The sequence below is a fragment of the Flavobacterium frigidarium DSM 17623 genome (assembly GCF_000425505.1).
GTDB lineage: Bacteria > Bacteroidota > Bacteroidia > Flavobacteriales > Flavobacteriaceae > Flavobacterium > Flavobacterium frigidarium.
The window spans coordinates 57,672-115,342 of the sequence record NZ_AUDO01000007.1; the positions used below are offsets into that span (position 1 = coordinate 57,672).

The following is a 57,671-nucleotide window of genomic DNA, read 5'->3' on the forward strand; positions in this document are numbered from 1 at the left end:
TAACCAAATTCAAAGAAATGCAAACTCATTTTCCTAGTATTGATCACTGGATGATAGGGCGCGGTTTAATCTCTGATCCTTTCTTACCTAGCATGATAAAGCAGGATACTTTAGAATACCCAAAAAACAAGATTGATTTGATTAGTGAATTCCATGACACTTTATATCAAGGGTATAGCGAATCACTATCTGGAGCAACGCACATCCTTTTAAAAATGCATCACTTGTGGGAATATTTTTCAGTCATTTTCGAAAATCCTCACAAAGTCCACAAGAAGATTAAAAAGGCAAATAGCATTAGAAATTACGAGACTGCGGTTGCAGAAATACTGAAGGCCGAAAGATTTTAAAAGCATAAAAAAAGTGTCAACTTAATAGTTGACACTTTTTTTATACCCTGTTTGTAACAGTTTTATTTTTTGTAATATTTTCGATACTTAGGATAGGCTAATGCTCCAATTAAGGTAATTGATCCTAATGAGTACCAAATCCAACTTAGGGAATGTGCTTCTCCACTAGCATAAGAGTGTAACCCCACTAAGTGAAAGTTTACTCCGTAATAGGTAAACAAAATCGAAATAAAAGCAAACATACTCATTAAATTAAAAACCCATTTCCCTCTTAATGCAGGAACAAAACGAGCATGTATAACAAAAGCATACACCATAATACTAATCAAGGCCCAAGTTTCTTTTGGATCCCATCCCCAGTAACGTCCCCAGCTCTCATTTGCCCATTGTCCTCCTAGAAAGTTACCTATGGTAAGCATGATTAAACCTATCGTTAAAGCCATTTCGTTGATATAAGTAATTTCTTGAATGTTCAAATCCATTTTGGCCTTGTTTTTTTCATTCGTAAAAAAGATCAATAAAAGCGAAACAAAACCTAAAATCATACCCAGCGCAAAAGGACCGTAACTAGCCACAATAACTGCTACGTGAATCATCAACCAGTAAGAATTAAGAACAGGTTGTAAATTTGCGATTTCTGGATCTAGCCAGTTTGCATAAGCCGCCATGAAAATCATAGATGTAACAAAAGCCGCAGAAGCTACTGTTAATTTAGATTTTCTATCAAATGCTAATCCAAAGAACATTGTTGCCCAAGCAACATATATAATAGCTTCATAAGCATTACTCCATGGTGCATGACCAGATATAAACCAACGAGCAATTAATGCTAATGTGTGTAAACCAAAGAACACACCTATAAGAATATGAAAGCCATTTACAGTTACACGTAGGTATTTTTTATCAAAGAAAATGCTCAACAAAGTAAAGATCAACATGAAAATTCCTCCAAGGGCATAACAAAAGAACAACTTAGGAAGAATATCATATTTATTATACAAGATTTCTAAATCAATCTTGTCTTCACTTGGTCTTACCTTGGCTCCAAATTTCTTTTGGAATCCATTCAAGCTTTCGACTAGATCATCGGCATTTTTATAATCACCGGTCTGCGAGGCTTGATTTAATGACCCAAAGTACAAAGGCAACACACTTTTAGTATACGTTGAATCCATACCTTTTAAACCTGCTTCACCCAATTCTAATGCCGAAACCCATTTATTATTTGGATCATTCGGGATAGGGAATATTTTTAAGATTCTTCCGCTCAACGCAGACTCCATTAAGTTTACTTTTTTATCTGTTTCGATAAAATCCTTTTCAAATTGGTTAGGATTTGCTGCCTTGTAAGCCGCGTCCAAATAGGGAGATAATTTATAATTTCCTTTTTCATCAAAGAAAGCAATAAATGGAGCATTGACTAATTTTGAATCTACTCCAATAATTTTACGAATACTATCATTTCCTTCTCTCAAATAAACTAACGGAATCTCAATCCAAAACTGCGCATATTGCGACATAGATAGAAAAACCTGATCTGGATTCATCCCTTTGTACGAATTAGAATGACTCACTTTACGCAACAATTCAGATGAGAAGGTGTTGATTGGCTTCATTCTACCACCAGCATCCTGAATTACTAGACGACCAAACTTGGCCGCATGTTCTTTTTTAACCTGAAATTTATTTAATAAAGAATCTAGTTGCTTCTCTGTAGGTGCTACTCTCGTATGTGTACCATTTTCTATATGATCAGCGTGATCGCCGTTCTCATCGTGATTATGGTTGTGTGCTTGTGAAAAACCACTTAAACTCATCATCAGGACAAGAATAGTGATCAGTTTAGATTTTTTAGTTTTAACCACTTCTAATTTTCTTTTTAAGTCGGTAAAGCGAGAATCCTTCGTGAACATGATTGCCATCATAGCAAAAAACAACATAAAGTATCCTGCGTAAGTAATTGCTGTTCCCCAGAAATCATGATTTACAGATAGTACTGTTCCTTTTTCATCTGGATCAAATGAAGATTGGAAAAAACGGTACCCTTTGTGATCTAATACATTATTCATAAATATTCTAGCATCATAGGTTTCGTCAGGATCTTGAACCGTTACCTTACTTTCAAAAGAAGAATAACTTTTCTCTGTTCCTGGATATTTTTGAGCAATAAAATCATTTAATTTTACTTTAAACGGCAATACATACGCTTTACTTCCAAAGAATAAACTGTAATCAATATTACCTATTCTCACTGTTTTAGCCTCTCCTATTTTTCCTTTCGAACCTACAATAGTAACTTCTTTTTCCTCACCATTTGCACGCACTTTAAGAACTAATGCGTCATCATGAGTTTTTGCTTTAAAATCATTATTAGATTCGTATGCAATCACTCCTTTTACAGCAGGGTCAGGAAAAACAAAGCGTTTTTCTCCTATGCTGTATAGCGATCGCATCATTAAAGGCTGTACCACATCCTTAACAACTTTCCCTTTTAATTTATCAGCCATACGCATAAAATCACCTTCAAAGGGAGTTTGAATGGTGTACTCTTTTCCAGTAGTATTTATATTAATTGCGCCTTCAGTAGGATTGTTTAATGCAAACAGTACGTTGTGAATATTTTGCACTTCACCTTCCTTGATGTAATGTTCCTCACGTCCACCGTCACCAGCTTCTACTAATTTTATATATTGAACCCCTTTTGGGTCTGGTTTCACATACTCTTTTGCTCCCATAACAAAATTTTCATAAGATACTTCAAAGGGAGTATCTGCAAATTTTTCGCTTATAGTGAAATCATTATTGGTTACAGGTGATAGCAGTAAAGGCTTCTCAAAGACCCTACGCTTCATTTCTCCTTTATATTCTCCGTCAACAAAAACGGTCAAAAAAGTCTTATCTGAATAAAATTGATTCTCTGCCGCACCTTCACGTATTGGCATCATTCCCTCATAACTAATATAACGGGTCACAAAAGCTCCCAATAATATAAAAATGAAAGATAAATGTAAAAGCAATGTTGCCCATTTTTCTTTTTTTAACAGCTGATAACGTTTGATGTTTCCAAAGAAATTGATCAAGAAAAATACCATGATCACCTCAAACCACCAAGCATTGTAAATTAAAATTCGCGCCGTGTCTGTGTTGTACTTGCTTTCGATAAAAGTTCCTACACCCATTGCTACTGCAAATACGATAAAAAGTAAGGCCATTAATCGGGTTGAAAACAAGAAAGAGAATAATTTTTTATTCATTTTTAAGGAATTACGATTTTAAAAAGTCCGACAAAAGTACTCAAAAATGTTGACTTTTTTTGAGAGACATTTGTTAATTAAATCCAAAAATCAGCGTTTAAACCCAATAAAAATAAAGAAATTTTGGGCGTGACTCCTTTCTTAAAAAAGGGCTAATTAAAATTGTCTCGATTAGCCCTTTTTTAAAAAAGCTGTCGGGTCATCCGCGCTACTTCGGTAGCTTGCTTCTACCCCTCACGCAAACCCCACAAAACAAGAAGTATTTTGCATTTTAGTCACTTTTTTTACTCGCTTTTTAAAAATTAATTCATAGGATTATTTATACCCTTACTAAAATCTATTTAACTGCAGTTCATTCGATTAAAATAATTAATACCCATTTATTTCCATTTTTTAAAATCAATACCCTACTCATTTTAAATATTTTGATTGCTAATAGAAGCTACAACCTGCGAACATCGCAGCATTTGCTAGATTGGCTTCACATTTTTTTGTTATTTTTGCCCCATGGTTAAAGTAATAGTTATAGGATCAGGCAATGTGGCACAGCATTTAATTACTGCGTTCCAAAATGCTGAAAAAAACGAGAGCGGAATCTCGTTAATCCAAGTATTTGCACGCAAAAGGGAAAGCTTAGCAGCTTTGATTCCCATTCAAAAAGTCACCAATCAATTCAGCGAATTATTAGAAGCTGATTTATATATCATTGCAGTCTCTGATGACGCCATCGAATCGGTGTCTAGTGAGTTGTTATTTAAAAACCGTTTGGTGGCGCACACTTCAGGAAGCGTACCACTAACCATATTAAACAACAACAATAGAAAAGCGGTTTTCTATCCTTTACAAAGTTTCACAAAAGGAGCAGCAGTAGATTTTAGAACAATTCCGCTTTGTCTTGAAGCAGAAAACAGCATCGATTTCCAGATGCTAAGTAAGGTGGGGAAATTGATTTCAGATCATGCTACAGCAATCAATTCGCAACAGCGAAAAGCACTGCATGTAGCGGCGGTTTTTGCTAACAACTTTAGCAATCATTTATACCAAATCGCAAATGACATTTGCAAAGAAAACCAGGTTCCGTTTTCGATTCTGAAACCGCTTATTCAAGAAACTGCAAAAAAGATCGTGACACTTGATCCAGAACAAGCACAAACTGGTCCTGCAAATCGCAATGACCAAATCACTATTAATGCGCACGAAGCTTTTATAAAGGACGATAACCAACTTAAAATTTACAAACTACTAACAGAATCTATACAACATAATGGCAAAAAGTTATAAAGAATTAATGAATGACATCACTACTTTTGTATTTGATGTAGACGGCGTATTAACAGATAGCTCAGTGGTGGTAACTACCGAGGGCGAAATACTTCGCACTATGAATATTAGAGACGGCTACGCTATGAAAGCAGCTGTAGAAAACGGATATAATGTGTGTGTTATTTCAGGAGGAAGCAATGAAGGTGTTCGCGTGAGATTGCGAAATCTAGGAATTACTGATATTCACTTAGGAACTCCTGATAAAGTAGAAACTTTTAAAGAATATATTGAATTATACAATATTAAACCCGAGCAAGTTTTATACATGGGAGATGATATTCCTGATTATCATGTAATGAAATTAGTAGGTTTACCAACATGCCCGCAAGATGCCTGTCCTGAAATTAAAACGATTTCAAAATATATCTCACACAAAAATGGTGGTAAAGCAGCAGCTCGCGATGTAATCGAGCAAGTGATGAAAGTACACGGAAAATGGATGACTCATTTTGATGGTGCACATGACTAATCAAGAGTTGTTTTTTCGAAAAAAACCAGGACAACTTAAATAGTAAACAAGATTTTTAAATCTATACAATAAAAAACAATGCTAAGAGAAAAACTAAAAAATTACAATTTGATATTGGCTTCAGGTTCGCCAAGAAGGCAACAATTTTTTAAGGATTTAGATCTTGATTTCGAAATTCGATTAAAGGAAGTTGAAGAAATCTATCCTCCTGAATTAAAAGGTTTTGAAATCACTGACTTCTTAGCAGAGTTGAAGTCCTACGCTTTTGATGGAGAGTTAAAAGAAAACGATTTATTGATCACGAGTGACACCATTGTTTGGCATAACGATATCGCTTTAGGGAAACCTAAAGATGAGCAAGATGCTTTTACAACTTTAAAATCTTTGTCGAATGCAACTCATGAAGTAATCACCTCTGTTTGTTTTAAAACTATGGATACTACCACTGTTTTTCACGAAATTACAAAGGTTACTTTTAACGAAATTAGTGATGAAGCCATACACTATTACATTACAATTTACAAGCCTTATGATAAAGCAGGTGCCTACGGAATTCAAGAGTGGATTGGTGCGATAGCAGTTTCAAAAATCGAAGGTTCGTATGCTAATGTAATGGGAATGCCAGTAGATAAAGTCTATGAATACTTAAACCAACTGCCGTAATATGTACAATAGTTTCTTTCAAAATTATAGTAAAGAACTCATTAGTTCGCTATTGCTAATTATCCTTTTAATTATTTTAAGAGTGATCTTCTCACGCATTGTGCGAAGTTTTGCAAAGCTTACGCACCGCATGGAACACCGCACCAATCTAGTAGTGAAATACATTCATATTCTACTGGGAATTCTTGCTGCGATTGGTATCATCATCATATGGGGAGTCCAAGCCAAAGATATTTTTATAACCGTTTCTTCTGTAGCAACGATTGTAGGTGTGGCAATGTTTGCACAATGGTCTATTTTAAGCAACATCACCTCTGGAGTGATATTATTTTTCTCTTTTCCGTTTAAAATTGGTGATGTAATTCAAATCCTTGATAAAGATTATCCTATCGTTGGTGAAATAGAAGACATTCGAGCGTTTCACGTTTCCTTGAAGACTAAGGAGGGCGAAATCATTATTTATCCCAACAACTTATTATTTCAAAAAGGAATTTTGATTTGCAAAACGCACTTTTAAAATAGTTACTATTGTAGTCTCAAAAGTTTTTGCAATACGCAAAAAGCATAGTAATTATTAATAGAACAATATGATAATTATGTAAGATAATAAACGATAACTATAAGTTAAAATCGTTTGTAAAAATTGATTTTTGTACTTTAATGCATTAAATTAAATAACCCCCTTTTAATAGCATTAGATCCCCACAAATCATGAGCAACACAATCAAATATCCGTTTTACATTAAGCTGGCTTTTACATTAATCAGCGTTCTTAGTATTAGTTATATTATTTGTATAGGTAAAGATGTTTTAATACCTGTATTGATGGCTTTTATGTTTTCGGTATTGTTGCTTCCCGTTTCTGATTTTTTTTCAAAAAAACTACGTTTTCCGCATGTTTTGTCTGTGGCTATTACAGTGCTTTTATTTGTGCTATTGATTGTTGCTTTACTTACATTCATATCGTACGAGATAAGTGATATCGCAAATGATTACGACCGTATTAAAAAGAACATAGATTTATTCATAACTGATGTACAACGTTATATAAGAAACACTTTTAATCTTAGTATTTGGGAGCAGCAACAATACCTACAAGATGTAAAGCAAGACTCTATGAAAAGTGGTGGAAAAGCTCTAGGAAGTACGCTAATTTCATTAACAGATGTCCTGGCAGATTTGACTTTAATACCTATTTACACTTTCCTTATATTACTTTATAAAACGCATTTTATATTGTTTTTTGCAAAGTTGATTAATAAAAGACATCACCCGAAATTAAAAGAGATATTATCTCAAGTAAAAGTTGCGATAAACAATTACATCGTAGGTTTGATTATCGAGACAATCGTAGTATCTGTATTGACAGCCGTAGGACTTTACATCATTGGCGTGAAATACTTTATATTTTTAGGTATTGTGACTGGTATTTTAAATTTGATTCCGTACATCGGTATCTTAATTGCTGGTGTAATTACAGTCTTATCTTCTTTAACCGCAACACCAGATATTTCGATTCTACTGGGCGTATTGATTATAAATATTATTGTTCAAATCATAGACAACAATATTTTAGTTCCTATGATTATTAATACAAAAGTAGAAATCAACGCTTTTGTCTCCATCATAGGAATTATAATTGGTGGTGGAATTGCTGGTATATCGGGTATGTTTCTGGCGATACCATTACTTGCAATTTTGAAAATCATTTTTGACAGAATCGAATCTCTAGAACCTTGGGGTTACTTGATGGGTGATAATATGCCCAAGACCTTTGTATGGCGTTATGCCAATCCCAACCTAAGAACAAAACCTTCGATTATTTTCTATGATAATGATACAGTCGAAAATAATAACGATGAGCAACCACCCATCACACCACTAGAATAAATAAAATAGCTTTTCTACTATATTACAAGATGTTTAAAAATTACATTAAAATACTGCTTCTACTATTCATCATATGCGGTCCTGCTTCTTTTGCTCAAAAAGTAAAAGAAGAAAAGGATAGCGCCGCCTTTTATAGAAATATCCAACATTACTCTAAAAAGAGAAAGTTCACCAAATTTGTTCATCGTTTAATATTTAATCCGCTTGATGCGCAAAAAAAAGAAAACAAAACCATTCCTAGAAAACGTATTAATGCCGAGGGAAAGATTATTCGAAAAATCAATATTGTGACCTTAGATCCTTTTGGATATTCTGACACGGATAGTACGCGAACGCCCAAAAATTGGTCTGAACGTACGGGGAACAAACTGCATTTGAAAACAAAGAAATTCGCTATTATGAATTCGCTGCTTTTCAAGAAAAACACTCCTTACAATCTTTTAAAAATTGAAGAAACCGAAAGGCTAATTCGTTCACAGAAATTTGCTAATAGGGTTACAATCTCTGAGGAATATACTAGTTCTAGTCAGGATTCAGTGGATGTTACGATACGAGTCCTAGATTCCTGGACCACACAACCTCGATTGTCTTTTTCAAGCTCGAGAATTTCAGTCGGTTTAAATGAGAGAAGCTTTTTTGGAACCGGTCACCAATTTGATTATCGCTTTACCAATAGGTTTGAGGACGGGAAAGATGCACACGATCTTACTTACACCGTTCCCAACATTAAAAACACTTTTGTAAGCACGGTTTTACGATATAAAGTTGACCTAGATAATTTTTATGACAAAGGTATTTCGATAGAACGCCCCTTCTACTCTCCCCTTACCAAATGGGCAGGTGGAATTTCTTTTGGGGAACTTTTTCGAAAAGACACTTTACTGAATCCAAATTCAGAATACGTTTCGTCTAATTTTAAATACAGCACAAAAGATCTTTGGATAGGAAAATCGTTTACTCTTTTCAAAGGAACTACGGTAAAAGATAGAACAACCAATTTAATTTTATCTGGACGTTTTTTAAACATTAATTACAAGGAGAGTCCGAATGAAATAATAGATCCAGAAAATTTTTATTCGAATGAAAAACAAATCTTAACCGGAATAGGTGTTAATACCAGACAGTTTATAAAAGACCGATACATTTTTAAAAATGGTATTGTAGAGGATATTCCCATAGGTAGAATCTACGGAATCACTGCTGGATACCAATACAAAAATGAAAAATGGCGACCGTACCTAGGTGCTCAAGTCTCTTTTGGAGATTACTTTGATTGGGGGTTTTTAAGTACTAACTTTGAAGTTGGTACCTACTTTAATAAATCAAATAATGAGCAAACTGCGTTCTCCTTTCAAGCCAATTATTTTACCAATTTATTAGAATTAGGACGCTGGAAAATCCGACAGTTTGTTAAACCACAGCTGGTCATAGGGACGCATCGCACAGACATTTTAGGTGACCAACTTTCAATTAATGAAAATGCGGGAATTCAAGGTTTTAATAGTCCCGTTTATGGCACAAGTAAGGCGGTAATGACCCTGCAAACTCAAACTTACGCTCCTAAGGATATATGGGGTTTTAGGTTGAATCCGTATTTAAATTATTCGATTGCTGTGCTGGGCAATTCTCAGGCAGGAATGACAAAGAGTAAAGCCTATTCAAAAATTGGAATTGGTGTAATCATCAATAACGATTACCTTGTTTTTAGTTCGTTCCAATTGTCTTTATCTTACTATCCTACCATTCCGTTTGAAGGCGACAATGTTTTTAGAACAAATGCTTTTGAAACCACTGACTTTGGTCTGCAAAGTTTTGAGTTGGCTAAACCTCGAACAGTGTTGTATAGGTAAATTTCTCTCAAGAAATGATAAAGCTATAATTATTTGATATAATTACAGAATATTTACAGTGTTGCTTCATTTTACCTTTGTACCTAATCTAAACCCTTAATTAAAAACCAACCTATTATGAAAAAATTTAGACTTTATTTAATGATGACAATTGTCTCATTATGCGCACTACCAACCGTTACTTATGCGGGAGATAAAAATTCTGGTACAACTGAATCAAAAGAGATTCCTGTTGAAGTACAAAATAAATTAGACCGTTTAGAAGAGATTAAAGAAATGGATAAATCTGATTTAAGTAGAGTGGAAAAAAAGGAATTACGTAAAGAAGTACGAATAATAAAAGCTGATTTAAAATCAACTGGTAATGGAGTTTACCTATCTGTAGGAGCGATTATTATTATCGTTTTATTGCTGATTTTGTTACTATAAGAAACAATTAAATAGTATATAAAAAAGGAACGTATTGCACGTTTCTTTTTTTTTTGGCGTTAGCTAAACGCAAAGATACATTAGATAAAATAATAAGGCATAGTTCTTGTTTTATACTAGGTAGAAATGAAAACTAAAATTATTTTAATACAAATACAATTATGAAAACGCTACAATTATTAGTTCTAGGATTACTATTATCAATAGCTACTTCCAGTCAAGCACAAGTTAGTGTGAATGTCAACATTGGTACCGCTCCATCTTGGGGACCAGCAGGATACGATAACGCGGAATATTATTATCTTCCAGATGTAGCATCTTATTATGATGTACAAGCATCTCAGTTTATATATTATGGAAACGGAAAATGGAACCGTTCAAGAAGACTACCTGTGCAATATGCAAATTATGACTTATACAACGGTTATAAAGTAGTGCTTACTGATTATCATGGCAAAACTCCTTATTCCTATTATAAAGAACATAAAATAAAATATGCAAAAGGATATAAAGGAAAACCTCAAAAAACTATAGGTAGTAAAAACGCTAAATATAATAAAGAAGTTTACAGTAAAAAAAACAAGGGAAATAATGGTCACGGGAATTCGAAACACTAAACTCCTGATAGTAAGAAAGTAGAGAAGGCAATTCGCCTTCTCTTTTTTTTTTACCAACCACACTTTAAAAATGCAATTAGCAGGATGGCACAGTTGTTGGTTTCTAACATGGAAATAGCATTATTAATTAAAATAAATACACAATAAAAATTCTAAAACTTATCGCCGTCGGCATCATATTACTCGTTTCGAGTACCACAGAAGCACAAGTATCCGTTAATGTAAATATAGGCCGTGCACCCTCATGGGGACCAAGCGGATATAACAATGTAGGTTATTATTATCTTCCTGATATTCAAGCTTACTATGATATTCGCGCGTCTCAGTTTATCTACTATGGTGGTCGCAATTGGGTTCGCTCAAGACAATTACCACGACAATATAGAAACTACGACTTGTACAACGGTTACAAAGTGGTATTAAATAATTACCACGGTCAAAGACCTTATGCTTACTATAAATCACACCGTGCAAAATACCGTGTAGGTTATCGAGGAGCACGTCAAAGAACAATAGGACATCGTGCAGGAAATAATCGTTATGCTGCAAATAGAAAAGCCGTTTATCATCGTGCTCCAGCAAAACGTCATTATGAAAAAGGACGTAGCAAAGGACACAGCTACAAAAAAAATGACAAGCACAACCGTAAAGAAAACCACGGTCATAGCAAGCATTAATATATAGAAGACATTCAAAGAGCATCAGAAACTGATGCTCTTTTTTTGTTTCAAAAAGTGCGAAATTTACAAATTAGAATAATTAACTTGAATTATTTTATTACTACATTTGAAGATATTGCCAAAAAACAACTTTAAAATGCATTATAACAAGTCAAAATTTGTTCTTCTCTTTCTTTTTTCAACTGCGTTTATGGCTGCTCAAAAGCCTGTAAAACCTACATCAGTTGCACTGTACAACCAAATCGAAAAATTAAACTTTCTAGGTTCTGTTTTATACATAGCGGCACATCCTGATGATGAAAACACTCGCTTAATTTCATATTTATCAAATGATGTAAAAGCTAGAACAGGATATCTATCACTCACCAGAGGCGATGGTGGACAAAATTTAATAGGACCGCAATTAAGAGAGTTATTAGGCGTGATACGAACACAAGAATTAATTGAAGCTCGAAAAATTGATGGTGGCGAACAATTCTTTTCCCGTGCAAATGATTTTGGTTTTTCTAAAAATCCAGAGGAAACCTTGACTATTTGGAATGAAAAAGAAGTCCTTGCAGATGTAGTTTGGACTATTCGAAAATTCCAACCTGATGTTATCATTAACCGCTTTGATCATCGCACCGGCGGAACTACTCACGGTCACCACACTTCGTCTGCTATTCTAAGCACGCAGAGTTTTGACTTAACAAATAATCCTAACATCTTCCCAGATCAATTAAAATATGTCAAGCCTTGGCAAACAAAAAGACAATTTTTTAATACCTCATGGTGGTTTTACGGAAGTCAAGAAAAATTTGACGCTGCAGATAAAGCGACATTATCCACTTTAAAAACAGGTACTTACTACAAAAATTTAGGGAAATCAAATCAAGAAATTGCTGCCTTGAGTAGAAGTAGCCACCAGTCACAAGGTTTTGGTAGTACAGGTAGTCGCGGTATTGACACCGAATACCTTGAACTAGTAAATGGAACTCCGCTACAAAACAAAAACAATCTTTTTGAAGGTATTGACACCAGCTGGAATAGAGTAAAAAACGGTAAAAAAATAGGTGATCTAGTTACTAAAATTTTGAAGGACTATAATTTTCAGGATCCTAGTGCTAGTGTAAAAGATTTGGTGGCCGTGTACAAAATGATTCAAGAATTAGACGAAACACATTGGAAAACCATTAAATCAAATGAGTTACAGCAAATTATTGCCGGTTGCACTGGGTTGTATCTTGAAGCTGCAGCTGAAACACAAGAAGCTTTTCCTGCTAGCGTAGTCAAACTAAAACTTGAGGCGATAAATAGAAGCGATGTAAAAATGTCGCTACAAAGCATCACAACGCAACCAGAAAATAAAAACCTACAGCTAAATACTTCATTAGCATTTAATCAAGACCAAACAATTCCTGCACAAATAGTGCTCCCAGCTACTATTCAATACACACAGCCCTACTGGTTAAAAGAACCCGCAACTGTAGGAATGTACACTGTCAGCGACCAAAATAATAGAGGAATTCCTGATATTATAAGAGAGGCGTCTGTTATATTTAATGTAGTAATCGAAGGTACCCTTATTCCTTTCGAACAAAAAGTAGTTTACAAGTATAACGATGATGTTAGGGGCGAAATGTATAATTATCTTGACGTAGTTCCAGAGGTTACCTCGAGCATTATCAATAAAGTTTCCCTATTTCATTCGAATGAAACCAAAAGAATTTCAGTTAAAGTCAAAGCAGGAAAAGACAATATAAACGGAACTGTAGCACTCGATTTACCTAGAGAATGGAAAGTAATTCCAGCAAAACAATCCTTTTTACTAGAAAAAAAGGGAATGGATAAAACAATTACATTTAGCGTCACTGCGCCAGCTAAACCATCAGAGGTACTAGCCAAAAGCATTGTAACTATTGGCGATAAGCAGTTCACTAAAGACCAAATTATAATTGACTATAAACACATTGCAAAACAGCAAGTTCTTGAAGATGCTGCTGCTAAATCTATTCAGGTAGATTTGAAAATCACCAATAAAAAGATCGCCTACATTATGGGAGCAGGTGATCAAGTACCAGAAAGTTTAATTCAAATGGGCTATCCAGTTACTATTCTCGATCCCACTGAAATTTCGACAAATAAATTGAAAGATTTTGATGTTGTAATTACAGGAATTAGAGCTTACAATACAGTCCCACTTCTAGAAAAAAAACAGCAAATTTTGTTAGATTTTGTAAAAAATGGTAAAACAATGGTGGTACAGTACAATACACCAAGTGGAGATATTCCTAGCGATTTAGCACCCTATCCTTTACATATATCTCGCGATCGTGTTACCGATGAAAATGCTGCAATTACATTTCTAGCACCCAATCACGCTGTGCTAAATTATCCTAACAAAATTACCAAAAACGATTTTGAAGGCTGGACACAAGAGCAAGGACTCTACTATCCTGATAGCTTTGATTCCCACTTCACTCCTATCTTATCTTCAGCAGATAAAGGTGAGAGCCCAAAAAATGGTGCATTACTTGTAGCGCCTTATGGAAAAGGATTTTATGTTTATACTGGATTGAGTTTCTTTAGAGAGTTACCAGTGGGTGTATCTGGAGCGTATCGATTATTATCGAATATCATTTCGTTACATAACCAGGATTCAGATATTAAAACTAACGTAGAAAAATAAACTTATGGAGCCAAAAAAAGTACGAACTTGGAAAAAAAATTATACTTGGGTACTAATTGCTAATGCAATTTACATCTTGGTTTTTTATTTAATAATGAAATTATACTCATAGCACCATGCAACTATTTGATTGGATTGTTTTAATTGTTACGCTTTTATTTATTGTTGTTTACGGCGCCTGGAAAACAAAAGGAAGTAAAAATGTAGAAGATTTTATACTTGGAAACAACGAAACACCTTGGTATACCGTAGGATTATCTGTAATGGCTACACAAGCTAGTGCGATTACCTTTTTATCAACTCCAGGGCAAGCTTATCACGATGGGATGGGATTTATCCAGTTTTATTTTGGTTTGCCTATTGCCATGATTGTGATATGCCTCACCTTTATTCCTATTTATCATAAATATAAAGTCTACACGGCTTATGAATATTTAGAAAAACGTTTTGACCTCAAAACGCGCTCTCTAGCAGCGATTTTATTCTTGTTTCAAAGAGGTTTGGGAACTGGTTTAACCATTTATGCACCTGCAATTATTTTGTCGGCTATATTGGGTTGGAATCTTACTTATATGAATATTGCCATTGGAGTCCTAGTAATCGTTTATACTTTTTCAGGAGGAACTAAGGCCGTAAATGTCACCCAGAAGCAACAAATGTTTGTAATTATGTCGGGGATGTTTATTACCTTTTTCTTGATACTTCATTTTCTACCAAACGATATGACGTTTTCAAACGCCTTGCATATCGCTGGAGCAAATGACAAAATGAAAATAGTCAATTTCTCTACAGACCCAGAAGACAAGTATACTATATGGAGCGGAATCACTGGTGGTTTTTTCTTAGCGCTTGCCTATTTTGGAACCGATCAGTCGCAAGTGGGTCGTTATTTATCAGGAAAGTCAGTTAGAGAAAGCCAAATGGGTTTAATCATGAACGGACTTTTAAAAGTACCAATGCAGTTTTTTATTCTATTGACTGGAGTAATGGTTTTTGTTTTCTTCCAATTCAATCCTGTGCCTTTAAACTTCAATCCTAATAACAAAATAACGATTGAAAAATCACAATATAAAGCAGAATACAATGCATTAGAAAAGCAATTAGATGTGCTATCAGAAGATAAAAAAGTCATTAACCTGCTATATATCGACCAGTTAAATCAGGATTACGACAACCCAATCCTTCGAAAAGAATTAATTGCTTTATCTACAAAAGAAAAAGATTTACGCGATCGCGCCAAAGAAATTATTTTAAAAGCAGATAGTAATAGTGAAACCAACGACAAGGATTATGTGTTCTTTCATTTTATATTGAACTATTTACCAAAGGGATTGATTGGTTTGTTGCTTGCAGTAATTATCTCAGCAGCAATGTCTTCGACTGCTTCAGGATTAAATGCGCTTGCCTCGACTACTGCGATTGATATTTATAAACGTAATGTAAAAGGCGAAAAATCAGATAAACATTATTTAAATGTAACCAAGTTCTTTACTTTATTATGGGGTATTGTTGCTATATTATTTGCTTGTGTAGGAACTTTATTCGAAAATTTGATTCAATTGGTAAATATTATTGGTTCCATTTTTTACGGGACAGTATTGGGAATTTTTCTAGTAGGTTTCTACATAAAATATGTGAAGGCAAAAGCCATATTTTACAGTGCTTTAATAAGTCAAAGCACGATATTCTTGATTTACTACTACGCTATTGCAATCTATCCTAGTGGGCAAGAAAAGCTAGGTTATTTGTGGTTGAATTTTATTGGAGCGATGCTAACAATAATTCTTAGTACAATCATGCAAGCAACACTTTTTAGAAAACAAAAAACGGTAGAATAGTACTACCATTTTAAATAAGGAAAGCCCGTTTTACAAATTTGTAAAACGGGCTTTTTTAATATTAAATAAATATTTTATTTGTTGTAGACTATCTACCCCACTCAGCAATGCTGTCCTTGTTCATTTTTACATAATCTTGGTTGCTTGCTGCTTCAGATGCTGTCAATGATAATTTAGCTGTTTCAATTGCAGCTTTTTTATCTCCTTGTTTTGCTTGAATTAAAGACTTAAGACGTAAAACATAGAATGGCTTTTCCTTGCTTAATTCTAATGACTTGTCAACATACGTTCTTGCTTGTGTAACCTCTCCATTTGATTGATAAAGATATTGGGCTGCCGAAAAGTAATCATTAGCATTTGGTCCTGCTAAAGTTTTTTCAATACTGGCCAAAGCTGCTTTTTCAGTAGGTACTTCAAATTTTAAACGAGCATAAGAATTCTCCCAATACATTTCTAAATAGGCTGAATTAGTTTCGATACCGCTTATTCCTATTGTAAAAGTCTCGGACATAGTTGGGAACGTGGTTTCTTTTACCGAAGTTTTTAAAGCAACATTTGCTTCATCATATTTTTCTGGAGTTCCCCAGTTGTCAGTTGATTTATAAAAAATCACATCCCATTGTTGTGCATTGGGAACAGTATACAAAGCATAAGTTCCTTTTTTTAATGTTTTACCATCGATTACAACATCGTCACTAAAAGAGATTGTTGTATTTTCATTAGCTCCAGTTCTCCATAATTGTCCAAAAGGAACCAAATTACCAAAAACAGCTCTACCTCTAGCAGATGGTCTTGAATACACAATCTCAACATCAGTTAAACCAACGACTTGTTTAATTTCAGATTTCGGACTTGACTGCGGCGTTTTAACTTGTGCTTCAATTGTAAATTGAGTGATAACGATTGCTAATGCAATTAGTAACTTTTTCATAATGTATTGGTTTTTTATAAGTGGATTCAAAAATAGTATTTGATTACTACTTCTTAGTTAAATATTCTTTAAAGTGAAATTAGATTTGGCTTACATTTTCGAAGTTAAGTTCGTCAAAATGATTTATTACTTTATCAGCCAAAGATAAATCTTGTTGTTTCGAATGAAAGCTATTGTAAGCAATGCAGTAGATTCCTGCAGCTTTAGCGGCTTTTATTCCAGCTGTACTGTCTTCGATAACGATACAATTCTCTTTTGGCGCAATTGATAATGATGCAGCATGTTCAAAAATAGCTGGATGTGGCTTCGACATTGGGAAGTCTTCTCCGCTTACAATATGAGTAAAATAATCGTGCAGTTTAAACCTATTGAAAACACGCGAAATTGTTACTTTTGAAGCAGAAGAAGCCAAAATCAATTGCATCCCTTTGTTATAGAAATCTTTAATTAAATCCTCTACTCCAGGTAGTAATTCTAAATCTTGTTTATTATCAAAAGCATCATTAAATATAGTACGCTTGCGCTGAATCAAATCTTCTACATCGTGATCTAATTGAAAAGTCTCTTTCACTTTTTGAAAAGTATTGCGGGTAGAATTCCCAGTATATGACGTAAACATTTCTTCAGTCACTGCGACATTCAACTCGCTAAATTGTTGAAAATAAGCATAACGGTGTACGGGTTCAGTATCAACTATAACTCCGTCCATATCAAATATTACTGTTTTTATCATCTTATTTTTCTTTATTAATTTGGAGCCAAAAAGACTCCTATATTGAATTGCTCTATTAAAAATTAGAGTTTACTCTTTTTTCAAAATATATCTAATCACAGTTTCAGCTGCATACAATCCGAATAATCCTGGCATGTAACTGTTGGTTCCATAAAAGGATTTTTTATAATTTGAACCGTCAGTCATTTTTAAACTAGCTTCGTCTTGAATTTCCGAAGAGAAAACCACTTTTAACTTATCAATTTTATGCTCTTTTAAACGCCTGCGAATTGTTTTGGCTAGAAAGCAATTTTCAGTGTTGTTAATGTCGGCCACTTTTACTTTTGCAGCTTCCATTTTTCCACCTGCACCCATACTCGAAATGATTTTAACACGCTTGCGTTTGGCTGCAATAATCAAATTTAGCTTTGGAGTTACACTATCAATACAGTCTAAAACGTAGTCAAAATCTTCAGATACGATTTCGAATGCACGGTCAGGCGAAAGAAATTCTTGCACGCGAGTCAATTGCAGTTCAGGATTAATATCCATCAATCGATCGCCTACAATAGTAATTTTAGGTTGCCCCACGGTGGAATGCAAAGCAGGCAATTGACGGTTGATATTTGTGATGTCTACTACATCACCATCAACTATAGTCATTTTCCCCACTCCTGCTCTCGCTAAAAATTCAGCCGAAAAAGACCCTACTCCTCCTAATCCCACTACAAGAACATTTGCATTTTGTAATTTGGTTAAACCATTGTCTGTAAATAAAAGTGCTGCTCTCTCTGTCCACTCTGCCATTGCTTATTATATTTAAATGTTTAGGTTCATGCTACTGCAATTTCGCCTTCAATTGTTTTATTTATTATCTATGTCAATTTTAAAAACCGACTGACAATTATCTCTAATTATTGTTTTAAGTTCTGTTATTGTTATTCCCTTATATTTTGCTGCTAGCTTGTAAACATCTGCTATAGATTCGTCCATTGTGTCAGTTTCAAGAAAAAAACTATCGTTTGGTACCGATTGCAACACGCTTTCTAAATCCGGATTTTTTAATAGATATTTTCCAAAAGAAAGATAAGCGCCTGTGTCTATCAATTGTTTCGCTAACTGACTACTTTTTGAAAATCCATGAAACACTAATGGTATAGTAATATTTAATCTTTCCTTGGTTTCGATAATTTCTTGAAACGCCGCTACACAATGAATAATAACTGGCTTGCCATATTTTTCGGCTAGTAAAAGTTGTTTTTCAAATACTTGCTGTTGTAAGTCAAATGATGTTTCGGTGCGTTTATCAAGACCGCATTCGCCCACTGCTAAACAATTGGTGTCTTTCAATTTACTTTCGATTATTACTAAATCACTTGCTATGCGTTCTTCGACGATATACCATGGATGAATCCCAATAGAATATGCAGCAATAGTAGCATCAAAGTCTTTCGGATATTGATTTACTAAAGCGATCTCGTTGTGTGATTTCGCTAAGCTATGTGTATGTAAATTAAAGAAATGCATTAGTCATGAAATTTTTTAACTCCCGCTTTGATTTCTGCATCTAGATCATTCTCTAATGGAACTCTAGGACATGAGTACTCCGGACTGTAAGCACAGTACGGATTGTAAGCTTTGTTGAAATCGATATCAAGCGTATTTCCTTTAGGTAATTTTAGATCAATGTAACGACCACCAATATAGCTTTCTGCACCTGAAGTCAAATCAGAAAAAGGTAAAAATAAATAGTCTTTAAATTCTTTTTTTCTTGATAAAGCGATGTCTCTGTAAACATTCAACTTGTATGATCTTCCATTAAGCAAAAAATCTACTTCACCGTATTTTACATATATAGGTGTTCTATCTGTAGAGGTTTTCATTTTGAATGCCTTTTCCTTCGGAGTTCTAGTAAATTTAGCGTTTACAAAGTATTTCTCGTTAACAGGGAAAAAATCTAATGATTCAAAATCTTTTAAATCGGCTGCTAATAGCGGACTCGTTTTTGCATTGGCAAACTCCTTATTCAGTTCTTCTTGAAATGAGTTAACCGAAGCGATGTCGAATTTATTTTGACTGTATGCAAAGCTTAAAAAAAGTAAAGCAAAAAGAACACTGATTTTTTTCATGAAATAAGTTTTAGCAAAAATAGTTTAAAGTTGCAAAGAGACAAAGTGGGCAGCTGATAAAGTTTCCTACCTTTGCTGTAAATAATCATAAGCTGATGTTAATTACTGCATTCCAACGCTATTTAAATAATTTTAAAGGGTTTTCAAGGGAAATCTGGATTCTAACAATAATTACTTTTATCAATCGAGCAGGAACAATGGTCTTGCCTTTTTTGTCTAAATATTTAAAGGAAGATCTTAACTTTACCTATGGTGAAGTAGGTTGGATTATGGTTGCATTTGGCTGCGGCTCTATGCTAGGTTCGTGGCTTGGAGGCAAATTATCCGATAAAATTGGCTTTTACAAAGTCATGGTTTTTAGTTTGTTTACTTCTGGGATTTTCTTCTTTGTATTGCAGTACATCACTAGTTTTTGGGGATTGTGTTTTGGTATGTTTACCATTATGACCCTTGCTGATATGTTTAGACCGGCGATGTTTGTCTCTTTAGGAGCTTACGCCAAACCCGAAAATAGAACGCGTTCCCTTACTTTAGTGCGGCTCGCAGTCAACTTAGGTTTTGCAGCGGGGCCAGCACTAGGTGGTTTGATTATTATGGGAATTGGGTATCAAGGTTTATTTTGGGTAGATGGAAGTTCTTGTGTTATCGCAATTTTAATATTTGCTCTTTTAGTAAAAGAAAAGAAGAAAGCCACACAGCAGGATGCTCACAATTCTATTCTTGAAGTAGCATCGGTATTTAAGGACAAAGTTTTTTGGATCTTTCTATTTGTGAGCTTTGTTACTGCAATGATTTTTTTCCAGTTATTTACTGCATTGCCTTTGTACCACAGTGAGCAATTTGGGTTAAGCGAATTCCAAACTGGATTGTTGATGACATTAAATGGACTGCTAATTTTTGCTCTCGAAATGCCTATCGTCAGTTATTTTGAGCGAAAGCAAAAAGGGAAACTCAAAATTATATTTTGGGGCGCCTTAATGATGGGCTTTAGTTTTTACACCTTATTAATTGATTTCTGGGCAGGAATGCTAATTGTAAGCATGATTTTAATTTCGATAGGAGAAATATTTGCTTTTCCTTTTTCGAATGCTTTTGCGATGAGTAGAGCTCCACTGGGTCATGAGGGTCGTTATATGGCACTGTATACTATGAGTTTTAGTTTGGCTCATATTGTTAGTTCGAAAGCCGGTTTGGGAATCATTGCTGATTATGGTTACCAAGTGAACTGGTTTGTAATGGGAACTTTTGGTGTCATTGCTGCTATGTGTTGTCTCTGGATTCAAAAGTTACTTCAGATCGAAAACAAATAGATCAACAACAACCTTCACATTTTAAGAGATAGCAATAGTAAACTGATTTATAATTAAATATACTAAAACTATAAAAATAGTTATAAAACTAAAAACATAGTTGCAAAACTAAAATTTTAGTTGTAAGTTTGATTTGCGTTAAGGATAGAAGGCGATATCCTTGTAGTCCCGATCCCGATAGCTATCGGGATCGGGGTCGGGGAAACGCCCAAAAAAATCAAACTATGCAAAAATTAACGAACAAAGAAGAGGAAATCATGCACATTTTATGGAAGCTAAAAAAAGCTTTTGTAAAAGAGGTCATGGCAGAAATCACAGTAGATCCACCACATTACAATACTTTATCGACAATTGTACGCAACTTAGAAGAAAAGGGATATGTTGCTTATAATGCCTTTGGTAAAACGCATCAATACTACCCTATTGTGACTATCGAAGAATATAGAAAAAAGTTTATGAATACCGCTATTGACAACTATTTTAATAGTTCGTACAAGAATATGGTTTCGTTTTTTGCCAAGGAAGAAAAAATTTCGGCAGCGGAACTACGTGAGATTTTAGAAATGATCGAAAATAAAAAGTAAGCTATGGAAACGATATTTGTTTACTTTTTGAAGTCAAGTGGGTTATTAGCATTGTTTTTTATTAGTTATCACACGCTATTACGAAAAGAAACTTTTTTTAACAGCAACCGATGGTTTTTATTATCGGGACTTGTGACCTCGGCAGTTTTGCCTTTATTAGTTTACACCAAAGTGATTTGGATCGCCCCTATAACATCTAATTTTGACTACACCACAATCCCACTTACTACTGTTGTGGAGCAAAAAAGCATTTTAGATTACCTGCCGTTAATGGCACTATTAATTTATGGCCTTGTTATAACACTATTAGCAATCAAACTGCTGTATGATTTTTACAGTTTAAAGCAACTTTTAAAAGGAAAAGTTAGCCGTTACGAAGCAGATTATAGATTGGTTGACACCAAAGAAAACCTAGCTCCTTTTTCGTTTTTTAAGACTATTGTTTACAACTCTGAACTATATAATGCTATCGAACTTGAAAATATCCTTGAGCATGAAAAAGTGCATAGCGATCAAAATCACAGTTTTGATGTGCTTATTGCTAGATTGTTTTGTATTATTTTTTGGTTTAACCCATTTGTTTGGTTGTATAAAAAAGCCATTCTGCAAAATTTAGAATTCATTGCTGATAGCGAGGCTACTAAAAAACTAACCGACAAAAAAGCATACCAAATCACGCTTTTAAAAATAACAACGCAAGAGAATTGTGTTTCCATTACCAATCATTTTTATCAATCATTAATCAAAAAACGAATCGTTATGTTAAACAAAAATCAATCTAAAAAAAGAAACTCTTGGAAGTATGTGACAGTCCTTCCCGCGCTTGTTGCCTTTGTAGTGTTGTTCCAAATAAATGTCGTTGCTCAAGAAAAGCCGCAAGAGGTTAAAGAAGCATCTGAGATGGACAATTCAGACTTAAAAATGGCACTTCATGTAACCGCCTTGAGTACGGAGAAAGAACTTAATAGTGAGAAAGAATATTTTGAGAAGGAATATGGTCTACTAATGCAATTTTCAGGAATTCAAACCAATTCAAACAATGAAATTACAGCTATTAAAGTTGCCTTGAAAGATAACAAAGGAACAGAAAAAGAACATCACATTGAAGGAAATAAAGCCATTGCTCCTTTTGATATTTTCGCTGAAATCAATAAAGGAAAATTAGCAGACTTTGGATTTGCTACGCCTACACTAAATAGATTAGGTAACAACGCAAAGCTTTCTGAAAATTCTGGTATTCACATTAAAAAAGAAGAAGGTTTCTACACAATAAACGAATTTAGAAAAGGAGGTACAAATTATTTAGTGTTGGTTAATGGTATTGAACAAAATGGGGATACTCACGTTAAGATTCCTACTACTGACGACATTCTATCTTCTATTATATTAGACCCTATCGAAGCTGAAAAAAAATACGGTTTGAAAGGTAAAAATGGTGTGATCGAAATTACTACGGGAACGACGGAAGGATCTACTAACAAAATGAATAGTGCTACTAATCAAGTATGGAAAAACAATCAACTAACTGATATTCCTGATGAGAGTAAAGTGATGGTTTTTAACCAAAATCAAGATAAGTCAAAATTAGACTTGGATAAAACAGATGTAAACAATCTAACCAACAAACAAAAAAGTAAAACTACTCAAACTATTAAAATAGTAAAGCGAGAAACAAATGGAATACCTGCAGACGTTACCTATTATATCAATGGAAAAATAGCCACTAAAGCAGAAGTGGATAAAATGGACCCTTCTATGATTGAAAAAATGGATGTAGATAAGTCTTCAGACAACGGCAAAAGTATTAAAATAACTACTAAAACTGTTTATGAAAGCAGCACAGAAAGAACACAGCCAGAAAAGCAGATTGATTATAATAAAGCCATTGTCATCATAGATGGTAAAATTAGTGACAGCAAGGCTATGAATAAGCTAAGCTCAAACAATATTAAAAGCATGGACATACAAAAACCTGCAAATGGGCCAGAAAGCGTTAAGCAAGCCGCTATTGCCAAATATGGTGAAAAAGCGTTAAACGGCATTATTACTATCACGACAAAATAATTCACAAACGCTATAAACACTATTTAAAAGACGACCACTCCTCATGGTCGTCTTTTTTTATATCTTTGTGAAAATAAAAATGATATGTTTAAAATCTTAGCTAGAATTAACAAACTAATATTACCAAGCTTTTCTAAGCAACAGTTAGATTTAGCCAAAGCCAATAAATGGCAAATGGCTGTAATTGGTTTCCGCTATTATGTTACCACACGTGCACTCAACTAATATTTTAAGACACTAAAAATGGGATAGTCTTTCATCTTATCTCTTCCCCTCAGAAATTCGATTTCCATCAAGAAATTGACCTGCACGATTTCACCTCCTAAACTTTCAACCAACTCACACATTGCTTTTGCAGTTCCTCCAGTTGCTAAAACATCATCATGTATTAGCACACGATCTCCTTTTTTGATTGCATCTGTATGAATTTCTAATGAATCTGTGCCGTATTCTAAAGCATAACTCGCACTAATTGTTTCAGCGGGTAATTTATTTGGTTTTCTTATAGGTACAAATCCCGCATTCAATTCTTGAGCAATCAACATCCCAAAGAAAAAACCTCTACTTTCTGCTCCTACTACTACATCTATTTTTTCTTCTTTGAGGTCGGCCACTAGTAATTTTAAACATTCTTCACGTGCTTTTGTGTCATTTAGTAGCGGCGTAATGTCTTTAAACAAAATTCCTTTTTTTGGAAAGTCCTGAATATCACGGATATAATTTTCTATCATCATTTTTTTTAAATTTTATTCATTTTTATGCTTGCAAATTACACATTTATCTCTATCTTTGCACCCGCAATGACATCATATATATGTGCTGCGAAAAACAAAAGGCCTCGTGGCGCAACTGAATAGCGCACTTGATTACGGCTCAAGAGGTTACTGGTTTGAATCCAGTCGAGGTCACAAAATTGTTAAGCTCATTTCTTCGGAAATGGGCTTTTTTTATGCTCTAAATCTTCCTTCGCAAATTGCCGATCCCAATTACACATTTATATTGTTAGTTCGCATATTCTTTGATGAGTGTATCTAATTATACTACTATAGCTACCCTCCAACTTATACAAATTTACTATCTCCATCAATCTGGCAAACTAGGACACCAATAAGTAGCTACAGATTCCTACAAAGCACACGAAGGGCAAATACCCGAAACCGTAAAATTCACCTGATTGACTTTATAGTTAGCTGGTAGTTTAAACGTAGGCTCCACGTTTTCTAAGCAAGTGACCAACTGACATACCTCGCAGTTGAAATGAACGTGGTTGTGAACATGATGCTGTTCCTCATGATCTGCATGATGACAGGCTGCATATTTTACAGTACCTGATGGAGTAACAATTTTATGAATAACATCTTCAGCTGTCAAACGATCTAAGATTCGGTAAATAGTAACTCGATCACAGGCTTCTTGATTTAACTCTTGGATTTCAGCATGTGACAACGCCACTTTAGAATTTTTTATTAATTCGAATATTGCAGCTTTAGCAATAGTGTTTCTTGTATTTTTCATTTTACGACAAAATTAAACGCAACAAAGTTGCATTTAAGAATAAGATTTATATATTTGCAACATAATTGCGTTAAGCAAAGGTAAGCGAAAAGAATGACGTTAAGAAACTTCATTTTATCGTGACCACAATCAAAGTATCGTCTTTAGAAATGAAACAGAAATTTGCCATAATTAACTTTGTACTCTCGGTTACAGTATTGTTTTCAGTACTTTTTCAATCGATACATTCTTATGTGCACCAATCTGAAATCAATACTGAAAAGTTAAATACTCTTGAGAATTCAAAAAACAAACAAGAGTTATCACACCAACACACAATCAATTTAAAGTGTGCCGTGTGTGATTTCCAGTTCAGTTGCTTCACAGCTGCTGATTTTTTCCTCTATAATTTCATTAAAACTGCTGTTGTTACTCAATTGACTACAATAGTACTACCACCACCATCCTCCTACTTTAGCGGTAGCCTGTTTTCTTTGCGGGCGCCACCAGCACTTTAAAATAATACAATTCATATCATCACAAACCTGTGATGGTTGGCTTTTATATATTTTAAAATGAAATAATGTCAAAGAAAATCTTTATTGTTTTCTGGCTGATACTGCTTTGCAATACTTTGTATTCGCAACATGCTATCAGTGGAAAAATAGCACTTCAAGGTCAAGCAATTGCCTCAAATGTCCATATCCATATCGGTCAAAAAATCATTCGCAGTGATGTATCTGGTGGCTATTTAGCTGCCAATCTTCCAGCGGGCAGGACCCCTATTTCAGTTTCCTACGTTGGCTACCAATCCATTGATACCATCGTAGATTTGAAAACTAATTTAACGATCAATTTTAGGTTAAAGGTCAACACCACGAACTTAAATGAAGTAGTCGTTCAGGCAAAAGCAAAAGGCGAATCCAGCTCCAATCCTGCACACATTGTCAACTTACAATCGATAGAAAAGTACAGCAATCAAACTCTTGGTGATGCTTTGACTGAAGTAGCCGGTGTCTCCACTTTAAAGACAGGAAACGCTGTTGTGAAACCCATTATAAATGGTTTGTACGGTTCTAGAGTTGCTGTCCTAAACAATAATGTAAAGCTTGAGGATCAACAATGGGGATCTGAACATGCTCCTAATTTTGATATTAATAGCGCCAATAAAATAACCGTAATAAAAGGAGCTTCTGCTTTGCAATACGGCGGTGATGCTATAGGCGGACTTGTATTAATAGAACCTTTAAGCGTTAAAAAAGACACTCTTTTTGGTAGAACAATCCTTAATTATGACACTAACGGAAGAGGCGGATCCATCAGTTCGAGTATTCATAAAGGCAATAGCAAAGCTTGGAGTTGGAATGCGCTAGCTACTCTCAAATACATTGGAGATAAAACAGCACCAGATTACATTTTATCGAATACTGCTAATCGTGGAGCCAGTTTTTCGGGAGATATTAAATACGATGCGATTAAATACAATATAAGTGCCTCGTACAGTTACTACAAATCAGTTATTGGAATTTTGAGCGCTTCTCATACAGGAAATGTAAATGATCTTTACCAATCCATCAACAATAAAATTCCCGCTATTATAAATGATTTTAGTTACGATATCAATAATCCAAAGCAAGATGTTACACACCACATCGCCAAAGTAAATTTCAACTACTATTTTAATGAATCTGCTTTTCTAGCAGTTCAATATGCCTATCAATATAACAAAAGATTGGAATATGACGTGCGTAGAGCCGAATACAATGATACTGCAGCCTTAGATTTAGATTTAAAAACGAGCACAATTAACGTAGATTTTCAAAAGAAAGCACATGACTGGAATTTGAAATCAGGTGTTACAGGAAGCTTCCAAAATAACTATGCTGACCCTGCAACAGCTATTCGACCTTTAATTCCTAACTATGACAAAATTGACTTAGGTGCTTACGGAATTGCTAGTTACAGTTTACCAAATAATTTTACGATTGATGGTGGTTTGCGTTATGACTTTTCGAAAATAGATGCGACAAAATATTATCAAAAATCACGATGGGAAGAAAGAGGGTACGATACAACATTTCCTGAATTTATAACTGAAGACTTTGGAACGCAATGGTTAACAAAGCCGAGTTTTACTTTCCACAATCTATCTGCAAGTGCTGGGATTCAAAAAAAGACTGCTAATAACTGGCACTTTTTTGCAAATGCTAGTTTTGCATCAAGAAATCCTAACCCTTCAGAGTTTTTTAGTGATGGATTGCATCATTCAACGGGAGTAATCGAGTTGGGCGACTTAAATTTAGATAAAGAACAATCTACTAAAATATCGCTTACTATTCGAAAAAAAATCAATCAGTTTTCTATCGAAATCAATCCTTATATCAATTACATAAAAAATTACATCTATCTAAAACCCGTTGGTTTTGAGACAACGATTCGTGGCGCTTTTCCTGTTTGGGAATACCAGCAAACAGATGCTAGATTAATGGGAGTTGACCTTCAAACGCAGTGGGACATTAACAAATCATGGCAACATAGTTTTGCCATGGCCTACGTGAAAGGTGATGATCGTACCGAAAACCAACCATTGATTGACATGCCACCGTTCAATTTATACAATAAGATAAGCTTTTCTAAAAAAGAATGGCATGATCTTACTCTAGAATTAAAAAGCGAAATAGTAACGAAACAGAACCGCTATGCTGACAATAATTTCAGCACCAATATCATCAATAACAATGAATTACAAGCTGTTGTTGTAGATATCAGCACGCCTCCTCCCGCCTATCATTTACTCCATTTTTATTCCCAAATGAAGTTTGATACATTTAAGAATGTCAATACAACGGTGGCATTTTCTGTTCAAAATATTATGAATGTTTCCTACCGAGATTATTTAAATCGTCAACGCTTTTTTGCCGATGAAATGGGTAGAAGCTTTCAAGTTCAACTCAAATTCAATTATTAAACTTTATATCAATTAATTTAAATTCAAACAAAAATGAAAACAATGCAAAAATTAAACAAATTCAAAACGTACGCACTTATCATGGCAACAGTAGTAACATTATCATCATGTAGCAATGATGATACTAACGATGCACCAGTAAACGAAGAAGAATTAATCACGACAGTAACAGTAATTTACACGCCTGTAGGTGGCGGAACAGCAATTACTTTGCAGTACAAAGATCTAGATGGTGAAGGCGCAAATGCCCCAGTAATCACAGCCTCTGGAAATTTCGAAAAAAACAAAACCTACAATGGCGTCCTTACATTTAAAAACGAGTTAACTGATCCTGCAGAAGATATCACACTCGAAATTATCGAAGAAGGTGTTGACCACCAAGTTTTTTATCAAACAACGGGAACAGTAAACGCTTTTACTTACGATACTGCAGCAAGCAACTTAGATGCAAATGGATTACCTGTAGGTTTGCAATCTGTGTTCACAACTACTAACGCTGCTACTGGAACGCTAACCGTTACTTTGCGTCACCAACCTAATAAAACGGCAAGCAATGTGGCTTCAGGAGATATTACAAATGCAGCAGGAAGTACAGATGCTGAAGTTTCTTTTCCAATTTCTGTTTTATAGAGCATTAAAAAACTGATAAAATAGTCTTACTAACGAACCACAACTTGCTTTGAGCGAAAGATTTGTCTACATCACATCGCCAGCAACAGGAGAATTAGTACAAGTAAACCTTTCGACATTAAATACCTCAAAGATTAAAACTTCGATTACACCGTATAGTATTACCATTTTTGGTCTTGAAAACAGTACTACACATTAATTTACAACTTTTAGGCATGCGGTAGTTTAAGCCGCATGCTTATCATACAACAGTTATGAAAAAACAATCAACCATCGTTTTAGATTTCTTAGGAATATCTAGTGCTACACTCTGTCTAGTACATTGTCTCATTTTTCCACTTTTAACAATCCTCCCTTTTGGTTTTGGCAGCAGCCACTATATTGATCTCTTTTTTACTGCGATATCACTTTGCATTGTATTAAAAATCGTTTTTAGCTCCAGTCCGTTACTTGTGAAATTAATTCTTAGCTGTTCAGTAAGCACTGTAGTTGTAGCTGTCGTCTTAGAATCTTTTTTCTCCATCAACTCTCCTTTGATTTTAATAGGTGGCGTGGGAATGATCACTGGGCATCTAATCAATTATAAATCGCATTAAAGATTTAAGGAATTCTACTATTTTCCTTCGAATGGAAAATGTAAAATAGTTAATAGTTATTTCGCTATTCAAAAACAGTTGTATTATTGTAGCAGTCGTAAACTCGAGAATAAGATTTAAATTTAGATAAATTAAAACAGCAGCAGATTAAATCCATTTTTATCGTATCAATCTTTGGCAAAAAATGTAACCATTAAAAACCGAAAATAACTAACATCCTTTAAGAACTCATTCTGAGAAACAAGAATGCGTTACCACTTTCTTCACTTCCATAAAAATCATCTAATTGGTTATCTCTTGAAATTAGAGTTTAATTTGTAGTCCATTCGCAGATATTCTTTTTAAATTTGCATTGTGAAAATCTGGATAACTCTTTTATCGTTTTTTGTACTGTTGCTTTCAACGGTACCTTGCACTGCGCTTCCGTCTGCTTCAAAATGTTCGCTGGAAAAAGAATGCGAGAGCCAGTCGCATGATTGCGGTAATGATTGCTCAGGGAAATGTTCGCCTTTTTACTCCTGTGGTGGCTGCATAGGCTTCACTACGATGACAACTTCTGCTCTTATAAATGAAAAAGCATTATTAATTAGCACCAAAACAGTTAAAACTACGGCCTACAACAAATTTGGTAACTCGGCATTTATTTTTAAAATTTGGCAACCGCCTAAAATTTCTTAATACTTATACTTTTCAATAGCCGTGATTTCAAGATCGCGAGCATCATAATGTATTCATATTAAGAAATAAAAAATGTTTAAATATATTTTACTACTTGTGGCAATAACAACTATTGGCACAGCACAGGCGCAGTATACCCTTAAACTTAGTGTTAAAGACATTGATACTAATTTGCCACTAAATGCGGTTACCGCCACTATACAATCACAGTCACTAACTGTTTATTCTAATGCTGAAGGAATAATTACTTTCGAAAATTTACCTGAAGCAATGTACGCACTAACTTTTCAACTGGAAGGATATGAGCTAGAAAAAAACACAATTAATGTTCCCCTTAAAACTGCAGAACTAACAATTTACATGAAAAGTACTGCCGAGGAAATGGACGAAATTTTCATCACTTCAACCAGAGGGACGAGAACAATAAGCAATATTCCCACCCGTGTTGAATTTATTGCTGGTGAGGAATTGGAGGAAAAAGCCAACATGAAGCCCGGAGACATTCGTATGATGCTTAATGAAAGTACCGGAATACAAACACAGCAAACTTCGGCAACTTCTGGGAATTCTTCTATTCGAATACAAGGATTAGATGGTCGCTATACCCAAATTTTAAAGGATGGTTTTCCAGTATATTCTGGAGCTTCAAGCGGTCTTGGTTTACTACAAACACCTCCTTTAGATTTAAAGCAAGTCGAAATAATTAAAGGTTCTGCCTCTACTTTATATGGTGGTGGTGCTATCGCTGGATTAGTTAATTTAGTTTCAAAAACCCCAACAAAGGAAAGAGAACTACGTTTTTTACTTAACGGAACTTCTGCAGGAGGTCTCGATGTTAACGGGTTTTATTCTCAGCGTTTTAATAAAGTAGGTTTCACAGTCTTTGCCTCTCACGATAGAAACGCAGCCTACGACCCTTCAGATAATAGACTAACAGCAATCCCTAAATTTGAACGCTTCAATTTTAATCCAAAGCTGTTTCTTTATCTAAATGATAATACCGAACTGAACTTTGGTGTAAACACCGTTTTTGAGGATCGTATCGGTGGAAATATTGATTATATAAAAAATGAAAGTGCCTTCCCTGATAGCTATTTCGAAAAAAATAAAACCAAAAGATTGAGTTCGCAATTTACGCTTTCACATAAAATAAATGAAAGAGAATCGCTAACTGTTAAGAACAGCATTAACAATTTTAGTCGAGTAATTACAGTTCCTGATTATGTTTTTGATGGCGTGCAAACGAGTACTTTCTCTGAAATCACCTATGCAAATAATGGTCCGTTATCTCAGTGGGTGGCGGGAGCAAATTTATATACTGACGAGTTTAAAGAAGATAATTCTAGTGCAGCTCCCTTGAGAGATTATAACCAAATAACCTATGGTGTATTTGCTCAAAATACGGTAAAAGCAACGGATTGGTTGGATCTTGAAACAGGGATTAGAGGAGATTACGTTCATGAATATGGGTTTTCGTTCTTGCCTCGTTTATCGGCTTTGTTCAAAATAAGTCCGCAACTTAGCTCCCGTTTAGGTGGTGGTTTGGGTTACAAAACACCTACAATTTTTACTGAGGAGAGTGAATCTATTCAATATCAAAACGTCCTTCCTATTAGTAGCGATTTCAATAAACTGGAAAAAAGTTACGGTTTTAACTTTGATGTGAATTACAAAACCCAACTTTCTGAAGCCATTTCGTTTTCAGTAAATCAATTGTTCTTTTATACTAAAGTCAATGACCCTTTGATTTTAACGCCTCTCGCAAATGATAGTTTTCAGTTTATAAATGTTAACGGAAACCTAAGCACACGAGGAGCCGAAACCAATCTTAAATTTGGTTACGAAGATTTCAAATTATTCATTGGATATACATTTACTGACGCTACAGTAGAAAACAACGGCATCACATCTCAAAATCCTTTAACAGTAAAACACCGACTCAACAATGTGTTGATGTATGAAGTAGAGGATAAATGGAAAATAGGTTTAGAAGCATATTATTACAGTCCGCAACAATTAACTGATGGGGCTACGGGCCGTGATTATTGGATTTTTGGTGTCATGATTGAGAAATTATGGGAGAACTTTTCTATCTATTCTAACTTTGAAAACTTCACCGATACGCGACAAACTAGATTTGGCAGCATCTATACAGGCTCTTTATCAAATCCAGTTTTTAAAGACATTTTTGCACCACTTGATGGCTTCGTAGTCAATGCCGGTGTGAAGATCAAAATCTAAAATTTGATAGTACACGATATCATTAAAAAACCTCCTACATCTCATGATATAGGAGGTTTTCTATTTTTTAGGAGCAGAATGTTCAAGTAATTAATGAAAATCCCCTCCTGCTCTACGCTATATCTCTTCGTCCCGAAATGTCGGGACTGCGAGGATGCCGCTTCGATCAGGGCTATAAAGTGTGATCGCTTTTCATAATTACATCCTCAGCTGAATTTGGAAATAGCGTTTATAGTAAAGTAAGTAGGTATCCTAATAATGCACCTCCAATCACAATAAATGCACTGTTCATTTTCTTAAAAACAAAAACAACTAGCAAACTTACTACAGCGATAAAAAGGGTTCTCCAATCAGTTATGGCTTCTTTTCCCATACTTATACACACCGAAACGATTACCGCTACCGCGGCTACATTGACAGCATCTAAAAAAGCTGAAAACATTTTTGAATTTCGCATTTTAGGAACAAACGGATTTAAAAGAGCGACAAATAAAAACGATGGTAAAAAAATTCCTATTGTAGCAGCTATTGCTCCCCAAAAACCGCCCAACTGCCAACCTATAAAAGTAGCGGTAGATAAGACTGGTCCTGGTGTAAATTGTCCTATTGCCACTGCATCAATTAATTCTTGCTTGCTTAATATACCTGTAGCCACTAACTCAGCATCTAGAAATGCAAATAAAACATAACCACTCCCATACAGTAAGGCACCAACTTTAAAAAAGCTCCATAATATATTGAGGGTGCTCGGCGTAATTACCATTTGTAAAACTAGCACGGGTGCGAAACTTTTTAAGGACTGTCGAGAATTACTTGTCAAGTAAAAGATCAATCCAGCAAAGCCACAAACAAATAATGCAATAATTTCGCTTACTCCACATATACATGCAAGCAGTGTGAGTCCGCCTAACAATCCAAGTGTTCGATTTTTAATTGCTTTCTTACCCAAGGCATATACAGCCCCTAGAATGATTGCGATCACTGCAGGTTTGATTCCGTAAATAAATGGTTCCACTTTAGGTAACTGACCATATTGCTGATACAGCCATGCAAAAACCATCGTGATAACTACTGCAGGAAACACAAAACAAGCGCCCGCAACGATCAACCCTTTCCAACCCGCTCTTTCATGTCCGCAATGCATCGTCATTTCTGTAGAATTGGGACCGGGAATTAAATTAGTGGCTCCCACTAAATCCAGAAAATGCTGTTGTGTCATCCAATTTCTTTTCTTCACCACCTCGTCTTCCATCATAGCGATGTGAGCAGCAGGTCCACCAAAAGCAATGCTTCCCAGTTTAAAAAAAAGTAGTGCGACCTCTTTTAATTTATCATTCATTTTTTTGAGAATATTTTATCTTTCAACTTTTTTAAACATTATACTTTTTGCAAATAGGCTTGAAAATTTTATACGATGTTATAAAACACGGTTTACAATAAATGCAACTTTATGTTACTTCTGCTGTTTTAAATTCCGATCCATTTAGAGACAGTTGAAAGTAATTCAAAAGCAGGAGCAGTAGCTAAACACGACTTACAATTTATGTACATAATCATACAATCAACAAAATCTGTTAGCATGTGAAACAACAAACCAATTCCTATAATTTTAAAAGGCTTTTTCAAAAATAGTAAAACGAAATAGACTACCATAGCATAATAGCTGTGCAAAAAATGAAAATTAATACTGCACCTATTGACTTCAAAGATTGGATTTGCAAATAAATGATCCAAGTCAACTATCATAGTAGCTAACAGAATAGCATACACTACTTTCCAATCTTTTTTAAAAAAGAAAAAAGCAATAAAAAAAGGGAATACAAGATGCAAAAAGTAGTGTGTAAATGTCTGCATAGTTTGTAAAAATGTAATTTTAGAATTTGCAAAGAGTCTTGCAAAAGCAGATGTGAAAGGTCAGATTTTTTAAATTGATACACAAGTCTACAACATATAAATCATATTCCTATTGCGCTTTTTACCATTAGCTCACACTGATAAAACCGAAAATTCGCAAATTTAATACCATTTAATTGACAGTAACTATTTGTACCCTTAAATATTAATGGAGCAAAACCATCTTAACCCCAATCTTGTCTTTCTGACGAAGGAAGAATCTCTAAACAAGAAACGCTACAAACTATTTCCGCAACATATAGACTAACTGATATCTGCGCAGAATGCAATTCTGCGTTAACAATTGAACATAATCATTGATAATATGCGATTAAAACCCAACCTAACCCCAATCTTGTCTTTCTGACGAAGGAAGAATCTCTAAACAAGAAACGCTACAAACTATTTCCGCAACATAAAGACTAACTGATATCTGCGCAGAATGCAATTCTGCGTTAACAATTGAACATAATCATTGATAATATGCGATTAAAACCCAACCTAACCCCAATCTTGTCTTTCTGACGAAGGAAGAATCTCTAAACAAGAAACTCGACAAACTATTTCGGCAATATACTTACTCACTGATATCGGCACAGAATGCAATTCTGCGCTAACGATTGTACATAATCATTGATAACTACACTGGCAAAAACCCAACCTAGCCCCAATCTTGTCTTTCTGACGAAGGAAGAATCTCTCAACAAGAAACTCTACAAACTATTTCCGCAACATAAAGACTAACTGATAACAGCGCAGAATGCAATTCTGCGTTAACAATTGAACATAATCATTGATAATATGCGATTAAAACCCTACCTAACCCCAATCTTGTCTTTCTGACGAAGGAAGAATCTCTCAACAAGAAACTCTACAAACTATTTCCGCAACATAAAGACTAACTGATAACAGCGCAGAATGCAATTCTGCGTTAACAATTGAACATAATCATTGATAATATGCGATTAAAACCCTACCTAACCCCAATCTTGTCTTTCTGACGAAGGAAGAATCTCTAAACAAGAAGCTACACAAAATAATTCCGCAATATATAGACTCATAGATGTCAGCACAGAATGCAATTCTGCGCTAACGATTTGTAAATTAAAAAACCACCAACCCACAAACAAATAATTTGTGAATTAGCGGTTTAAAAATATATAATTGTTTTATAACTTCTCGACCATTACAAATAACGATCGGCCCAAGTAGCGATGATATTCCCTACATAAGCTGAGTCTTTTTTATCTGACAGTAGATGGTCAGCTCCGTTTAAAGAAATGAAACTTTTAGGATGTCTTGCGTCTTTATAAATTTCAGCGGCATTATCAATACTCACTGTCATGTCTTGAGGGGAATGCATGATTAAAATCGAACTTCTATACTCATCTAAAATGTGCTTAATATTTTGGTCTTGAATATCTTCCAAGAATTGCTTTTGGATAGTAAAATCACGTCCGCCAATAGAGACTAATGCCTTACCTGAACTATTGATTTCGTCAAAACTACTTTTAAATAAATGCGATACGTGCTCCGGATTAGAGGGCGCACCAATAGTCACAATGGCTTTTACTGATGGGATTTTTGCGGAGGCGGCAAGAACTGCTGCTCCTCCTAATGAATGTCCAATCAATAATTTTGGTGCTTGATAGTTGTCACTTAAATATTGCGCAGCACTATGCAAATCCTGAACATTAGAGGAGAAATTTGTATGTTCAAAATCTCCATCGCTTTCTCCTAACCCAGTAAAATCAAAGCGCATGACAGCAATATTTTTTTCGATTAATGTCTTGGCGATTGTTCGCACTGCCGTCAAGTTTTTATTACAGGTAAAACAATGTGCAAATAGTGCAAATGCTTTGGGTTCACCATTTTCAGGTAGCTCTAATCTTGCAGCTAAATCCTGTCCTTGTGCGTTCTTGAATGTTATTTTTTGTGAAATCATATTGCGTTACTTAAAAATTTATAAGAAATAAAAAATGCGATGACCGAGATGATAATACCAATAATAAAGACGTTGTAATTTAAACGCAGCATACGGTATTTTCGATCTAAAACTTTACCTAGAAGGTACAAATCTTTTGTCATTGCCGAAAATAAATAATCTTTATCGTCAGCAATGTCTTTTAAACTATCCTCAAAATCGTCTAATTCCATTTTGTGAAAATTTCCAAAGAACATGAGGTTTACCTTTTTCTTCACGACATCTTCTTTTGTGAATTTACCTGATGTAACGCTAGGACGTGTTACAATCACTGATAAAATTATAGAAATAACACTGAAGGACACAAAAATCATAGTGGGATACAGTAGATAAACATTCTCTGAATCCTCAAATTTTGGAATTAATTTTGAAAGCGAAATCGAAAGTATAATGGCATTGACTGATAGTAAAATATTTGCTTTTCTATCAGCAATATAACTTAGCTTTAAATGATTAGAGGACATGACTTTAAATAATATTTCGGCGCTTTTGTCAAGTTTACTTTCCTTAGAACTATCTTGTTCTTTCTTCTCTTTTTTATCAGCTTCTTTCTTATCGCCTTTTTTGTTGTCTTGTCTATTTTCTGCTTTCTTGTTGTTTTTTTTGAGCTCCTTATGTAGTTCGACTAAATTGTTATTTTTAGCAAACGTCCAATTGACATTGGCATATTTAGTATAAAATCGATGAGAATTAAAAATGGCAATGTTTTGTTCGAGCCATTCTTTATCAGTGTAAACACCACAATCATTATACTCAAATTCCAAACGCAATTGTTCTGACAATTTAGTGTAATCAGCCGAAGCCATGTGCGCAAAATCAGCATCACAAAGCACTTTCTCAAGCAAGGTTCCTGGGATTTCATGTAATTTTGTAGCATTAATACATTCTAGAACCGCACTCAATTTTTCTGCAGGATAATTCTCCTTCATTAAAAAATCGGCAGCGATCGTTATACTATGCTCTTCGTGCTTGGCTTTATCAACTGCGTACCCAAGATCATGGAACCAAGACGCGAGCAGTACAACTTCTTGTTCGTCCTTAGATATATTTTCCGCCTGAATGATTTCTGTAACTTTCGAAACCACAAATTGCGTGTGGTTATAATTATGATAGATGAAAGTTGATTTTAAATTTTCATTGAGGTAATTTAATACGAAGGTCTCGGCTTTTTTGAGAATTGTCTCCATTATTAGGTATTTATAATTGAATGTTATTTTTTGATACTTGATGTAATTGAGTTAATTTTTCTTCCCACATTTTCCTAATCATATTTAAAATACTCGGTCTCATCATGGTACCTACTGTGGTAAAGTCTAAATAAACATTAAGAACAACTTGAGTGCTGGTTTCATCTATTTTATGAAGCTTCACTAAATAAGAATAGTTCTTAGTAAACATCATGTTGGCGGTTTTTTCACCGTAAACCAAATCCTCTTCTGATGGCGCAGTTATCGTTTTAAATTTTAAATTTCCCAAACTTAATACGCAGTTGTGCTCTGTGCCTACCCTATTAATTTTACTTTCATTAAATTCTACCCGCTTGATATTTTTATCCCACAAATGGCGGTACTTTAATTCGCTTAAATAACTATAAATCGAATGAATACTGGCATTAAATATCTTTTCTAAAACCAATACCGGAGTGCTAAAATCTTCATTTTGACTGGTTGTAAGCGAAGCTTTTAAAACGATGGCATTTCTAACTTGCTCCAAATTTTTATAGAAATAATCTAAAACTTTGGCATCATAAATACCTGTTTCCCTTTGCCAGGAGTTGTCCATTTGCTTTTTATACAATTCAAAAACCGAATTGGTAAAAAGAATGTATTCGTTTGTGGTAATTTTATTTTTTAATAAGCGATGAATTTGGATGACATCTCTACCATAGGGTTTTACGATGTGCTTAACTTTTATATAACTCAAATCGCCATAATGCACTAAGAATTTTAATTCTAGATTGGTCGTTGTCCTACAAGATCCACAATCACATATACGCATTTTATCATAGTTCACCGTATGCTTATGAAAAGCTTCAAGCATGCGGTTTGTTTGTTCCATCAAGTTAGAATACTCCGGAATGGTAGTCGTAAACATGAATAGAGCATCACCCTCAATTTCCACTAGCTCCAAATCTAAAACCGTACTATCGAGCAAGATTTCTAGCAGTTCAGCGATAATGTGAATACTGTGTTCCACCTCAGTGTTGTTTACAAAATTTGTAAATCCGCTGATATCTGGCATAAAATAAAGGGCTTTTTTCACAGTATTGTTTTTGTTTGTAAAGGTTGTATATCAACTTAAAATAATCAATTAATAGCCACTTTGGTTATTCGAATAATTTTCGAAAATGATAGTTCATTTATTGAGAATTTTTATTCTTTATCCATTCATAAATGGCTTTTTGTGCTCTTTTTGGATTCACTAGATTGGGAATTAATATATTCTTACCTTCAGAAGTAATCTCTCTTTTCTTGGTGTTGTCTTCTAACTGAAAAGAGATAATTTGATTGATTTCTTTTTTAAGATCTTCGTCATCAATTGGAAAGCCTACTTCGATACGCCTATTTAAATTGCGATTCATCATGTCTGCCGAAGATAAATAAATGAGCTCGTTCCCTGCATTTGCAAAACGGTAAATGCGTGCATGTTCTAGAAACATATCAACGATTCTATATACTTTAATATTTTCACTTACCCCAGTGATTCCAGGCAATAACGTGCAAATTCCTCTAACTATTAATGTGATCTTTACACCCGCTTGGCTCGCTTCGTACAGTTTTTGAATTACGTCTTTTTCATCAATCCCGTTCAATTTCAATAAAATCCCCGATTCTTTTCCATCAAGATGATTTTGGATTTCGTTGTCGATAAAGTGAATTAATTGTTGCTTCATATTGAAACCTGCTACAAGCAGCGTTTGCATTGTAGTTTCTTTTTTCTTAGTTTTCAAAAATTGAAAAACCTTAGCAATATCTGTGGTATATTTTTTCTCGGCTGTAAATAAACCATGGTCTGCATAAACAGCAGCAGTATTTTCATTGAAATTTCCAGTAGCCAAATAGGCATATTCTTTAGTAGTATGCGCATCAGTTTTCATCGTAACCAAAGCAATTTTAGCATGGACTTTTAAATCCGGCATGCTGTAAATTATTTTGATTCCTGCCTTCTTCATTTCTTTAGCCCAATGCAAATTATTATCTTCATCAAAACGCGCTTTAATTTCGACAAAAACAGTCACTTTCTTTCCGTTTTTCGCAGCGCTAATTAATGCATTTGCAATTAGCGATTGGGTCGAAATTCGGTATAAAGTCACTTTTATTTGAGTCACACGATTGTCAATTGCTGCTTGATTAAAAAACTGCAAAACATAATGATAGGATTGATAAGGAAAATGCAACAACTGATTTTTCTTGTCTATAACTTCAAAAATACTATTCGAATTTTCAAAATCATTATGGTCTAAAGGCGGCATAAACGAACTTTGTAATAGCGGTTTTAAAGGATTTGGAAATTTAAATAGATCAAACAGATTATGCATTTTTCCACCTGCCATCATTTCTCGCTTCTTAAATTGGAAGGTCTTTTTGCAAAAAAGTATCTCCTCCTCTGGCATCGCTATATCATATAAAAAGCGCGTAGGTAATCCCTTCTTGCGCTCCTCAATCTTGTCTTGTATTTTACTAATTAAATTACCTGATTTCTCATCTTCGATTTCGTAGTCTTCATCACGATTAATCTTTATAGAATAACAAGAAATAATTTCCTCTTGAGTGAAGATTAAATGCATACAAGATTTTATTATTTCGTCAAGCGAAATAATGAAATCTCTATGTTCATATTTAGAAAGCAATTTATAACGTTCTAATTTATCTGAAGGTATGGTTATGTATGCATGATTTTCGTCTCCATTTTGATCTTTTAATTTGACCATAAAATACAGACGGCGATTATCCAGAAAATAATTCGAATTTGCCTCTTCCTTCACAAAAACTATTTGGATAAATCCTAACACATTGCTCTTAAAATAGCGTTCAATTTCTCTTTTATAAAAGCTTTCAATAGCTTGACCCTCATAAACTACAATGTTATTAGTGCCTAATTCAGGGATAATTTGGTCTCTCCAGATGTTTCCAAATTCCATCTGTTGCATTTGAATTTCGTCAAGAATAGCAGTAAAATGAGCACCCTTTCTAACGCTTTTTTCTTTAGCTAATCTATTTACTTTTACCCTAAAAAACTCATCCAAATTAGAAGAAAAAATTGCTAAAAATTTGATACGTTCATATAGTGCATTAGTATGATCTGCTGCTTCGTCAATAATACATTGATTAAAGTAAAGCCAAGAAAGCTCTGAAGAAATAAGGGGCTGTTTCATTTTTTAGACTGGTTTCTAAATCTATTTTATCGCAGTACTACGACCATTAAATAATAAAATACCTAATCAGTAAATTTTTGATTGGGATTTTAATATAGTTGTACAAATTAATTGAATCATCATGTTATTTATTAACTGTCGAAAAAACATGGCGTTCCTGACATTATTTCTTCTAAAATTTTAAATTAAAGACAGATAATTTGGATCAATGCGACTCTTCACAAAGTACGTATTTTGATGCAGATTATCTTTTTCTTTCTAAAAAATTAAGTGAGATTTTGCAATATATCGCTCACTTGTGAACGCTTCATATAATTAGTGTTAAATTGCCTCCATTTTATTTTTTCATCTTTCGAAATGATGAATGTCGCAGGAACTGCCAATTGCTCACTATCATCAGAATGACTTTCTTTAAGCTGTGCTCCCATTATTACATTGTAAACAATTCTCAAAACTGCTTTTGGTTTAAAAAGGACATCATAAGCTTTGGCTACAGTATGATCTTCATCGTATAAAATAGTAAATTCTGCTCCCGTTTTTTCAATGGTCTTCTTTATAAATTCTGATTTTTCAGGAGAAACCACTACCACACTAGCACCCTTTTTATAAATCAATGGTAAACTCTCTTGTATTTCCTTTAAATGCTTGTTGCAGAAAGGACACCATTGACCACGAATAAATATTAGAACAACTTCTCCTTTTAACAACGCATTCGATAGTAAATACTTTTTTTCGTAAATATCTACTGCAGTAAATTCTGGAGCCATTTCTCCTATTTTCAAGCCGCTTATTTTATTCATTATTTTTTTATTATGTGAGTGTTATAACTCCATCATGACTTTTTTTTCGAAAATTTAGCAATATTTTAAACATATTCTAAAATTTCACTCTGTTAGAATCTAATTTAGCAAGTTATAGTAATATGATTTCTTTTCGAAAATAAATTCTATTCTGTTTCTATAAAAAAGCTTAGAATGCTCTAATGTAGTTATCAATTTTTTAGTAAAGAGTAATTAAGTATTATTTCGCCTCTCAAACTTTCTAGAAATCATTTTCCTGAGCAATTTTAACACACCAATTAAACCTTTATAAAGAAATACGGTCAAAGAAAGAAAGAAAACCCAATGAAAAAATATTTTGTACTATCCTTGATTTTATTAGGAAATCTAATTTTTGCACAGAAAAATGCGGCTCATTTAACTGCGACAATTATAGGGTCCGGCTCTCCAAAATTTAGTACAGAGCGCTCTGGACCTTCTGTATTGATATCGTATCAAGATACGCAGATCCTGGTAGATATGGGAAATGGAACACAAGCCAACTTAGATAAAAACAGTACAAAAATCAAAGACATTGATGGTCTGCTTTTTACACACCATCATTTAGACCATAATGAGGAATTTGCACCTATTTTTATTCAATCACTTCTGGGAGGCACAAAGACAATTATTGCTGGTCCTCCAAAAACTACCGCTATTGTCGATAATTTTATCGAAATCTATGATGAAGATATCGAGTACAGATTGTCTAAATCTGGGCGAACTTTAAGTCAAGTAAAACAAAACTTTAAAGTGGTGGATTTGATAGATGAAACCCCTTTTTACATCGGGTCAATTAAAGTAAGCTATGCTAAAGTAAATCATACCATCGCTACACTCGCTTATCGATTTGATGTAGCTGGAGAATCGATTGTTGTTTCTGGTGATTTGACATATTCTGAAAATTTGCCTGTTCTTGCTAAAAATGCCGACTATCTAATTATTGATTCAGGTGGTGCAATCACCCAAGGATCAAAGGCAAAAAACAGGACTGATAAAGCAGGCAAAAACAGAAATACAAACAATCGAAATTCTCCGAAAAACGGGACTAAAAAAAGCGAATCAACTAAAGAAAAAGCACATGTTAATCTAGCTGAAAGTTCGCTAATGGCAAAAGAGGCCAATGTTAAAAACATGGTTTTAACCCATTTTAATTCAGTTTTAATTGACGAAGAAGCAACAACAGCTGAAATTCGGAAAAGCTTTAAAGGAACTATTTTATTCGCTCAAGATCTAATGGTCTTACCTCAACGCTAAATTACTGGAACATCAATAATTAGATATTGAAAATCAACTAATTATACATTAAACAAACTTATATTAATACTTTGAAGACAATGAAAAACGCTATTAAATTTTCGACAATATTGCTCGTAACAGCGGCTTTTGCAAGCTGCAAATCTAATCAAGAAACAACAGAATCAAACAAAAGAAAACGTGCTGACGTGGCCCAAATGTTTGCTAATATGGATAGCAACAAAGACGGAAAAATATCTGCAATTGAGGCTAAAGGAAAATTGAGAGAGAATTTTAGAAAGCGAGATCGCAATAATGACGGCTATATAACTCGCGACGAACTAGGAAGAAAAAAGTAAATTATCGAGTACTAGTTCGCATTCCACCTAAAAGTAAATTACAACAATCTTTAAGTTGCCCAAAAGATTATACCACTAAAAAAGCTCCAGCTGTTGAAACGGTCTGGAGCTTTTTTATTTATAAATGTTGCTAATTATGTAAAAGCAAATGGAACGCAATTTAATGTTTCACTTACTGTAAGTTTATAAAAAGACGTTCATGACTAATAGAATTTTATTAAAATATCATTCCTATTTGGGTATCATTTCTGGAGTTTTCTTGTTTAGTTTAGGTATCACAGGTTCGTTCTTAATATTTTCAGAAGACATTGATTTGCTTCTCTTTGATAAATATGCCACCACCTCAACTACTAGTGAATTGCAGTTAGATAAGGCTATTAGCGAAGTACAGAAGAATTTTCCTGACTGGAATGCCAGAATTATCCAACTCGAGCGAGGGAAAACGATACAATTTGATTTGAGAAAGCTTGACGCTAAGCAATATGCATTTGCAGATCCTGTTTCGGGAAAAATTACTGCTGTCATAGACGCTAATAGTCCTTTGACCAAATGGCTTTTAAAATTTCACTACTCTTTGCATACGGGCATCATAGGAGAAATTCTAATATTTATAGCTGGGATCGCCTTCTTCTTGTCTTTAATTACGGGAATTATTGTCTATCGAAAGGTCATCTTAAAAACGTTATTATTCCAGAAAAAATTAAATAAAAGCAGCAAGCAACGTTATTACTCTACCTTACATCGTTACGTAGGTGTATGGGCCTTGCTACTTAATTTACTACTAGTGCTTACCGGAATCGTATTATCGTTTAATATCGTTAGTTCGGGCTTGAAAAAAGCTGAGATTCGAAGTATTCCTGTAGTCAAGATTTCTATCGAAAAAGTATTAGAGAATACTAAAAAAGCATACCCTGATTTTGAGACGACGTATATTAGACTGCCGTCTTCTGAGGATGGAAAGCTAATTTTGAATGGAACTTTTACAGGAGACCCTTTTTACTTAAGTAAATACTACAATAAAATATCAGTGGCATATAAAACGGGAGAGGTGGTTGGTATTACTAGAATTGCCGACTCAAGTTTTTTAAATAAATTGGTAAGTAGTATTTTACCAGTCCACTCTGGTCACTACGGAAACTGGTTTATCAAAATAATTTATTGTCTTGTAGGTCTTTCAGGACCATTTTTATCCGTAACAGGTTACTATATTTGGCTGAAGAGGAAAAAACTACTCAAGTGAGACACTTACATTTGCTATGATGTAAAAAGAAGTTAAAGTTCATTAAGTTTTCTATTATATCAAATGAGATAAACTTCATCTAAAAAATAAAAGTTTTTAATACATTTACAATTAAAAAGAGCCCATTTCTTGCGATATGGGCTCTTTGTATCTTGAAGTACAACAAGTTAATCTTTTTATATAATAGTTAAAATGGCCTATTAAGGTTACCAGGTACAATCTTAAAATTTTAAACCATCTCGCCTCTTGCTGGATAACCTGATTCTGTGATAAAATCTATTGCTTTTACAAATGATGGTAAGTATGGTCTTCCCCAAGGATTACTATTAATTGCAGCATAATAAACCGCTGCATCGTTATCAATTAGGAATAATCCAGGTTCGCTAAAAACATCTGGTTCTTCCTCTTTAATTCCTTTGCTAATGTATAGTCCCCAATTTTTTGCTGTTTCAAGGTCAAGATCGTAACCCACATGCAGCTTTTTTAATCCCCAATCTTTTCTAGACAAACGTGCGCGCTTCTCATCGTCCATACTCACGGCAACCACCTTCACTCCTTTTTTATCAAAATCGCCTAACAAATCTTCTAATTCAATTAAGTACTTTTTACAAAGCGGACAGTGTAAACCTCTATAAAATACGAGTAGCGTAAAATTTTCTGGTTTTTGTTCTTCTAAACTGTAGGTACTTCCATCTAATAATGGAAAACTAAGTTTTGGCGCTTTATGTTTCGGTGTTGGTCTGTTCATATTTTTTATTTTTTTAATTACTAATAACAAGCTTAAACTACTTTAATACATACTTTAGAATATGTTACCCAAGTTAATATAATGCTTAGATAATGAGATTATTATCTCATATAAAAATAGAAAGAATTTTATGGAAGACAATGACAAGAGTAGCTTTTAACAATTTCTTTAACGTAGTAATTTCATTTACATCGAATGCTAATTTGAGATCTTGAGAAACTCCCACTTACAGGAAAAATTTCTTTATTTTTTATTTTCGAAAATAAATGGGGTTGACCTGAAAATGAGCAGTAAACGTACCAAATTAAAAACTATTATTGTATTTTTATAGAACATATTCAAGATGAAAAATTATGATAGAAAATAAAGATTTTGTTTTAAAAGGAGCTTTAAATGAACCCTTTAAAGCAGATATAACTTATAGCACAGACGCAGAACAAAAAGGACTTGTATTATTTTGTCACGGGTTTAAAGGATTCAAAGATTGGGGTTCTTGGTCTACTATTGCAAAGTATTTTGCAGAAAATGGATTGGCTTTTCTAAAGTTTAATTTTTCACACAGCGGCATGGGTCTCGATGACTCTGATAGTTTTACTGCACTAGAGAAGTTTGCAACCAACACACTAAAAAAAGAAGTGGAAGACATTAAAAGTGTTGAAAACTTTATCCATAACGAACTAGCGACTGATTTTCCAGAAATAAACACTAAAAACATTACTATCATTGGACATAGTAAAGGAGGAGTTTCGGCTTTGTTGTACTGCATGCAGGAAGATACTCAAATCAAAAAAGTGTGTACATGGGCGAGTCCGTTTGATTTTCATCGCAGTTGGAATTCTAAATTCATCAAAAAATGGAAAGCCGACGGTGTACAATACATAAAAAATGCGCGAACAAATCAAATGATGCCTTTAGCTATTGAGGTTTTAAATGATTTGGAATCAAATAGCCAAAAATATAGTTTAAAAGAAGGTGGTAAAAAATTGAAAATCCCTTATTTAATTCTTCAAGGTACCAATGATCCCGCAGTTCCTATGGATGAGTACAATGCTTTAAAGAAAAATTTCCTTAAAGCAAGCACACATTTAATAGAAAACGCCAATCATGTTTTTGGAGCTGCCCATCCCTATACAAGCGAAGTATTGCCCGAACATACTCAGGAATTGGTCTCCACTACAAAGGATTTTATTCTGGATTAAATTGATACGTATTTACAAAATATGAAAAAGATCCATTACTACTAGCAATAGATCTTTTTCTTTATAAATTACTTAGTGATTTTATTTGCTAGTAATGCTTTTATTAATTCATCAAATTCTAATGAAACTGCAGCAATACGTTTGTCGGCAGCACCATAGTAGATATACAATCTTTCATCGAAGCGAGCCGTTCCTGTTGGGAATACTACATTGTTTACATAGCCTGTTAGCTCCCATTTTTGATCTGGAGTGAACAAAGGATAAGGCAGTCTTGAAACTTCCTTAGTAGGGTCTTCTAAGTCTAGTAGTGAAGCGCAGGCACTATACACATAACCTTCCTCTGATTTGCGAACACCATGATAAATCAATAGCCAACCTTCGGGAGTTTCAATTGGAGGACAACCTCCACCAATATAGCTACTTTCGTGATCGTACTTTGAAGTCATTAGAATATTCTGTTCTAGATTCTCTAAATATGAATACCAAAAATCTTTTGTTAGTTCGCTTAGATCCTTCACAGAAGCTATTTGGATATCAGGTCTAATGCGATGTAAAAAAGTGAACTTCCCATTAATCAATCTTGGAAAAAAAATCAAATTCTTGTCTGATATAAAACCATGTCGCTCCTCCTCGCCTTCTTTCTCACAGTTATAATAAGCGTACCTATCGTTTAAATGACACTTTTTTTCAGTTAACTCGCAAAATGTTTTATAATTAACTTGAGGAACGATGATTCCATGCTTTTTAAACTCTTTCAAATCTTTAGATGTTGCATAAGATCCTAACGCATTTTCACCATCATAAGAAGTATACGACATGTAAAATGTATCGTCTATTTTTACTATTCGAGCATCTTCTATTCCTTGCTTATCGATTGCAGAAGAAGGTCCTATTACAGGTTCACTTAAACGATCTTCAACCTCTAGCGGTCCATTTAATTTTGCGTGACCAATCGTTGAAAAATTACCTTCGCGAACTGCGCGATAAAATAGATGTACTGTGTTGCCATCTTGGTAGACTGCAGGGTTTAAAACGCCATCGTTTTCAAACTCTAAATCGGTATGATAGAGTATAATTCCTTCCTTTTTAATTATTACCATTGTACTCGTGTTTTATATGACTAAATTAATTTTAGAATTGGGATTGTACGAACATTATTAACATTTAATCATGGTTAATAATCCTGTAGCGATGTGCTTTATAAAGAAATAAAAAAAATATCAAACTTGGGAAAAATACTATGTAAAAGTGAGTCATTTTAACGCAACTTTATAATTTTTAAAACATATTGGCTACTTTCATTTTCGAAAATAGTTAATAGAAATCCCAGTAAAATAAAGGAGAGACTACTTGAGTCAAGTAATCCCTCCTTTAAACCCTCTAATGTTTAACGTAAACAAAAGCGATTATGCTTTCTTCAATTTTGATGTTCCTAATAAAACCGTAGGTCTGTTAAGATAATCGTATTTCTGTTTTTGTGCTTCTTCCTCTTTGCGCTTGTTTTTTAAAAATTCCTTCATCACGATCAGCGACACATTCTCTGCAGCATGATCTTGCGAATTAGAGCGTAAAGCTTCAGCGCCTCTTGAAGTATATGTTTCGATTAATAAACGAGCAGATAAATAACAAACAGTAGATTCTGCTCCCTGATTTAGATTCACATTCTCCTTCTCTAAACCATCATAGCAGCCTCCCGTAATAGGATTGAACATTATGTGATTTAAGTGATTGTCCCCCAAGAACCAATCGAATGCTTGCTTCATGTACTTTTTATGGGTAGGGTTACCAAATGTTCTATAAAATAAATCAAGCGCATGCATCATGTAACTCGCCTCGATAGGTTGCTCACCATATTGATGTGGAATCGCTCCTTTACAATGCCATCCTTTATTGCTGATAATTTTAAATTTACCGTCAACAAACATTTTCGAAATCAAGAACTCCATGGATTCTACTGCGATTTGTTGCGAACTTTCTTTTCCTGTAATTTTAGACGAGAGCAACAACGCTTCTGGTAAAATACTATTAGCATAAGTCAATTTATCTTCGAACCAATTCCAACTTGGCGTGCTAACATGCGTATACATGTTTTTTAATCGCTCTGTAAGATTATCGATTAGCTGTACTGTGCTCGCTGATGGAACAGAATTGTACATATAATACAAACCTTTTACAGCAAATGCCATCGCTCTTGGCGAACTCAATTTATCAACGCTTAATAATGCTTTTTCTAAACAGGCATTGGCTTTATAAATTAAAGATGCAGGTAAGTTTTCATTTCTTAATGTTTGGATGTATCCTAGTGCCCATATTGCTCTACCATTAGAATCTTCAAGATTTTCATCTTGGTTTCTTGGTTCTACTACGTTATATTGATCAACGTAATTAATAAAATTACCATCTGATAACTGGCATCGTTCCATAAAGTTCACATAAGTACTCATATAAGCAACATCAGAACGATCAGCTGTTAATTTAAAATGTTTGCACATTGTGATTAAAGCTCTTGCATTATCATCTAATGTATATCCCGTTGTTAAGTCAGGCTCAGAAATTTTACAAAATTGAATCATTCCAATATCTGTAGTCATGGCTCTCAAGTGATCCATTTTAATTTCTGGGTACGTAATTTTATTTTGGTTTAAACCTTGAGCAATTTCCTGATATACTTTAATGTGCTTAATTGCTGTATTTTCCCATGAAGTCTGCGTCGTTTTTGCGTAAGCGTTAATAGCCATATGCGCTCTTAAATTAGCATCGCCCAACAATTTTAAAGTTGCCTCAGCAAATTGGTCTTCATTTTGAATGTCAGCTAGAATTCCAATGTCAGAGGTTAAACTCTCTAAAGTATGCGGAATCTTACTGGCTACAATAGGACAAGAGCAACTCATTGCATATGAGAACGTTCCGCTCACGGCTTGATTAGGATCTTTAGACGTGAATAAATAAACATCTGTAGCTTTTAAATAATCTAATAATTGATCTACCTCTAAATATTCATTTACAAAACGAACATTATTTTCTAAGTTTAAATCGGCTACGATAGTTTCCAGTGAATTTCTATATACATCTAAATTGTCAACAATTGTATTTGGATGCGTTTTACCTAGCACTAAGTACAAGACATTTGGAAATTTCTCTACAATTTTTGGTAAAGCTTTCAATCCAGTTTCGATACTTTTTCCTTCTCCTAATAATCCAAAAGTTGAAAGAACCAAGCGATCCTCTAACTGAAATTTTTTCTTAGCCTGATCTGTGCTTTCATAATCAACTAAGTGCGTTCCATGAGGAACAAAAGCAATGTGTTTTTCATCGATTAAGTAATCGTCCATCAAGATATTTTTGGACTTATTAGTCATCACAAAAATGGCTTGTGAGTAGCTGCATAATAATTTGACGATTGCTTTTAAATTATCATCTGGATTAGGAATCACAGAGTGAAAAGTGTAAGCCACTGGTTTATTTAATTCGTCTAAAAAGTCTAATAAATAATCCCCATACTGTCCACCAAACAATCCAAACTCATGCTGGATATGAACTAATTTCACGTCTGGATCTTTATTGATTTCGCTTGCCACTCTTTTATATGCCGCTTTGTCCTTTGACGGAATATGGTATGCAGAATCTGGCGCCGCGTCACCTTTAAAGGTTATTTCGCAAATTTCGCAGCTGATGCTTTTATTGTATGATTTATTAATTGCATTAACTGTGTCTTCAGTAAATGTAGCAATGCCACACTGTGTAGGTGGATATGTAGAAAGAAATACTATTTTTGATTTGTTTGTTAAAGTTCTCATCTTTATATGTTTTTTTTTAATTTTTGTTGGATATTACATGTAGCTAAACCAAGTCTTGAGTAAATGAACAGCAATTAAAAGTCACCCTTTAATTGCTGTTTTTAATATCTTCTACCCAATTGCATTATTTATCGAAGTGTCTTTGCGATAGCGCAATTACTTTTCATCTTCATCTGTGATCTCCTCCTCCTCAGCGTCAGTAGCTTCAAAGTTGATGTCGTTGTAAGCGGCTTCACTTAAAGTTTCATCAGCAATTTTCTCTTCTTCTAACGTTGTAGCAAGTAATGCCGCAGCATCGTCTTCTCCTAAAGTTTTAGCAAAAGCAACTAAAGTTCCATAAGTGGCAATTTCATAATGCTCTACTTTTTGAGCAGCTGCGATAATTCCCGCATCACGCACGGGACCTTTTGCAGTTTCCTTCATAATGCTTTTTGCTTCTTTAATCAACCCTTCCATCGCTTCGCATTTTTTAGCTCTAGCTTTCACATCGATAAGTGAGAAAACCTCTTCTAATCTTTTTACTTGCTCTTCAGTTTCTGTAAGATGGTGCTCTAGACCTTCAATCAGCTTTTGAGATGTTGCTTTATTGGCCATTTTAGGAAGTGCTTTTGTAAGCGCTTTCTCTGCCCAATAAATGTCTTTTAAAGAGTCAACAAATAATTCTCTCAAATCTTCTGCAACACTTGATTTTGTGGTGGTAGCCTTTTTAGGTTTGGCTTCCCCTTTGTTTGTTTTTGAATTTTTCATAATGCTTGATTTAGTTTGTTTGTATGAACCAAAATTATGCTTAAAGAAGGTGGTATCGTTTATAGTATTTTCCCTATTTATTACAATATTTCAAGACGTTTTATTTTTTACCTAAACAACTAAATATCAAAGGATATAGAATGCAATTGTTAAAAGTAACTCTTGGTCACCTTAAAGTTTCACTCGAATAAAAGTAAAAAACTACTTAGTAAAATCAGTGGGAATTTGTACTACAAATAGTTGCTATATAATGAACAGTTATTTTAACTTAAAAGTAGAAATGGTATAAATCAGTGAATATTATAATATCAAAATATAATCTTATAACGATAAAAACATACTGAAGAATTAGTTTTGGATAACAAAAAATTAGAAGTGAAAAGAAGGCTTTCGCATATTCAAATTATCAAATGATGTATCGATAATATAGTGATGAATTGTTTTTTTTTCGAAAACATAGCAGACAAACAGACAAACAATAACATAAATCAAAAACTACAAAAAATGGAAAATTTAATCAATATTGAGAGCTTAGAGCACTTGAAAGAAAACTTAGATAATGTATTATCAGATTTGCCAGCAAACTATTTATTAGGAGCAGGTGCTGCAGCATGGTTGCTATCAACGGGACTAAAATCTGCAGGGAAAGACAAAGCAGCAACATTTGTAGAAACATTATCTGTGCCTTTGTTATCTATAGGATTATACCATAAAATAACTGAGTTATCAAACAAGAAAGAAAGCGCAGCAGAAGGAATTTAAAAGTTGTTTTCGAAATTCAAACATTCGAGTCTTTTAAAATATTTTGATGTCACAGCAACAAATCAAGCAATCAGACTTAATTTAACTTAAACAAATTATTATGAACACACAATCATTAAAAAGAAAAGAAGAGCAAGCAGGTTCTTTCATAAAAGCAAATATTTCAACCATAGAACGAGTATTAATGGTAGCCGCAGGTGGTTATTTATTGTATAATGCGCTTTCGAAAAAAAATAAAAGCCTAAGTAAAACAAGCGCTGGTGGTGCGATGTTATTGAGAGGCTTAACAGGATATTGCCCTGTCTACAATGCAATCTCTGGACTAGAAGAAAAATCGACTGATACAAGCAGTAATGTCAACATTAGAGTGAAGCAATTAATCAATAAACCAGTTGAGGAAGTATACAATTTTTGGAGAAACATTGAAAATTTACCTAAATTCATGAGCCATTTAGAAAGTGTAAAAGTAATTGACAATACAAATTCAGAGTGGACTGCAAAAGGTCCAGCAGGAATTGGATCACTATCATGGAGTGCCGAAATTGTTCGCGAGGTAACCAACTCTGTAATAGGATGGCAATCTCTTGAGGACGCAACAATCTACAACGCCGGAAAAGTAACTTTTACACCACAAGGTGACGATACCGAAATTGATATCGTTATTACCTACCATGCTCCTCTTGGAACTGCAGGTGAAAGTGCAGCCCACTTCTTGAATCCTTACTTTAAATCATTAGTTAAAAAGGATGTTGAAAGTTTTAAAACGTATATTGAAAACGAAAACTAATATCGTTCCAGACTAAACGAAAATAAAAAAGGTAAAAATCACAAATAGATTTTTACCTTTTTTTATGTTTCATATATTTTAATCGAAATTAAGCCCCTACGACTTCTCCACCGTTAATATGAATAAATTGTCCGGTGATATAACTACTATCCTCTGATGCTAAGAAAACATAGGCGGGTCCCACTTCTGATGGTTGTCCTGCTCTTCCCATTGGGGTGTCTTTTCCAAAATCGCTAATATCATCAAATGAAGCTACGATTAACGGTGTCCAGATAGGCCCCGGTGCTACTCCATTCACTCTAATCTTTTTATCAGAGAGCATTTTTGCTAAAGATCGCGTATAACTTACAATCGCCCCTTTTGTGCTGGCATAGTCTACTAAATGTTCGCTCCCTCGGTAAGCCGTAACCGAACTTGTATTTACAATGCAATCCCCTTCTTTGAGGTGTGGTAACGCAGCTTGCACGATATAGAAGTAAGGATAAATATTTGTTTCGAAAGTCTTATGCACTTGATCAGAGGTAACATCTTCAAAATTGGTCTGTGGAAATTGAACTGCTGCATTGTTTACCACAATATTAATTTTACCAAAGGTCTTGTAACAGTCATCGACTGCCTGCTTGCAAAATGACTCTTCTTTTAAGTCACCTGAAAGCAGCAAACATTTACGGCCTTCTTTTTCAACGAGTTCTTTTGTAATTTTTGCATCCTCATCTTCACTTAGATAAATAATTGCGACATCGGCACCTTCTTTAGCATAATGCACCGCTACACTGCGTCCAATACCACTATCACCGCCTGTGATTAAAGCAACTTTATCTTGCAGCTTTTTACTACCGGTGTAATTTGCTCTAATAATTTCAGGTTCAGGATGCATCAAATGTTCAGATCCTGGTAGTTGCTGACTTTGTTCTGGAAATTCATTTTCTTTTTTCATAATTGTTTGATTTTTGTTGAATAAAATTATCCAAATAACACTGGAGACTTTAACTCTATTAAACAGAAAAATAACGCTATAGATTATAACGAATCAATTTTACTCAACTCTTAGCTAAATAATTTTTTAAGATTATAAAAATTGAAATCAAGTGAGAACTATGTAAAGAGCGTTCTAAAAGTTATAACATTAAACAGTTGTTAAATTTATAATTTTGTTAAAAACAGTTTGTTATGAGTTTATATATTCTATTTAAAGTTTTGCTAACATCGATTGTTGCCACATCAGTGATGACTTTGATGAGCTATGCTGTTTCAAATTATTTGAAAAAATCATATAAAGAGCCAATCCTGCTACAGTACTTTTTAGTTTCCATCAATGTGGGGAACTCCTCGAAACAGAGATCTTACATTTCATGGGTACTACACTATGCAATAGGACTCGTTTTACTAATTGGTTACCAACTATACTGGAGTTTAGACATCATTGAAAACCCTTGGTTGAATTTGGTTTTACTTGCTATAGTAACCGGAATGATAGGCGTAGTATCTTGGAAAATAATTTTTAAAATATGCACTTACAAGCCGCAAATAGATTTTAAAGGATACTATCTTCATATATTTATAGTTCACCTCATTTTTACAATGACAGCAACCTTTACCTATCTATTACTTTAATAATTTGATTATCTTTAAATGAATTGTTCGAAATAACTTTTTATTCGAATGAAATTGTTTTTTAAATAGTAATCATAAATCTAAGCCACAATGCAAGATATTTTTTTCAACGACTGGGACAGTTTACTTCGAATTCTTATAGTCACATTAGTTGCTTATCCTTCGATAATAATTTTATTAAGAGTGTCTGGGAAACGAACCTTGTCAAAGATGAATGCATTTGATTTTATCGTGACTATAGCTTTAGGATCAACATTTGCAACGGTAATTTTGAGTAAAAGTGTCTCAATTTCTGAGGGAATAGTAACTTTTGGGTTGTTAATCCTGTTGCAATACATCATTACATTTTGTTCGTCACGAAGTCAAAGGGTAAGTGATTTGGTTAAGTCAGCGCCAACATTGATGGTGTACAGAGGCCATTTGATCAAAGCCAATATGTTGAAAGAAAGAATTGATGAAGACGAAATCTGGGCAGTATTACGCAAGGGCGGTCATTCTACTCTAGAAGAAGTTGATGCAATCGTTCTAGAAACCGATGGAAGTTTATCAGTGATTAAAGAAATAAAAGATACCTCAGCTCCCCCAATTAAAAAATTATTGTAACTAAAAAATATACGTTCGATAAACACCAATATAAAAATGCCACAAAAAGAACATTGCCCAAATTCCACAACAGATTACTCCCCCGATATTCTAGGCGGGAATTTTGAAAAACAAACATTAAAATTAAATAATGACTATGAAGGCGCGGCAATTGCTACCCTAGTGCGAAGTAAATGCGATCGCCCTTCTGATAAAGCAGTATTGTATATCCACGGATTTAATGATTATTTCTTTCAGGAAGAACTAGCAAAAGAATTCAATAATCAGGACTACCACTTTTATGCTTTGGATTTAAGAAAATATGGTCGCTCGTATCTTCAACACCAAAAGTTAAATAATGTACGCTCACTGAAAGAATATGATGAAGAAATTAATTTGGCTTTAAAAATCATAAAGCAAGAAGGGAACAATCATGTGTTATTAAACGGACATTCTACTGGTGGTTTAATCATCTCGTATTATGCATCTCGTAATCCCAACAGCACTTTATTTCATGGCTTAATTTGTAACAGTCCTTTCTATGAATATAATTTAAGTTTTTTCGAAAGGAAATTTGGAATACCACTACTTTCCTCTATAGGAAAACGATTTCCAAAAAGTCTCGTACCAGCAGGTTTTTCAGAAATGTACGGTTATAGTTTACATCAAGATAATTATGGAGAGTGGAATTACTCCTTAATTTGGAAGCCGAACCACATTGCAAAAGTGAACTTAGGATTTATACGTGCCATACACCAAGCTCAAATAAATGTTCAAAGTAATTGTATCATCAACATACCGATACTTGTCTTGCATAGCGACAAATCTATTTATGTAAAAAAATGGACGGATAAATTAAGATCAGCAGATGCTGTATTAAATGTGGAGCATATTGCTGAATTTGCCAATGCTATAAAAGGAAATGTAAAAGTTACCGAAATAAAAGATGGCATGCACGACCTCGTATTATCAAAAAAAGAAGTCAGAGAACAAGTATACAAAACGATGTTTGACTGGATCAAGTCTCAATTTAAAAATGAAAATTAATTATTATGAAAAGCGAAGTAAAAACCACAACGACTCAAAATATTTTTAGAATTATTCTAGCCTCTTTTATGCTGATTGCCGGATACAGCCATCTTACCTTTTTTAGAGAAGACTTTCAAGCACAAGTTCCTGATTGGGTTCCTATGAGCAAGGATCTAGTGGTTTTATTATCTGGCGTGGTAGAGATAATTTTAGGATTAGCATTACTATTTTGGAAAGCAAACCGTGTATACATAGGATGGTTTCTAGGACTCTTTTTTATCCTTGTGTTTCCTGGAAATGTTGCACAGTATTTAGATCATAAAGATGCTTTTGGATCTTTAGATACTGATCAAGCAAGATTAATGCGTTTGTTTTTTCAACCGGTGTTAATTGCTTGGGCAATTTGGTCAACGGGAGCATGGACAGCTTATCGTGAAAGCAGAAAATAGCCAATTTGATATTCTACAACATTGAATGATAATCTTATAACGCTAGAAACCTTCTTTATGAGTAATTTTAAAGAAACAAATAAAACAAAATATTATGAGCGCAAACAATCAAAATCCGCAAAGACCCAACCAAAAAGGGGGAGACAATAGAAGTGATATGAGAAAGCATCAATACAAAGATCACGATGAGACTTTGACAAATGACGAAAACTACGATGTAGACACACAAAAATTCAAAGGAGAAAAACCCGACTGGGATGATAAACTGAATAATGAAGAAAAAAACTAGTTTAAAAAGTTAAGCGCCTCAATGTTATTGAGGCGCTTTTTTTATATAGTAATAATTACAAATAGTTATAAAATAAAAAACCCCGATACAAGTGTCGGGGTTTTTAAGTGAAGGCAGAAGGATTCGAACCTTCGACCGCCTGCTTAGAAGGCAGGTGCTCTATCCAGCTGAGCTATGCCTCCATTTCTTTTAAAACTAATGGTAAAGTTTAGTCGGGGTGGCAGGATTCGAACCTGCGGCCTCCTGCTCCCAAAGCAGGCGCGATAACCGAGCTACGCTACACCCCGTGACATTTAGTTTAACGGATCAAACTAAATTTCAAATCTTCAATAAATATGCGGAGGGACAGGGACTCGAACCCTGGCACCGGTTACCCGATGACAGTTTAGCAAACTGCTCCATTACCACTCTGGCACCCCTCCAAGCTCAGAGAAACGTGTCTCGTTTTGCGGTTGCAAATTTAAGACAACTTCACGTTTCCCACAAGCATTTTGACGATTATTTTTAAAAAAATTTGCAATTATTTTTAAAAAGCTTCACAATCAAATATATAGCAAAAATATTTTTTGGCGATAATTATCACATAAATATAAAACGACTGTATAAATCAGAATTTGTTTAAAAAACCTTAAATTTGCTACACAAACCAACATTATATAAATCATGAACAAAAGAGTTGTTATCGTTTCTGCAGTTAGAACACCTATCGGCAGTTTTATGGGGGGATTGTCTACTGTACCAGCACCTCGATTAGGGGCCATTGCTATTAAAGGTGCTTTAGACAGAATAAATTTAGATTTAAAATTAGTAGACGAGGTTTACATGGGTAATGTGGTTCAAGCTGGAGTAGGTCAAGCACCTGCTCGACAAGCTGCAATGTATGCAGGTTTGCCAGATACCGTTCCTTGTACTACAGTAAATAAAGTATGCGCATCAGGAATGAAATCTGTGATGTTAGCTGCACAAGCAATTCAATGTGGTGACGCAGATGTTGTCGTAGCAGGTGGAATGGAAAACATGAGTTTGATTCCGCACTACTTAAACATGAGAACAGCTAATAAATTTGGACCTGCAACAATGATTGACGGTTTACAAAAAGATGGTTTAATTGATGCTTATGACAACAACGCAATGGGAGTTTGCGCTGACTTGTGTGCAACTGAATATAACTTTTCTAGAGAAGACCAAGATGCGTATGCTATTCAATCTTACACGCGCTCTGCTAACGCATGGGATGCTGGCAGATTTGACAACGAAATTGTTCCCGTTGCCGTTCCACAAAGAAAAGGAGATCCTATCATCGTTTCAAAAGACGAAGAATATACAAACGTAAATATCGAACGCATACCGGGACTAAACGCAGTCTTTAGTAAAGGTGGTACTGTAACCGCAGCC

General features: G+C 34.3%; 54 protein-coding genes and 4 tRNA genes (2 of these 58 cut by a window edge). 35 read left to right on the forward strand and 23 right to left on the reverse strand.

Annotation, left to right across the window (positions count from 1 at the left end):
• Positions 1-350, forward strand: partial view of a tRNA dihydrouridine synthase gene (locus H603_RS0104085; protein WP_026707386.1) — the end only. The gene continues 601 nt to the left of window position 1, outside the view; 350 of the gene's 951 nt are visible here — the last part of the coding sequence; the start codon falls outside the window, past its left edge; its stop codon occupies positions 348-350.
• A 62-nt stretch (positions 351-412) separates the two neighbouring features.
• Here H603_RS0104085 and ccsA read toward each other — a convergent pair whose 3' ends face one another.
• Positions 413-3,604 (reverse strand): cytochrome c biogenesis protein CcsA, encoded by a 3,192-nt coding sequence (gene ccsA / locus H603_RS0104090; RefSeq protein WP_026707387.1) that lies wholly within the window; start codon positions 3,602-3,604, stop codon positions 413-415.
• Positions 3,605-4,111: 507 nt separating this feature from the next.
• Here ccsA and H603_RS0104095 point away from each other — a divergent pair.
• From H603_RS0104095 to H603_RS0104145, 11 genes are all read left to right on the forward strand, one after another.
• Positions 4,112-4,885, forward strand: a complete 774-nt coding sequence (locus H603_RS0104095) for a Rossmann-like and DUF2520 domain-containing protein (protein WP_026707388.1) — start codon at positions 4,112-4,114, stop codon at positions 4,883-4,885.
• Positions 4,869-5,396 carry a KdsC family phosphatase gene (locus H603_RS0104100; protein ID WP_026707389.1) on the forward strand — a complete coding sequence of 176 codons (528 nt, stop codon included), beginning with the start codon at positions 4,869-4,871 and terminating at the stop codon, positions 5,394-5,396. Before H603_RS0104095 ends, H603_RS0104100 begins: the two co-directional genes overlap by 17 nt.
• A gap of 78 nt (positions 5,397-5,474) precedes the next feature.
• Positions 5,475-6,059 (forward strand): Maf-like protein, encoded by a 585-nt coding sequence (locus tag H603_RS0104105; RefSeq protein WP_026707390.1) that lies wholly within the window; start codon positions 5,475-5,477, stop codon positions 6,057-6,059.
• A gap of 1 nt (position 6,060) precedes the next feature.
• Positions 6,061-6,576, forward strand: a complete 516-nt coding sequence (locus H603_RS0104110) for a mechanosensitive ion channel domain-containing protein (protein WP_026707391.1) — start codon at positions 6,061-6,063, stop codon at positions 6,574-6,576.
• Positions 6,577-6,770: 194 nt separating this feature from the next.
• Entirely contained in the window at positions 6,771-7,949 is a 1,179-nt protein-coding gene (locus H603_RS0104115; RefSeq protein WP_026707392.1) for an AI-2E family transporter, read from the forward strand.
• A gap of 29 nt (positions 7,950-7,978) precedes the next feature.
• Positions 7,979-9,799: a BamA/TamA family outer membrane protein gene (locus H603_RS0104120; RefSeq protein WP_026707393.1), complete on the forward strand. Its 1,821-nt coding sequence runs from the start codon at positions 7,979-7,981 to the stop codon at positions 9,797-9,799.
• Between the two features lie 117 nt (positions 9,800-9,916).
• A complete protein-coding gene (locus H603_RS0104125; protein WP_026707394.1) occupies positions 9,917-10,228 on the forward strand; it encodes a hypothetical protein in 312 nt (103 codons plus the stop codon).
• 161 nt (positions 10,229-10,389) lie between these two features.
• Positions 10,390-10,845 (forward strand): hypothetical protein, encoded by a 456-nt coding sequence (locus tag H603_RS0104130; RefSeq protein ID WP_026707395.1) that lies wholly within the window; start codon positions 10,390-10,392, stop codon positions 10,843-10,845.
• A 413-nt stretch (positions 10,846-11,258) separates the two neighbouring features.
• Complete coding sequence (locus H603_RS17760; protein WP_316930250.1) at positions 11,259-11,522, forward strand: hypothetical protein; 264 nt, start codon at positions 11,259-11,261, stop codon at positions 11,520-11,522.
• 193 nt (positions 11,523-11,715) lie between these two features.
• Positions 11,716-14,193, forward strand: a complete 2,478-nt coding sequence (locus tag H603_RS16430) for a PIG-L family deacetylase (RefSeq protein WP_245576083.1) — start codon at positions 11,716-11,718, stop codon at positions 14,191-14,193.
• A 116-nt stretch (positions 14,194-14,309) separates the two neighbouring features.
• Positions 14,310-16,031, forward strand: coding sequence for a sodium:solute symporter (locus tag H603_RS0104145; RefSeq protein WP_026707397.1), 1,722 nt, complete (start codon positions 14,310-14,312; stop codon positions 16,029-16,031).
• A gap of 88 nt (positions 16,032-16,119) precedes the next feature.
• On the opposite strand, the gene H603_RS0104150 is transcribed toward H603_RS0104145, so the two are convergent.
• The 5 genes from H603_RS0104150 to H603_RS0104170 form a co-directional block, all read right to left on the reverse strand.
• Positions 16,120-16,962 (reverse strand): DUF2911 domain-containing protein, encoded by an 843-nt coding sequence (locus H603_RS0104150; protein ID WP_026707398.1) that lies wholly within the window; start codon positions 16,960-16,962, stop codon positions 16,120-16,122.
• Between the two features lie 79 nt (positions 16,963-17,041).
• Positions 17,042-17,695 (reverse strand): HAD family hydrolase, encoded by a 654-nt coding sequence (locus tag H603_RS0104155; RefSeq protein WP_026707399.1) that lies wholly within the window; start codon positions 17,693-17,695, stop codon positions 17,042-17,044.
• A gap of 69 nt (positions 17,696-17,764) precedes the next feature.
• Positions 17,765-18,481: a tRNA threonylcarbamoyladenosine dehydratase gene (locus tag H603_RS0104160; RefSeq protein WP_026707400.1), complete on the reverse strand. Its 717-nt coding sequence runs from the start codon at positions 18,479-18,481 to the stop codon at positions 17,765-17,767.
• 57 nt (positions 18,482-18,538) lie between these two features.
• The gene (locus tag H603_RS0104165; RefSeq protein ID WP_026707401.1) at positions 18,539-19,201 is read right to left on the reverse strand and encodes a TatD family hydrolase; all 663 of its coding nucleotides are present in this window, start codon (positions 19,199-19,201) and stop codon (positions 18,539-18,541) included.
• Complete coding sequence (locus H603_RS0104170; protein ID WP_026707402.1) at positions 19,201-19,803, reverse strand: DUF1684 domain-containing protein; 603 nt, start codon at positions 19,801-19,803, stop codon at positions 19,201-19,203. Before H603_RS0104170 ends, H603_RS0104165 begins: the two co-directional genes overlap by 1 nt.
• Positions 19,804-19,898: 95 nt before the next feature.
• On the opposite strand from H603_RS0104170, the gene H603_RS0104175 reads away from it, so the two are divergent.
• The 4 genes from H603_RS0104175 to H603_RS17650 all read left to right on the forward strand — a co-directional run bounded on the left by H603_RS0104175 (position 19,899) and on the right by H603_RS17650 (position 23,986).
• On the forward strand, positions 19,899-21,113 hold the full coding sequence (locus tag H603_RS0104175) for an MDR family MFS transporter (protein ID WP_026707403.1): 1,215 nt from the start codon (positions 19,899-19,901) through the stop codon (positions 21,111-21,113).
• 224 nt (positions 21,114-21,337) lie between these two features.
• A complete protein-coding gene (locus H603_RS0104180) occupies positions 21,338-21,697 on the forward strand; it encodes a BlaI/MecI/CopY family transcriptional regulator (RefSeq protein WP_026707404.1) in 360 nt (119 codons plus the stop codon).
• Between the two features lie 3 nt (positions 21,698-21,700).
• On the forward strand, positions 21,701-23,761 hold the full coding sequence (locus H603_RS17060) for a M56 family metallopeptidase (protein WP_051219154.1): 2,061 nt from the start codon (positions 21,701-21,703) through the stop codon (positions 23,759-23,761).
• Positions 23,762-23,845: 84 nt separating this feature from the next.
• Entirely contained in the window at positions 23,846-23,986 is a 141-nt protein-coding gene (locus H603_RS17650; protein ID WP_026707405.1) for a hypothetical protein, read from the forward strand.
• On the opposite strand, the gene H603_RS0104195 is transcribed toward H603_RS17650, so the two are convergent.
• On the reverse strand, positions 23,983-24,495 hold the full coding sequence (locus tag H603_RS0104195) for an adenine phosphoribosyltransferase (RefSeq protein WP_026707406.1): 513 nt from the start codon (positions 24,493-24,495) through the stop codon (positions 23,983-23,985). The genes H603_RS17650 and H603_RS0104195 overlap by 4 nt on opposite strands.
• Before the next feature lie 100 nt (positions 24,496-24,595).
• Here H603_RS0104195 and H603_RS0104200 point away from each other — a divergent pair.
• Positions 24,596-24,669: transfer RNA gene (locus H603_RS0104200), tRNA-Arg, on the forward strand.
• Positions 24,670-24,886: 217 nt separating this feature from the next.
• Here the strand turns inward: H603_RS0104200 and H603_RS0104205 are convergent.
• The gene (locus H603_RS0104205; protein WP_026707407.1) at positions 24,887-25,276 is read right to left on the reverse strand and encodes a Fur family transcriptional regulator; all 390 of its coding nucleotides are present in this window, start codon (positions 25,274-25,276) and stop codon (positions 24,887-24,889) included.
• Between the two features lie 562 nt (positions 25,277-25,838).
• Between H603_RS0104205 and H603_RS0104210 the strand changes: the two genes are divergently transcribed.
• The 6 genes from H603_RS0104210 to H603_RS0104230 all read left to right on the forward strand — a co-directional run bounded on the left by H603_RS0104210 (position 25,839) and on the right by H603_RS0104230 (position 32,368).
• On the forward strand, positions 25,839-28,223 hold the full coding sequence (locus H603_RS0104210; protein WP_026707408.1) for a TonB-dependent receptor: 2,385 nt from the start codon (positions 25,839-25,841) through the stop codon (positions 28,221-28,223).
• Between the two features lie 42 nt (positions 28,224-28,265).
• A complete protein-coding gene (locus H603_RS0104215) occupies positions 28,266-28,853 on the forward strand; it encodes a type 1 periplasmic-binding fold superfamily protein (protein ID WP_035675438.1) in 588 nt (195 codons plus the stop codon).
• A 49-nt stretch (positions 28,854-28,902) separates the two neighbouring features.
• A complete protein-coding gene (locus H603_RS17425) occupies positions 28,903-29,052 on the forward strand; it encodes a hypothetical protein (protein ID WP_157510396.1) in 150 nt (49 codons plus the stop codon).
• A 55-nt stretch (positions 29,053-29,107) separates the two neighbouring features.
• The gene (locus tag H603_RS17260; RefSeq protein WP_084157715.1) at positions 29,108-29,449 is read left to right on the forward strand and encodes a MerC family mercury resistance protein; all 342 of its coding nucleotides are present in this window, start codon (positions 29,108-29,110) and stop codon (positions 29,447-29,449) included.
• A gap of 354 nt (positions 29,450-29,803) precedes the next feature.
• The gene (locus H603_RS0104225; protein WP_026707411.1) at positions 29,804-30,127 is read left to right on the forward strand and encodes a hypothetical protein; all 324 of its coding nucleotides are present in this window, start codon (positions 29,804-29,806) and stop codon (positions 30,125-30,127) included.
• A 72-nt stretch (positions 30,128-30,199) separates the two neighbouring features.
• Positions 30,200-32,368: a TonB-dependent receptor gene (locus H603_RS0104230; RefSeq protein ID WP_051219156.1), complete on the forward strand. Its 2,169-nt coding sequence runs from the start codon at positions 30,200-30,202 to the stop codon at positions 32,366-32,368.
• Positions 32,369-32,597: 229 nt separating this feature from the next.
• Here H603_RS0104230 and chrA read toward each other — a convergent pair whose 3' ends face one another.
• From chrA to H603_RS0104265, 7 genes are all read right to left on the reverse strand, one after another.
• Positions 32,598-33,707 carry a chromate efflux transporter gene (gene chrA, locus H603_RS0104235; protein ID WP_026707413.1) on the reverse strand — a complete coding sequence of 370 codons (1,110 nt, stop codon included), beginning with the start codon at positions 33,705-33,707 and terminating at the stop codon, positions 32,598-32,600.
• Between the two features lie 128 nt (positions 33,708-33,835).
• Positions 33,836-34,222 carry a DUF6122 family protein gene (locus H603_RS17655; RefSeq protein ID WP_026707414.1) on the reverse strand — a complete coding sequence of 129 codons (387 nt, stop codon included), beginning with the start codon at positions 34,220-34,222 and terminating at the stop codon, positions 33,836-33,838.
• A gap of 1,225 nt (positions 34,223-35,447) precedes the next feature.
• Complete coding sequence (locus H603_RS16440; protein ID WP_035675440.1) at positions 35,448-36,206, reverse strand: alpha/beta hydrolase family protein; 759 nt, start codon at positions 36,204-36,206, stop codon at positions 35,448-35,450.
• The gene (locus tag H603_RS0104250; RefSeq protein WP_026707415.1) at positions 36,203-37,432 is read right to left on the reverse strand and encodes a Pycsar system effector family protein; all 1,230 of its coding nucleotides are present in this window, start codon (positions 37,430-37,432) and stop codon (positions 36,203-36,205) included. The genes H603_RS16440 and H603_RS0104250 overlap by 4 nt, the downstream gene beginning before the upstream one ends.
• 10 nt (positions 37,433-37,442) lie before the next feature.
• Positions 37,443-38,507 carry a DUF2652 domain-containing protein gene (locus tag H603_RS0104255; protein ID WP_157510397.1) on the reverse strand — a complete coding sequence of 355 codons (1,065 nt, stop codon included), beginning with the start codon at positions 38,505-38,507 and terminating at the stop codon, positions 37,443-37,445.
• A 97-nt stretch (positions 38,508-38,604) separates the two neighbouring features.
• A complete protein-coding gene (gene ppk1, locus H603_RS0104260; RefSeq protein ID WP_026707417.1) occupies positions 38,605-40,620 on the reverse strand; it encodes a polyphosphate kinase 1 in 2,016 nt (671 codons plus the stop codon).
• A gap of 266 nt (positions 40,621-40,886) precedes the next feature.
• Positions 40,887-41,420 (reverse strand): peroxiredoxin family protein, encoded by a 534-nt coding sequence (locus H603_RS0104265; RefSeq protein WP_026707418.1) that lies wholly within the window; start codon positions 41,418-41,420, stop codon positions 40,887-40,889.
• A gap of 324 nt (positions 41,421-41,744) precedes the next feature.
• Between H603_RS0104265 and H603_RS0104270 the strand changes: the two genes are divergently transcribed.
• The 3 genes from H603_RS0104270 (at position 41,745) to H603_RS0104280 (ending at position 44,273) form a co-directional block, all read left to right on the forward strand.
• A complete protein-coding gene (locus H603_RS0104270; protein ID WP_026707419.1) occupies positions 41,745-42,695 on the forward strand; it encodes an MBL fold metallo-hydrolase in 951 nt (316 codons plus the stop codon).
• Positions 42,696-42,775: 80 nt separating this feature from the next.
• A complete protein-coding gene (locus H603_RS16445; protein WP_051219158.1) occupies positions 42,776-43,033 on the forward strand; it encodes an EF-hand domain-containing protein in 258 nt (85 codons plus the stop codon).
• A gap of 199 nt (positions 43,034-43,232) precedes the next feature.
• Positions 43,233-44,273 (forward strand): PepSY-associated TM helix domain-containing protein, encoded by a 1,041-nt coding sequence (locus tag H603_RS0104280; protein WP_026707420.1) that lies wholly within the window; start codon positions 43,233-43,235, stop codon positions 44,271-44,273.
• 229 nt (positions 44,274-44,502) lie between these two features.
• Here H603_RS0104280 and H603_RS0104285 read toward each other — a convergent pair whose 3' ends face one another.
• The gene (locus H603_RS0104285; protein ID WP_026707421.1) at positions 44,503-45,021 is read right to left on the reverse strand and encodes a peroxiredoxin-like family protein; all 519 of its coding nucleotides are present in this window, start codon (positions 45,019-45,021) and stop codon (positions 44,503-44,505) included.
• Positions 45,022-45,374: 353 nt separating this feature from the next.
• Between H603_RS0104285 and H603_RS16450 the strand changes: the two genes are divergently transcribed.
• Entirely contained in the window at positions 45,375-46,220 is an 846-nt protein-coding gene (locus tag H603_RS16450) for an alpha/beta hydrolase family protein (RefSeq protein WP_051219159.1), read from the forward strand.
• 68 nt (positions 46,221-46,288) lie between these two features.
• On the opposite strand, the gene H603_RS0104295 is transcribed toward H603_RS16450, so the two are convergent.
• The 3 genes from H603_RS0104295 to H603_RS16460 form a co-directional block, all read right to left on the reverse strand.
• Positions 46,289-47,320, reverse strand: a complete 1,032-nt coding sequence (locus H603_RS0104295) for a glycoside hydrolase family 130 protein (RefSeq protein ID WP_026707422.1) — start codon at positions 47,318-47,320, stop codon at positions 46,289-46,291.
• A 306-nt stretch (positions 47,321-47,626) separates the two neighbouring features.
• Positions 47,627-50,017, reverse strand: coding sequence for a glycosyltransferase (locus H603_RS16455; RefSeq protein ID WP_051219160.1), 2,391 nt, complete (start codon positions 50,015-50,017; stop codon positions 47,627-47,629).
• Between the two features lie 156 nt (positions 50,018-50,173).
• Positions 50,174-50,764, reverse strand: a complete 591-nt coding sequence (locus tag H603_RS16460) for a YciE/YciF ferroxidase family protein (RefSeq protein ID WP_035675401.1) — start codon at positions 50,762-50,764, stop codon at positions 50,174-50,176.
• 504 nt (positions 50,765-51,268) lie between these two features.
• On the opposite strand from H603_RS16460, the gene H603_RS0104310 reads away from it, so the two are divergent.
• The gene (locus tag H603_RS0104310) at positions 51,269-51,526 is read left to right on the forward strand and encodes a hypothetical protein (protein ID WP_157510398.1); all 258 of its coding nucleotides are present in this window, start codon (positions 51,269-51,271) and stop codon (positions 51,524-51,526) included.
• A 100-nt stretch (positions 51,527-51,626) separates the two neighbouring features.
• Positions 51,627-52,313: an SRPBCC family protein gene (locus H603_RS0104315; RefSeq protein WP_026707424.1), complete on the forward strand. Its 687-nt coding sequence runs from the start codon at positions 51,627-51,629 to the stop codon at positions 52,311-52,313.
• 88 nt (positions 52,314-52,401) lie between these two features.
• Here H603_RS0104315 and H603_RS0104320 read toward each other — a convergent pair whose 3' ends face one another.
• A complete protein-coding gene (locus H603_RS0104320; RefSeq protein WP_026707425.1) occupies positions 52,402-53,250 on the reverse strand; it encodes an SDR family oxidoreductase in 849 nt (282 codons plus the stop codon).
• A 233-nt stretch (positions 53,251-53,483) separates the two neighbouring features.
• On the opposite strand from H603_RS0104320, the gene H603_RS16465 reads away from it, so the two are divergent.
• The 5 genes from H603_RS16465 (at position 53,484) to H603_RS0104345 (ending at position 56,276) form a co-directional block, all read left to right on the forward strand.
• Positions 53,484-53,927: a hypothetical protein gene (locus H603_RS16465; protein ID WP_035675404.1), complete on the forward strand. Its 444-nt coding sequence runs from the start codon at positions 53,484-53,486 to the stop codon at positions 53,925-53,927.
• 90 nt (positions 53,928-54,017) lie between these two features.
• Positions 54,018-54,530 (forward strand): DUF421 domain-containing protein, encoded by a 513-nt coding sequence (locus tag H603_RS0104330; RefSeq protein WP_026707426.1) that lies wholly within the window; start codon positions 54,018-54,020, stop codon positions 54,528-54,530.
• A 36-nt stretch (positions 54,531-54,566) separates the two neighbouring features.
• Positions 54,567-55,556 (forward strand): alpha/beta hydrolase, encoded by a 990-nt coding sequence (locus H603_RS0104335; RefSeq protein WP_026707427.1) that lies wholly within the window; start codon positions 54,567-54,569, stop codon positions 55,554-55,556.
• A 5-nt stretch (positions 55,557-55,561) separates the two neighbouring features.
• Positions 55,562-55,987, forward strand: coding sequence for a DoxX family protein (locus H603_RS0104340; RefSeq protein WP_026707428.1), 426 nt, complete (start codon positions 55,562-55,564; stop codon positions 55,985-55,987).
• Between the two features lie 94 nt (positions 55,988-56,081).
• A complete protein-coding gene (locus H603_RS0104345) occupies positions 56,082-56,276 on the forward strand; it encodes a hypothetical protein (RefSeq protein ID WP_026707429.1) in 195 nt (64 codons plus the stop codon).
• A gap of 108 nt (positions 56,277-56,384) precedes the next feature.
• Here the strand turns inward: H603_RS0104345 and H603_RS0104350 are convergent.
• The 3 genes from H603_RS0104350 to H603_RS0104360 form a co-directional block, all read right to left on the reverse strand.
• Positions 56,385-56,458: transfer RNA gene (locus H603_RS0104350), tRNA-Arg, on the reverse strand.
• A gap of 30 nt (positions 56,459-56,488) precedes the next feature.
• Positions 56,489-56,563 (reverse strand) — tRNA-Pro (locus H603_RS0104355).
• Between the two features lie 51 nt (positions 56,564-56,614).
• A tRNA-Ser gene (locus tag H603_RS0104360) sits at positions 56,615-56,698 on the reverse strand.
• A 241-nt stretch (positions 56,699-56,939) separates the two neighbouring features.
• Here H603_RS0104360 and H603_RS0104365 point away from each other — a divergent pair.
• A protein-coding gene (locus H603_RS0104365) for an acetyl-CoA C-acyltransferase (protein WP_026707430.1) crosses the window boundary here: on the forward strand, positions 56,940-57,671 show its 5' portion. Its footprint extends 447 nt past the window's final position; 732 of the gene's 1,179 nt are visible here — the first part of the coding sequence; it begins with the start codon at positions 56,940-56,942; the stop codon falls past the right edge of the window.

What these genes read in the sequence shown, in the direction of transcription:
- ccsA (WP_026707387.1), bottom strand. Translation starts at nt 3,604, where the DNA reads ATGAATAAAAAATTATTCTCTTTCTTGTTTTCAACCCGATTAATGGCC.
- H603_RS0104095 (WP_026707388.1), top strand. Translation starts at nt 4,112, where the DNA reads ATGGTTAAAGTAATAGTTATAGGATCAGGCAATGTGGCACAGCATTTA.
- H603_RS0104100 (WP_026707389.1), top strand. Translation starts at nt 4,869, where the DNA reads ATGGCAAAAAGTTATAAAGAATTAATGAATGACATCACTACTTTTGTA.
- H603_RS0104105 (WP_026707390.1), top strand. Translation starts at nt 5,475, where the DNA reads ATGCTAAGAGAAAAACTAAAAAATTACAATTTGATATTGGCTTCAGGT.
- H603_RS0104110 (WP_026707391.1), top strand. Translation starts at nt 6,061, where the DNA reads ATGTACAATAGTTTCTTTCAAAATTATAGTAAAGAACTCATTAGTTCG.
- H603_RS0104115 (WP_026707392.1), top strand. Translation starts at nt 6,771, where the DNA reads ATGAGCAACACAATCAAATATCCGTTTTACATTAAGCTGGCTTTTACA.
- H603_RS0104120 (WP_026707393.1), top strand. Translation starts at nt 7,979, where the DNA reads ATGTTTAAAAATTACATTAAAATACTGCTTCTACTATTCATCATATGC.
- H603_RS0104125 (WP_026707394.1), top strand. Translation starts at nt 9,917, where the DNA reads ATGAAAAAATTTAGACTTTATTTAATGATGACAATTGTCTCATTATGC.
- H603_RS0104130 (WP_026707395.1), top strand. Translation starts at nt 10,390, where the DNA reads ATGAAAACGCTACAATTATTAGTTCTAGGATTACTATTATCAATAGCT.
- H603_RS16430 (WP_245576083.1), top strand. Translation starts at nt 11,716, where the DNA reads ATGGCTGCTCAAAAGCCTGTAAAACCTACATCAGTTGCACTGTACAAC.
- H603_RS0104145 (WP_026707397.1), top strand. Translation starts at nt 14,310, where the DNA reads ATGCAACTATTTGATTGGATTGTTTTAATTGTTACGCTTTTATTTATT.
- H603_RS0104150 (WP_026707398.1), bottom strand. Translation starts at nt 16,962, where the DNA reads ATGAAAAAGTTACTAATTGCATTAGCAATCGTTATCACTCAATTTACA.
- H603_RS0104155 (WP_026707399.1), bottom strand. Translation starts at nt 17,695, where the DNA reads ATGATAAAAACAGTAATATTTGATATGGACGGAGTTATAGTTGATACT.
- H603_RS0104160 (WP_026707400.1), bottom strand. Translation starts at nt 18,481, where the DNA reads ATGGCAGAGTGGACAGAGAGAGCAGCACTTTTATTTACAGACAATGGT.
- H603_RS0104165 (WP_026707401.1), bottom strand. Translation starts at nt 19,201, where the DNA reads ATGCATTTCTTTAATTTACATACACATAGCTTAGCGAAATCACACAAC.
- H603_RS0104170 (WP_026707402.1), bottom strand. Translation starts at nt 19,803, where the DNA reads ATGAAAAAAATCAGTGTTCTTTTTGCTTTACTTTTTTTAAGCTTTGCA.
- H603_RS0104175 (WP_026707403.1), top strand. Translation starts at nt 19,899, where the DNA reads ATGTTAATTACTGCATTCCAACGCTATTTAAATAATTTTAAAGGGTTT.
- H603_RS0104180 (WP_026707404.1), top strand. Translation starts at nt 21,338, where the DNA reads ATGCAAAAATTAACGAACAAAGAAGAGGAAATCATGCACATTTTATGG.
- H603_RS17060 (WP_051219154.1), top strand. Translation starts at nt 21,701, where the DNA reads ATGGAAACGATATTTGTTTACTTTTTGAAGTCAAGTGGGTTATTAGCA.
- H603_RS17650 (WP_026707405.1), top strand. Translation starts at nt 23,846, where the DNA reads ATGTTTAAAATCTTAGCTAGAATTAACAAACTAATATTACCAAGCTTT.
- H603_RS0104195 (WP_026707406.1), bottom strand. Translation starts at nt 24,495, where the DNA reads ATGATGATAGAAAATTATATCCGTGATATTCAGGACTTTCCAAAAAAA.
- H603_RS0104205 (WP_026707407.1), bottom strand. Translation starts at nt 25,276, where the DNA reads ATGAAAAATACAAGAAACACTATTGCTAAAGCTGCAATATTCGAATTA.
- H603_RS0104210 (WP_026707408.1), top strand. Translation starts at nt 25,839, where the DNA reads ATGTCAAAGAAAATCTTTATTGTTTTCTGGCTGATACTGCTTTGCAAT.
- H603_RS0104215 (WP_035675438.1), top strand. Translation starts at nt 28,266, where the DNA reads ATGCAAAAATTAAACAAATTCAAAACGTACGCACTTATCATGGCAACA.
- H603_RS17260 (WP_084157715.1), top strand. Translation starts at nt 29,108, where the DNA reads ATGAAAAAACAATCAACCATCGTTTTAGATTTCTTAGGAATATCTAGT.
- H603_RS0104230 (WP_051219156.1), top strand. Translation starts at nt 30,200, where the DNA reads ATGTTTAAATATATTTTACTACTTGTGGCAATAACAACTATTGGCACA.
- chrA (WP_026707413.1), bottom strand. Translation starts at nt 33,707, where the DNA reads ATGAATGATAAATTAAAAGAGGTCGCACTACTTTTTTTTAAACTGGGA.
- H603_RS17655 (WP_026707414.1), bottom strand. Translation starts at nt 34,222, where the DNA reads ATGCAGACATTTACACACTACTTTTTGCATCTTGTATTCCCTTTTTTT.
- H603_RS16440 (WP_035675440.1), bottom strand. Translation starts at nt 36,206, where the DNA reads ATGATTTCACAAAAAATAACATTCAAGAACGCACAAGGACAGGATTTA.
- H603_RS0104250 (WP_026707415.1), bottom strand. Translation starts at nt 37,432, where the DNA reads ATGGAGACAATTCTCAAAAAAGCCGAGACCTTCGTATTAAATTACCTC.
- ppk1 (WP_026707417.1), bottom strand. Translation starts at nt 40,620, where the DNA reads ATGAAACAGCCCCTTATTTCTTCAGAGCTTTCTTGGCTTTACTTTAAT.
- H603_RS0104265 (WP_026707418.1), bottom strand. Translation starts at nt 41,420, where the DNA reads ATGAATAAAATAAGCGGCTTGAAAATAGGAGAAATGGCTCCAGAATTT.
- H603_RS0104270 (WP_026707419.1), top strand. Translation starts at nt 41,745, where the DNA reads ATGAAAAAATATTTTGTACTATCCTTGATTTTATTAGGAAATCTAATT.
- H603_RS16445 (WP_051219158.1), top strand. Translation starts at nt 42,776, where the DNA reads ATGAAAAACGCTATTAAATTTTCGACAATATTGCTCGTAACAGCGGCT.
- H603_RS0104280 (WP_026707420.1), top strand. Translation starts at nt 43,233, where the DNA reads ATGACTAATAGAATTTTATTAAAATATCATTCCTATTTGGGTATCATT.
- H603_RS0104285 (WP_026707421.1), bottom strand. Translation starts at nt 45,021, where the DNA reads ATGAACAGACCAACACCGAAACATAAAGCGCCAAAACTTAGTTTTCCA.
- H603_RS16450 (WP_051219159.1), top strand. Translation starts at nt 45,375, where the DNA reads ATGATAGAAAATAAAGATTTTGTTTTAAAAGGAGCTTTAAATGAACCC.
- H603_RS0104295 (WP_026707422.1), bottom strand. Translation starts at nt 47,320, where the DNA reads ATGGTAATAATTAAAAAGGAAGGAATTATACTCTATCATACCGATTTA.
- H603_RS16455 (WP_051219160.1), bottom strand. Translation starts at nt 50,017, where the DNA reads ATGAGAACTTTAACAAACAAATCAAAAATAGTATTTCTTTCTACATAT.
- H603_RS16460 (WP_035675401.1), bottom strand. Translation starts at nt 50,764, where the DNA reads ATGAAAAATTCAAAAACAAACAAAGGGGAAGCCAAACCTAAAAAGGCT.
- H603_RS0104310 (WP_157510398.1), top strand. Translation starts at nt 51,269, where the DNA reads ATGGAAAATTTAATCAATATTGAGAGCTTAGAGCACTTGAAAGAAAAC.
- H603_RS0104315 (WP_026707424.1), top strand. Translation starts at nt 51,627, where the DNA reads ATGAACACACAATCATTAAAAAGAAAAGAAGAGCAAGCAGGTTCTTTC.
- H603_RS0104320 (WP_026707425.1), bottom strand. Translation starts at nt 53,250, where the DNA reads ATGAAAAAAGAAAATGAATTTCCAGAACAAAGTCAGCAACTACCAGGA.
- H603_RS16465 (WP_035675404.1), top strand. Translation starts at nt 53,484, where the DNA reads ATGAGTTTATATATTCTATTTAAAGTTTTGCTAACATCGATTGTTGCC.
- H603_RS0104330 (WP_026707426.1), top strand. Translation starts at nt 54,018, where the DNA reads ATGCAAGATATTTTTTTCAACGACTGGGACAGTTTACTTCGAATTCTT.
- H603_RS0104335 (WP_026707427.1), top strand. Translation starts at nt 54,567, where the DNA reads ATGCCACAAAAAGAACATTGCCCAAATTCCACAACAGATTACTCCCCC.
- H603_RS0104340 (WP_026707428.1), top strand. Translation starts at nt 55,562, where the DNA reads ATGAAAAGCGAAGTAAAAACCACAACGACTCAAAATATTTTTAGAATT.
- H603_RS0104345 (WP_026707429.1), top strand. Translation starts at nt 56,082, where the DNA reads ATGAGCGCAAACAATCAAAATCCGCAAAGACCCAACCAAAAAGGGGGA.